At 63.5% G+C, this 57671-nt stretch carries 54 protein-coding genes (1 of these 54 only partly in view); 23 read left to right on the top strand and 31 right to left on the bottom strand.

Annotation, left to right across the window (positions count from 1 at the left end):
• The first annotated feature begins 171 nt into the window (after positions 1–171).
• Positions 172–1329, top strand: a complete 1158-nt coding sequence (locus CH271_RS08345; protein WP_094633349.1) for a beta-ketoacyl synthase N-terminal-like domain-containing protein — start codon at positions 172–174, stop codon at positions 1327–1329.
• A 59-nt stretch (positions 1330–1388) separates the two neighbouring features.
• Here the strand turns inward: CH271_RS08345 and CH271_RS08340 are convergent, their stop codons facing one another.
• Positions 1389–1592, bottom strand: coding sequence for a zinc-ribbon domain-containing protein (locus tag CH271_RS08340; RefSeq protein ID WP_037192361.1), 204 nt, complete (start codon positions 1590–1592; stop codon positions 1389–1391).
• 27 nt (positions 1593–1619) lie between these two features.
• The gene (fdhA, locus tag CH271_RS08335) at positions 1620–2837 is read right to left on the bottom strand and encodes a formaldehyde dehydrogenase, glutathione-independent (RefSeq protein WP_094633348.1); all 1218 of its coding nucleotides are present in this window, start codon (positions 2835–2837) and stop codon (positions 1620–1622) included.
• Positions 2838–3105: 268 nt separating this feature from the next.
• On the opposite strand from fdhA, the gene araB reads away from it, so the two are divergent.
• The 3 genes from araB to araA are packed head-to-tail and all read left to right on the top strand — an operon-like array spanning position 3106 to position 6975.
• On the top strand, positions 3106–4776 hold the full coding sequence (araB, locus tag CH271_RS08330; protein WP_094633347.1) for a ribulokinase: 1671 nt from the start codon (positions 3106–3108) through the stop codon (positions 4774–4776).
• Positions 4776–5453, top strand: coding sequence for an L-ribulose-5-phosphate 4-epimerase (locus CH271_RS08325; RefSeq protein ID WP_037192368.1), 678 nt, complete (start codon positions 4776–4778; stop codon positions 5451–5453). Before araB ends, CH271_RS08325 begins: the two co-directional genes overlap by 1 nt.
• Positions 5454–5490: 37 nt before the next feature.
• The gene (araA, locus tag CH271_RS08320) at positions 5491–6975 is read left to right on the top strand and encodes an L-arabinose isomerase (protein ID WP_094633346.1); all 1485 of its coding nucleotides are present in this window, start codon (positions 5491–5493) and stop codon (positions 6973–6975) included.
• 13 nt (positions 6976–6988) lie between these two features.
• Here the strand turns inward: araA and CH271_RS08315 are convergent, their stop codons facing one another.
• Positions 6989–7987, bottom strand: a complete 999-nt coding sequence (locus CH271_RS08315) for a C-terminal binding protein (protein ID WP_094633345.1) — start codon at positions 7985–7987, stop codon at positions 6989–6991.
• A gap of 30 nt (positions 7988–8017) precedes the next feature.
• The gene (locus CH271_RS08310) at positions 8018–8884 is read right to left on the bottom strand and encodes an isocitrate lyase/PEP mutase family protein (RefSeq protein WP_094633344.1); all 867 of its coding nucleotides are present in this window, start codon (positions 8882–8884) and stop codon (positions 8018–8020) included.
• 195 nt (positions 8885–9079) lie between these two features.
• Between CH271_RS08310 and CH271_RS08305 the strand changes: the two genes are divergently transcribed.
• Both CH271_RS08305 and shiA read left to right on the top strand, forming a co-directional pair.
• Complete coding sequence (locus CH271_RS08305) at positions 9080–9802, top strand: GntR family transcriptional regulator (RefSeq protein WP_094633376.1); 723 nt, start codon at positions 9080–9082, stop codon at positions 9800–9802.
• Positions 9803–9946: 144 nt separating this feature from the next.
• Positions 9947–11341: a shikimate transporter gene (gene shiA, locus CH271_RS08300; RefSeq protein ID WP_094633343.1), complete on the top strand. Its 1395-nt coding sequence runs from the start codon at positions 9947–9949 to the stop codon at positions 11339–11341.
• A gap of 157 nt (positions 11342–11498) precedes the next feature.
• On the opposite strand, the gene CH271_RS08295 is transcribed toward shiA, so the two are convergent.
• The 5 genes from CH271_RS08295 to CH271_RS08275 form a co-directional block, all read right to left on the bottom strand.
• Positions 11499–12437 (bottom strand): TAXI family TRAP transporter solute-binding subunit, encoded by a 939-nt coding sequence (locus CH271_RS08295; RefSeq protein ID WP_094633375.1) that lies wholly within the window; start codon positions 12435–12437, stop codon positions 11499–11501.
• A gap of 25 nt (positions 12438–12462) precedes the next feature.
• Positions 12463–13827, bottom strand: a complete 1365-nt coding sequence (locus tag CH271_RS08290; RefSeq protein ID WP_094633374.1) for an MFS transporter — start codon at positions 13825–13827, stop codon at positions 12463–12465.
• Positions 13828–13951: 124 nt separating this feature from the next.
• Positions 13952–15352, bottom strand: a complete 1401-nt coding sequence (locus CH271_RS08285) for a sensor histidine kinase (protein WP_256986332.1) — start codon at positions 15350–15352, stop codon at positions 13952–13954.
• A gap of 1 nt (position 15353) precedes the next feature.
• The gene (locus tag CH271_RS08280) at positions 15354–16013 is read right to left on the bottom strand and encodes a response regulator transcription factor (RefSeq protein WP_094633342.1); all 660 of its coding nucleotides are present in this window, start codon (positions 16011–16013) and stop codon (positions 15354–15356) included.
• A 163-nt stretch (positions 16014–16176) separates the two neighbouring features.
• Entirely contained in the window at positions 16177–16824 is a 648-nt protein-coding gene (locus CH271_RS08275) for a hypothetical protein (RefSeq protein WP_143546024.1), read from the bottom strand.
• A gap of 99 nt (positions 16825–16923) precedes the next feature.
• Here CH271_RS08275 and CH271_RS28750 point away from each other — a divergent pair, with 99 nt between their 5' ends.
• Entirely contained in the window at positions 16924–17079 is a 156-nt protein-coding gene (locus CH271_RS28750; RefSeq protein ID WP_170945711.1) for a hypothetical protein, read from the top strand.
• Between the two features lie 158 nt (positions 17080–17237).
• Here the strand turns inward: CH271_RS28750 and CH271_RS08270 are convergent, their stop codons facing one another.
• Entirely contained in the window at positions 17238–18452 is a 1215-nt protein-coding gene (locus CH271_RS08270) for a hypothetical protein (RefSeq protein ID WP_094633340.1), read from the bottom strand.
• Between the two features lie 103 nt (positions 18453–18555).
• Here CH271_RS08270 and CH271_RS08265 point away from each other — a divergent pair, with 103 nt between their 5' ends.
• Positions 18556–19233: a hypothetical protein gene (locus tag CH271_RS08265; protein ID WP_143546023.1), complete on the top strand. Its 678-nt coding sequence runs from the start codon at positions 18556–18558 to the stop codon at positions 19231–19233.
• 32 nt (positions 19234–19265) lie between these two features.
• A complete protein-coding gene (locus CH271_RS08260) occupies positions 19266–19781 on the top strand; it encodes a hypothetical protein (RefSeq protein ID WP_094633338.1) in 516 nt (171 codons plus the stop codon).
• A gap of 143 nt (positions 19782–19924) precedes the next feature.
• On the opposite strand, the gene CH271_RS08255 is transcribed toward CH271_RS08260, so the two are convergent.
• The gene (locus CH271_RS08255) at positions 19925–20332 is read right to left on the bottom strand and encodes a DoxX family protein (protein WP_094633337.1); all 408 of its coding nucleotides are present in this window, start codon (positions 20330–20332) and stop codon (positions 19925–19927) included.
• A gap of 90 nt (positions 20333–20422) precedes the next feature.
• Between CH271_RS08255 and CH271_RS08250 the strand changes: the two genes are divergently transcribed.
• The gene (locus CH271_RS08250; RefSeq protein WP_094633336.1) at positions 20423–21712 is read left to right on the top strand and encodes a competence/damage-inducible protein A; all 1290 of its coding nucleotides are present in this window, start codon (positions 20423–20425) and stop codon (positions 21710–21712) included.
• 103 nt (positions 21713–21815) lie between these two features.
• Here the strand turns inward: CH271_RS08250 and CH271_RS08245 are convergent, their stop codons facing one another.
• Positions 21816–23093: a PucR family transcriptional regulator gene (locus CH271_RS08245; protein ID WP_179274607.1), complete on the bottom strand. Its 1278-nt coding sequence runs from the start codon at positions 23091–23093 to the stop codon at positions 21816–21818.
• 336 nt (positions 23094–23429) lie between these two features.
• Between CH271_RS08245 and CH271_RS08240 the strand changes: the two genes are divergently transcribed.
• From CH271_RS08240 to CH271_RS08230, 3 genes are all read left to right on the top strand, one after another.
• Entirely contained in the window at positions 23430–25418 is a 1989-nt protein-coding gene (locus CH271_RS08240) for a fatty acid desaturase (RefSeq protein ID WP_094633334.1), read from the top strand.
• A 299-nt stretch (positions 25419–25717) separates the two neighbouring features.
• Positions 25718–26317 carry a sulfite oxidase-like oxidoreductase gene (locus CH271_RS08235; RefSeq protein ID WP_094633333.1) on the top strand — a complete coding sequence of 200 codons (600 nt, stop codon included), beginning with the start codon at positions 25718–25720 and terminating at the stop codon, positions 26315–26317.
• Position 26318: 1 nt separating this feature from the next.
• Positions 26319–27071: a ferredoxin reductase gene (locus CH271_RS08230; RefSeq protein ID WP_094633332.1), complete on the top strand. Its 753-nt coding sequence runs from the start codon at positions 26319–26321 to the stop codon at positions 27069–27071.
• An 11-nt stretch (positions 27072–27082) separates the two neighbouring features.
• Here CH271_RS08230 and CH271_RS08225 read toward each other — a convergent pair whose 3' ends face one another.
• A complete protein-coding gene (locus tag CH271_RS08225) occupies positions 27083–28462 on the bottom strand; it encodes an alpha/beta hydrolase (protein ID WP_094633331.1) in 1380 nt (459 codons plus the stop codon).
• A gap of 32 nt (positions 28463–28494) precedes the next feature.
• Entirely contained in the window at positions 28495–28980 is a 486-nt protein-coding gene (locus CH271_RS08220; RefSeq protein WP_094633330.1) for a nucleoside deaminase, read from the bottom strand.
• A gap of 249 nt (positions 28981–29229) precedes the next feature.
• Here CH271_RS08220 and CH271_RS08215 point away from each other — a divergent pair, with 249 nt between their 5' ends.
• Entirely contained in the window at positions 29230–30072 is an 843-nt protein-coding gene (locus tag CH271_RS08215; RefSeq protein WP_094633329.1) for an alpha/beta fold hydrolase, read from the top strand.
• A 60-nt stretch (positions 30073–30132) separates the two neighbouring features.
• Here the strand turns inward: CH271_RS08215 and CH271_RS08210 are convergent, their stop codons facing one another.
• From CH271_RS08210 to CH271_RS08190, 5 genes are read right to left on the bottom strand one after another with little or no spacing between them, the layout of a single operon-like run.
• A complete protein-coding gene (locus tag CH271_RS08210) occupies positions 30133–30849 on the bottom strand; it encodes a TetR/AcrR family transcriptional regulator (RefSeq protein WP_094633328.1) in 717 nt (238 codons plus the stop codon).
• A gap of 25 nt (positions 30850–30874) precedes the next feature.
• Positions 30875–32404, bottom strand: coding sequence for an FAD-dependent monooxygenase (locus CH271_RS08205; protein ID WP_094633327.1), 1530 nt, complete (start codon positions 32402–32404; stop codon positions 30875–30877).
• Positions 32401–34080, bottom strand: a complete 1680-nt coding sequence (locus CH271_RS08200; RefSeq protein ID WP_094633326.1) for a (2,3-dihydroxybenzoyl)adenylate synthase — start codon at positions 34078–34080, stop codon at positions 32401–32403. The genes CH271_RS08205 and CH271_RS08200 overlap by 4 nt, the downstream gene beginning before the upstream one ends.
• A complete protein-coding gene (locus CH271_RS08195) occupies positions 34077–36398 on the bottom strand; it encodes a hydantoinase B/oxoprolinase family protein (RefSeq protein WP_094633325.1) in 2322 nt (773 codons plus the stop codon). Before CH271_RS08195 ends, CH271_RS08200 begins: the two co-directional genes overlap by 4 nt.
• Positions 36399–36418: 20 nt before the next feature.
• Positions 36419–38521, bottom strand: coding sequence for a hydantoinase/oxoprolinase family protein (locus CH271_RS08190; protein WP_094633324.1), 2103 nt, complete (start codon positions 38519–38521; stop codon positions 36419–36421).
• Between the two features lie 252 nt (positions 38522–38773).
• On the opposite strand from CH271_RS08190, the gene CH271_RS08185 reads away from it, so the two are divergent.
• The 5 genes from CH271_RS08185 to CH271_RS08165 are packed head-to-tail and all read left to right on the top strand — an operon-like array spanning position 38774 to position 42994.
• Positions 38774–39526 (top strand): maleate cis-trans isomerase family protein, encoded by a 753-nt coding sequence (locus CH271_RS08185; protein ID WP_094633323.1) that lies wholly within the window; start codon positions 38774–38776, stop codon positions 39524–39526.
• Positions 39527–39555: 29 nt separating this feature from the next.
• Positions 39556–40191, top strand: coding sequence for a VOC family protein (locus CH271_RS08180; RefSeq protein WP_094633322.1), 636 nt, complete (start codon positions 39556–39558; stop codon positions 40189–40191).
• Entirely contained in the window at positions 40188–40433 is a 246-nt protein-coding gene (locus CH271_RS08175) for a hypothetical protein (protein ID WP_094633321.1), read from the top strand. The genes CH271_RS08180 and CH271_RS08175 overlap by 4 nt, the downstream gene beginning before the upstream one ends.
• Positions 40430–41659 (top strand): alpha/beta hydrolase, encoded by a 1230-nt coding sequence (locus tag CH271_RS08170; protein WP_094633320.1) that lies wholly within the window; start codon positions 40430–40432, stop codon positions 41657–41659. The genes CH271_RS08175 and CH271_RS08170 overlap by 4 nt, the downstream gene beginning before the upstream one ends.
• Positions 41660–41680: 21 nt before the next feature.
• Positions 41681–42994, top strand: a complete 1314-nt coding sequence (locus tag CH271_RS08165) for an MFS transporter (RefSeq protein ID WP_094633319.1) — start codon at positions 41681–41683, stop codon at positions 42992–42994.
• On the opposite strand, the gene CH271_RS08160 is transcribed toward CH271_RS08165, so the two are convergent.
• The 6 genes from CH271_RS08160 to CH271_RS08135 all read right to left on the bottom strand — a co-directional run bounded on the left by CH271_RS08160 (position 42977) and on the right by CH271_RS08135 (position 48556).
• Positions 42977–44140 carry an epoxide hydrolase family protein gene (locus CH271_RS08160; RefSeq protein ID WP_094633372.1) on the bottom strand — a complete coding sequence of 388 codons (1164 nt, stop codon included), beginning with the start codon at positions 44138–44140 and terminating at the stop codon, positions 42977–42979. The genes CH271_RS08165 and CH271_RS08160 overlap by 18 nt on opposite strands.
• 88 nt (positions 44141–44228) lie before the next feature.
• Positions 44229–45152, bottom strand: coding sequence for a vWA domain-containing protein (locus CH271_RS08155; RefSeq protein ID WP_094633318.1), 924 nt, complete (start codon positions 45150–45152; stop codon positions 44229–44231).
• Positions 45153–45221: 69 nt separating this feature from the next.
• A complete protein-coding gene (locus tag CH271_RS08150; RefSeq protein ID WP_094633317.1) occupies positions 45222–46157 on the bottom strand; it encodes an AAA family ATPase in 936 nt (311 codons plus the stop codon).
• Complete coding sequence (locus CH271_RS08145; RefSeq protein ID WP_037192422.1) at positions 46154–46987, bottom strand: mycofactocin-coupled SDR family oxidoreductase; 834 nt, start codon at positions 46985–46987, stop codon at positions 46154–46156. The genes CH271_RS08150 and CH271_RS08145 overlap by 4 nt, the downstream gene beginning before the upstream one ends.
• A 9-nt stretch (positions 46988–46996) precedes the next feature.
• Entirely contained in the window at positions 46997–47818 is an 822-nt protein-coding gene (locus tag CH271_RS08140; protein ID WP_037192557.1) for a mycofactocin-coupled SDR family oxidoreductase, read from the bottom strand.
• Positions 47819–48064: 246 nt separating this feature from the next.
• Positions 48065–48556 carry a MarR family winged helix-turn-helix transcriptional regulator gene (locus CH271_RS08135; RefSeq protein WP_094633316.1) on the bottom strand — a complete coding sequence of 164 codons (492 nt, stop codon included), beginning with the start codon at positions 48554–48556 and terminating at the stop codon, positions 48065–48067.
• Positions 48557–48621: 65 nt separating this feature from the next.
• Between CH271_RS08135 and CH271_RS08130 the strand changes: the two genes are divergently transcribed.
• From CH271_RS08130 to CH271_RS08120, 3 genes are all read left to right on the top strand, one after another.
• Entirely contained in the window at positions 48622–49149 is a 528-nt protein-coding gene (locus CH271_RS08130) for a phenolic acid decarboxylase (protein WP_094633315.1), read from the top strand.
• A gap of 82 nt (positions 49150–49231) precedes the next feature.
• The gene (locus CH271_RS08125; protein WP_256986331.1) at positions 49232–49969 is read left to right on the top strand and encodes an alpha/beta hydrolase; all 738 of its coding nucleotides are present in this window, start codon (positions 49232–49234) and stop codon (positions 49967–49969) included.
• A gap of 439 nt (positions 49970–50408) precedes the next feature.
• Positions 50409–50729, top strand: coding sequence for a hypothetical protein (locus CH271_RS08120; RefSeq protein WP_094633313.1), 321 nt, complete (start codon positions 50409–50411; stop codon positions 50727–50729).
• Between the two features lie 221 nt (positions 50730–50950).
• Here CH271_RS08120 and CH271_RS08115 read toward each other — a convergent pair whose 3' ends face one another.
• A complete protein-coding gene (locus CH271_RS08115) occupies positions 50951–53383 on the bottom strand; it encodes an excinuclease ABC subunit UvrA (protein WP_094633312.1) in 2433 nt (810 codons plus the stop codon).
• Positions 53384–53562: 179 nt separating this feature from the next.
• Here CH271_RS08115 and CH271_RS08110 point away from each other — a divergent pair, with 179 nt between their 5' ends.
• Positions 53563–53841: a hypothetical protein gene (locus CH271_RS08110; RefSeq protein ID WP_094633311.1), complete on the top strand. Its 279-nt coding sequence runs from the start codon at positions 53563–53565 to the stop codon at positions 53839–53841.
• 108 nt (positions 53842–53949) lie between these two features.
• Here the strand turns inward: CH271_RS08110 and CH271_RS08105 are convergent, their stop codons facing one another.
• The 5 genes from CH271_RS08105 to narH form a co-directional block, all read right to left on the bottom strand.
• Entirely contained in the window at positions 53950–54441 is a 492-nt protein-coding gene (locus CH271_RS08105) for a hypothetical protein (RefSeq protein WP_094633310.1), read from the bottom strand.
• Between the two features lie 156 nt (positions 54442–54597).
• Positions 54598–55818, bottom strand: coding sequence for an MFS transporter (locus CH271_RS08100; protein WP_094633309.1), 1221 nt, complete (start codon positions 55816–55818; stop codon positions 54598–54600).
• A complete protein-coding gene (narI, locus tag CH271_RS08095; protein ID WP_094633308.1) occupies positions 55815–56561 on the bottom strand; it encodes a respiratory nitrate reductase subunit gamma in 747 nt (248 codons plus the stop codon). The genes CH271_RS08100 and narI overlap by 4 nt, the downstream gene beginning before the upstream one ends.
• A 4-nt stretch (positions 56562–56565) precedes the next feature.
• Positions 56566–57213, bottom strand: a complete 648-nt coding sequence (gene narJ, locus CH271_RS08090; protein WP_094633307.1) for a nitrate reductase molybdenum cofactor assembly chaperone — start codon at positions 57211–57213, stop codon at positions 56566–56568.
• Positions 57210–57671, bottom strand: partial view of a nitrate reductase subunit beta gene (gene narH / locus CH271_RS08085; RefSeq protein ID WP_094633306.1) — the final stretch only. 1203 nt of this gene lie beyond the right edge of the window; the window shows 462 of its 1665 coding nt (coding positions 1204–1665); its start codon lies off the right edge, out of view — the gene reads right to left on this strand; its stop codon occupies positions 57210–57212. The genes narJ and narH overlap by 4 nt, the downstream gene beginning before the upstream one ends.

The raw sequence follows: 57671 nt of genomic DNA, 5'->3' as shown, positions 1-57671 counted from the left end.
ACGGACGGTCGACACCCGATTGAACCACTTACCAACGTGCCGTTGGCGACTCACGTCCTTTTCGGACTGTATGTCCCGCTTTCCGACTGGACCTGATGCCGGTTTGGGGGGCTAAATCAAGGAGCGAGCCGAGTCCGGTTTCGCGAACCTCGAAAGAAACGGATTTCCACGATGAGCTCTCATGGCATCGACATCACCGGGATCGGCGCACTGTCCGGCTACGGCTGGGGCGCATCCGCCTTGTGGGACGGCCTGTCCACGGGCAAAGCGGCGGCCACGCTGCACCACGACCTCACCCGACCGGGACAGAATCCGGTCTGGTTGGCGAAGGTCCCCGACGGCGGGGACCGGAGCGACGGCACCAGCCGATTCGGACGGGCACTGCGCGGGGCAGCGCGGGAGGCAATCGACGACGCGATGGCGCGGGGCTGGCAGCCCGGCCGACGAGTGGGTCTCATCCATGCCGTCGTCCTGGGTGAAGTGGACGAGTGGCGCAACTTCTATCTGCGCGACGGCGGAGAACGCCGTGTTCGTGACTATCTGACGCTGATGCCGTCCACCCCGGTGTCCCTGCTGATGCAGGAATACGGCTTTCACGGCCCGGCCATGAACGTCTCGGCGATGTGCGCGTCGGGCAATGCGGGTCTGCTCACCGCCAAGATGTGGCTCGATACCGGGTTCGTCGACGACGTGGTGTTCGTCGCCACCGATCTGTCCCTGACTCCGGAGAACATCGACCACTTCGTCGAGCTCGGCGTCGGTGTGGTCGACGTGGAGCCGCAGGATGGCTGCCGACCGTTCCAGGAAGGCAGCCGCGGGTTCGGAATGGGCGAGGCCGCGACGGCCTTCGTTCTGTCGACGCGCAGCTCGGCCTCGTACGCACGGGTGCTCGGCGGCTCGATGACACACGACGCGTTTCATGCCACGTCTATCGACCCTGCGCTCACCCAGGTGCGGGCCTGCTTCGAGCAGGCGTTGGTCGACGCGGACGTCACTGCCCAGCAGGTGCGGTATCTCAACGCCCACGGACCCGGCACCGCACAGTGCGATGCGGCAGAAACCACCATGTTGGAGACGGTGCTGGACTCCCACGCGCAGGTGTATTCGATGAAGCCGCTGACGGGACATTGCCAGGGTGCGGCGTCGGCTGTCGAAACCATCTCTGCGGTCATGGGATTCGAGCGCGGACTCGTGCCTGCCGCCCCGCAGGTCTCCGATGCCCATCCCCTGCTGCTCGACGGATTCACCACTGCCGAGCCAGGGTTGACCATGAAATCGTCATTGGGAATGGGCGGACACAACTCGGTGGTGGTACTGGCTCCTGCATGAGCTGAATTCGTCGAGCCGGCAGCCCGCGTATCGCAGGCGGCCGGCTCGACGTGCAGACTTCAGACCTGAGCTGTGTTGCCGCAGATTCCGCATTCCTCGAACTCGACTCGCTTCCAGCGCGCGACCGGAACGAAGAACAGCGTGAATTGCTGGTATTGCTTCATCCGCGCCCACTGGGTGGTGTTGTGGCACCGCGGACAGTTGCGGGTTGCCCCTTGGCCGATGTGTTTACGCTTGCTGCCGAAGCCGAAGAGAAGGAACATGACACCAGCCTAGGGGCCCCGACTCCGTCAGCTCGCGATCATGCCGTGTGGATCGATGACGAACTTCTGCGCGACTCCACTGTCGAATTCACGGTAGCCCCGCGGTGCGTCGTCGAGCGAGATGACGGTTGCGTTCACTGCCTTCGCGATCGAAACACGTTCCTTCAGAATCGCATTCATCAATTCACGGTGATAGCTCATCACCGGGCACTGCCCCGTGGCGAACGACAGTGACTTCGCCCAACCGGTGCCGAGACTGAGCGAGAGTGCGCCGCGCTGGGCAGCCTCGTCCACACCGCCGGGGTCCCCGGTCACATACAGTCCGGGAATACCGATGCCCCCGCCCGCCGTGGTGATGTCCATCAGCGAGTTCAGGACGGTTGCCGGTGCTTCGTGGGACGAATCTCCTCCGTGACCGCGGGCCTCGAAGCCCACCGCGTCCACCGCCGCGTCGACCTCGGGCACCCCGAGGATCTGTTCGATCTGATCCTGCGGAGCCCCCTTGCTCACGTCGACGGTCTCGCAACCGAACGTTCGCGCCTGGGCCAAACGATCGGCGTTCATGTCGCCGACGATCACCACCGATGCGCCCAGAAGTTGCGCGCCGACCGCGGCAGCGAGGCCCACCGGGCCTGCACCCGCGATGTACACCGTCGCACCGGGTTTGACTCCGGCAGTCACCGCTCCGTGAAATCCGGTCGGGAAGATGTCGGACAGCATCGTCAGGTCCAGGATCTTCTCCATGGCCTGGTCGCGATCCGGGAACTTGAGCAGATTGAAGTCCGCATAGGGTGCCATGACGTACTCGGCCTGGCCGCCCACCCATCCGCCCATGTCCACGTAGCCGAATGCCGAGCCCGGTCGATCGGGATTGACGTTGAGACAGATTCCGGTCTTGCGCTCCTTGCAGTTTCGGCACCGGCCGCACGCGATGTTGAACGGTACGGAGCAGATGTCGCCGACCTTCAGGAATTCGACGTCTCGGCCGACCTCGACGATTTCGCCGGTGATCTCGTGACCGAGCACCAGTCCCTCGGGCGCAGTCGTGCGCCCACGAACCATGTGCTGATCACTACCGCAGATGTTGGTCGAGACGACCTTCAGGATCACTCCGTGCTCGCATTTGCGTCCGACGTTGGCCGGGTTCACTCCAGGTCCGTCGGTCAACTCCAGGCCGGGAAAAGCGATGTCCTGAACCTCCACCTTGCCCGGTCCGGCGTACGTCACTGCGCGATTGTCTGCCATGAGTTCTCCTCTTCGTCGAGTGAGCTGGGTGACCAGCGGGCCGGGATCATGGATCCGATCAGCTCGTGTGGCCCGTGTCACACCAGTATGCACAGATCCGAATAAGTGCGTTGTCGAGGAACTCGAATCGACGCGAGCGGACACCCCGCGAGACTCTTCGCCTCGCGTTCGATGAACCGATGCGTCCCACGCACTTGACGCAACGCGATGTTAGCGCTCACACTGTGTTGCACACGTCACAGCGGGTGGCACTACTAAGGAGATCTGGATGCCGGTTGACCGTTACACGGTGGGAGTCGATTTCGGCACGCTCTCCGGCCGGGCCGTCGTCGTCCGGGTCTCGGACGGTGCCGAGATCGCCTCTGCCGTGCACGATTACCGTCACGCGGTGCTCGAAGAGACACTGCCTGGCGGCACGGTCCGATTGCCCGACGCGTGGGCACTGCAGGTGCCCGACGACTATCGCGACGTCCTGCGTCGTGCGGTCCCGGCTGCGCTGGCTGCCGCCGGCGTCGAACCCGAGCAGGTGGTCGGCATCGGTACCGACTTCACCGCGTGCACCATGGTCCCCACCTACGCCGACGGCACTCCGTTGTGTGAGGATCCGCGCTTCGCCGATCGACCGCACTCGTACGTGAAATTGTGGAAACACCATGCAGCACAGGCGCAGGCGGACCGCATCAACGATCTCGCTGCGCGTCGCGGAGAGAGTTGGCTCCCTCGCTACGGCGGACTGATCTCCTCGGAATGGGAGTTCGCCAAGGCGCTGCAGATTCACGAGGAAGATTCCGAGATCTACGACGCGATGGACCGATGGGTCGAAGCGGCCGATTGGATCGTCTGGCAGCTCTGCGGACGCTACGTACGCAACGCGTGCACCGCCGGATACAAGGGCATCTATCAGGACGGGCACTACCCGTCCGTGGACTTCCTCACCGAACTGGCACCGGACTTCGGTTCCTTCGTCGCCGACAAACTCGATCAGCCGCTGGGCGAGTTGGGTTCGTGCGCAGGTACGTTGACCGCCGAGGCTGCGCAATGGACCGGACTGCCGGAGGGCATCGCCGTCGCTGTCGGCAACGTCGATGCGCACGTGACGGCACCCGCGGCCGGCGCGGTCGAACCGGGGCGGATGGTCGCCATCATGGGAACCTCGACATGCCATGTGATGAGTTCGACCGTTCTGAAGGAAGTTCCCGGCATGTGCGGGGTGGTGGACGGCGGAATCATCGCCGGATCCTTCGGCTACGAGGCGGGCCAGAGCGGCGTCGGTGACATCTTCGGATGGTTCACGCGCACCTCGGTACCTGCGTCCTACAGCGAGGCGGCGGCCGCGGCAGGTGAGTCGGTACACGAACACCTGACTCGGCTCGCGCAGATGCAGGACGTGGGTGAGCACGGGCTCGTCGCGCTCGACTGGCACAGCGGGAACCGGTCGGTCCTGGTGGACCACGAACTCTCCGGGCTCGTCATCGGAACCACGTTGGCGACACGTCCCGAGGACACCTACCGAGCGCTGCTCGAGGCCACGGCATTCGGAACCCGCGTCATCGTCGAAACGTTCCGCAACAGTGGAGTTCCGGTCGAGGAGTTCGTGGTGGCGGGCGGCCTGGCCCGCAACCCGCTGCTCATGCAGATCTACGCCGATGTGTTGCGAATGCCGTTGTCGGTCATCGCGTCCGCCCAGGGCCCGGCCCTGGGATCCGCCATTCATGCCGCGGTGGCGGCAGGGTGCTATTCCGATGTGCCCGTCGCATCGAAATCGATGGGCAAGGTACGTCGGGCCGCATTCGTACCCGACGAATCGCGATCGAAAGCCTACGACGCACTCTTCGAGATCTATCTGGAGTTACACGATCGATTCGGCCGAGACGTGCCGACCATGCGCCGCCTCCGAGCGCTCCGACGTGACGCACTGACGCGAAAGGTGGATGCATGATGACCGTCGTCGACGACGTACGCGAAGTCATCGAGGAGATCCGCCGCGACGTATGCACCCTGCACGCCGAGCTGGTGCGATACGGACTGGTCGTGTGGACGGCAGGCAACGTCTCGGCGAGGGTCCCCGGCCGGGACCTGATGGTCATCAAGCCCAGTGGCGTCTCCTACGACGACCTCACGCCCGGCAACATGGTGGTGTGCGATCTGCACGGCAGAGTGGTCGAGGGTGACCATGCACCGTCCTCGGACACCGAGGCGCAGGCCTATGTCTACCGGCACCTCGAACACATCGGCGGTGTGGTGCACACACATTCGCCGTATGCGGTGGCGTGGGCGGCCCGAGGAGAACCCATTCCGGTCGTCACCACGATGTGCGCAGACGAATTCGGCGGAGACATTCCGGTCGGCCCCTTCGCGGTGATCGGCGACGACTCGATCGGACGCGGCATCGTCGATACCCTCGCCGACAGTCGATCTCCGGCGATCCTCATGCAGAACCACGGTGTCTTCGCGGTCGGTCCATCCGCCCGATCCGCGGTGAAGGCCGCGGTCATGTGCGAGGACGTCGCCCGATCGGTACACCTGGCATATCAACTGGGACAACCACTTCCCATTCCGAGCTCGAAGGTCGACGCACTCTACGACCGTTACCAGAACGTCTACGGCCAGCGCTGACCGGCGCGCCGAATTCTCTTTCCACGGAGGTACCCCCATGTCCGAAATATGGTTTCTCACCGGTAGCCAAAGCCTCTACGGCCCCGAGACCCTCGAGCAGGTAGCAGTTCAGTCTCGCGAGATCGCGCACAAACTCGATGCGGCACTGCCCGTCTCGGTGGTCTGGAAGCCGGTGCTGCTCGACGCGTCGTCGATCCTGCGCTGCATGCGCGAGGCGAACGCCGCCGACGAATGCGTGGGCGTCGTGACCTGGATGCACACCTTCTCCCCCGCCAAGATGTGGATTGCCGGACTCGACGCGTTGGACGTTCCGCTGCTGCACCTGCACACGCAAGCCGGAATGTCGTTGCCGTGGTCGACGATCGACATGGAGTTCATGAACCTGAACCAGGCCGCCCACGGCGACCGCGAGTTCGGACACGTCGAATCTCGGGTGGGCGTTCTGCGCACGATCGTGGCAGGCCACGTCGACAATCCCGCGGTGATCGAGCGTGCGGAGCAGTGGGTGCGAGCAGCTCTCGGTCGCGCGGAGCTGAGGTCGTTGTGCCTGGCTCGTTTCGGCGACAACATGCGCGACGTCGCAGTGACGGAGGGCGACAAGGTCGAAGCGCAGTTGCGATTCGGGGTGTCCGTCAACACCTACGGAGTCAACGATCTGGTCGAGGTCGTGGACAGCGTGAGCGACTCGGCCGTATCGGACCTCATCGACGAATACCGGTCGCTGTACGACATCGCACCGAGCCTCGACAAGGGCGGTGACCGCCACGACTCGCTTCGGTACGGTGCCCGCGTCGAAGCCGGACTGCGGCAGTTCCTCGCCCAGGGTGGATTCAAGGCCTTCACCACCAACTTCGAGGATCTCGGTGGGCTTCGCCAATTGCCCGGACTCGCGGTGCAGCGCCTGATGGCCGACGGATACGGCTTCGGCGGTGAGGGCGACTGGAAGACCTCGATGCTGTTGCGCGCCATGAAGGTGATGGCCGAGGGCCTCGACGGTGGAACGTCGTTCATGGAGGACTACACCTACAACCTCGTCCCGGGGGCGGAGAAGATCCTCGGCGCACACATGCTCGAAGTGTGCCCCTCGATCACCACCTCCCGGCCCACCCTGGAGATCCATCCGCTGTCCATCGGCGGCCGCGAAGACCCCGTCCGCCTGCGCTTCACCGCCGATCCAGGACACGGCGTTGTCGTCGGACTGTCCGACGTCGGTGAGCGATTCCGATTGACCGCCAACGTGATCGACGTCGTCGAGCCCGACGAGGCTCTCCCGAAGCTGCCGGTCGCCTGCGCCGTATGGCAACCGCAGCCCTCACTCGCGGTGTCAGCGGAATCCTGGCTGACGGCCGGGGCACCCCACCACACAGTGCTGAGTACCGCGATCGGTTTGCCTGTGCTGGAGGCATTCTCGGACATGATCGGGGTCGAGTTGCTCACCATCGATTCCGCAACCACGACACGAGGATTCCAACAGACACTGCGCTGGAACGCGGCATACCACCGACTCGCGGCCAGACTGTAGCGCCTGACACCAGTCAGACGATTCCGCCGGCGACTCGGTCGAACCGTCGCGGTTCGACGTCGGTGTTGACCAGGTAGACCGGCCGTCCGTTCGTCACGGTCTCGACTGCATTACGTGCGGTCTTGGTGCGGATCTCGACCTCGGATTCTTCGGAATACCACGCGCAGTGAGGCGAGAGAACCGTGTTCTCGAACAGGGCGAATTCGTGGTTCACCGGAAGCGGCTCCTGTGCGAACACGTCGAGTCCTGCACCGGCGATCGACCCCGTGCGCAGAGCGACGGCCAACGCGTCTTCGTCCAAAATGCCTCCACGAGACGTATTCACCAAGAAGGCAGTGGACTTCATCGAGGCCAACTCGGTGGCTCCGATGAGCCCGCGGGTGGAGTCGGTCAGTGGGGCGTGAACGGAGACCACATCCGACAGCCGCATCAATTCGGCCAGATCCACCGGTCGAACCCCCAATTCTTCCGCCCGCTGAGCCGTCAAGTACGGATCGTAAGCAATGGGTTCCATACCGAAGGCCCGCATCTTGAAGGCGAGCCGCTGGGGAATGTTGCCGAACCCGACCAAACCCAGGAGTCCACCGCGCAACCTGTGCAGTGGTGCCGCGGCCTGATAGTTCCACTCCCCCGATCGAAGAGCCCGGTCGTACTTAACCAAGCCCCGCGACAGTGACAGAATCATGGCCGCAGCGTGATCGGACACATCGTCGAGCGACCCGTCGGGCACGTTTGCGACCATGATTCCGGCTGCTGTCGCCGACGCCACGTCGATGGTGTTCACTCCGATTCCGTATCGGCAGATCACTCGACAGTTTCTCAGACGCGTGATGAACTCCTGATCGATTGTCACGTACTGGTTGATGACAGCGTCGGCGTCCTCGCACGCAGCTATCAGATCTTCTCGAGACGCGAACGGGCCGGCGACGAGTTCGATGTCGTGACCTTCGAGCACACCCAACTCTGGTTTCAGGTCGGGGAATTCGTAGTCGGTAATGACGATCTTCGGCATGGTCTGACTCCTCGGTGTGGTCGAAACGATTCAGAGAGCGCCGAATTCGTTGTCGAGCTTCTGGTGATACGGCAGCCCGACGATGTCGGAATACTCCGCGTAGGTGATTGCGTCGTTGCCGGCGGTGATCACGCCGGTCTCGTGCAGGTCGAGCAACGACTTTCGCATCGCTGTCGCTGCCGAGAAGAGGGCAGTCAGGGCATAGAAGACAACCGAGAACCCCCGCTCCTCGAGATCCGACGCCGACAGAGTTGCGGCCTCGGTGCCGTCCACCAGAGAGACCACCTTCGGTCCGGCGAGATTCTCGGCCACGTAATCGACGTCGTACCGCGTCTTCACCCCATCCACGAAGACCAGGTCAGCACCGGCATCTCGGTATCGTTTCGCCCTGGCGATCGCGTCCTCGTGGCCCGTGGCTGCCAGCGCGTCTGTCCGCGCTATCACCAGGAGTGATCCGCCCTTGCGGGCCGCGACAGCCGCTTCGATACGCCGAGCACTTTCTTCCATCGGCATGAGACGAATGCCAGCCATTTGACCACACCGCTTAGGCGCAATCTGGTCTTCGAGGTGGATGGCGGCGACACCTGCTTGGATGTATTCCTGAACGGTCCGGTCGATGTTGGACGGGCCTCCGTAGCCGGTATCGGCGTCGGCAATGACTGGGATAGACGTGCTGCGCACCATGTTTCGCGCATGCTCGGTCATCTCGGTCTGCGTGAGCAGGCCGATGTCCGGCATCCCGAGCCGGGATGCTGTCGCACCGAACCCAGTCATGTAGACCGCCGGAAAACCCGCGCTCTCGACCAGTCGCGCCGAAAACGAGTCGAATGCGCCCGGGGCGCGGACGATCGGGGCACCGGGTGAGATCAGAGTTCCTAGTGTGTCGGCTGCATGCACGAATGTGCTCCTGATGTGGTCGGTGGTGGACGGTCGAGAACCGCGAGAGGGGGACCGCCGCGTGAGCTGCATTCCCGGTTTCTAGGACACTAGATTGACGTCAATTGGAATGCAAGTCTTGCATGCCGACAGGTGGTCGACCTGACGTACATGCCGGTACAGTCGAGGCGGCAGGCAGCGAAATCGGGAGAGTTCATGGCACGTGCAGTGCGATCACAGGCTCCATCACTGGCATCGTCGGTGGCCGACACCCTCAGAGCGTCCATAATCGATGGCAAGTTCGAGCTGGGAGAGGCGCTGTCCGAGGACGCCGTGGCCGAAGCGCTGGGCGTCAGCCGGACTCCGGTCCGGGAAGCGATGAGGCTGTTACAACTCCAGGGCCTGGTGACGGTGGTGCCGAAATCGGGAACGTATGTATTCCAACCGACCGAGGACGAAATCGCCGAGCTGTGCGAGTTTCGCGCGACACTCGAAGTTCGCGCCGCTTCCCTATCCTTCGAGCGCAACCGCGCCGCTACCCTCGTCGACCTTCGCGCCGCCATCGAGGACATGGATGAAGCCCGCCCCTCACGGGACTCACAGCGGTACGGGAAAGCCGATACATGCTTTCACGAGGCCTTCTTCGATAACTGCGGAAATCGATACCTGCAGAACGCATATCGCATGAACCTCACACGAGTTGCTGCGCTCCGCACCCATCTCACGTTTCTCTCCCCCACCGAACCCGAGCGGTCGTTCTCCGAGCATGAACACATGGCCAGAATTTTCGACTCGGGTAATGCCGGCGATCTCGAACCACTACTCGAAGTGCACATCATGCGAACCCGCGAGATGTACCTGGTCGCTCTAGCGCAGCGCACCCACGCGCACTCGGGTTCTCGCGCGGACCGCATGAGACAGAAACTTCAGGCGCTGTAGAAGAGACGCTTGCGGGCTGAGGTGCTCCGTGTCACACTCATCTAGTATCCCAGTTGCGGGATCCATGTTGTGGAGTGGAGAGCCTCCACGCCTCATGAAGCCTGAACGCACGGCGTTCGTTCACGAATAGGACCCCAGACCCACATGACCGAAACATCGTTCACTCCCGAACAGGAACGGCAGGCACGCAAGGCCGCGTTCGGCAGTTTTGCGGGTGCCGTCATCGATTGGTACGACTTCATCCTCTACGGACTGATCGCTGCGCTCGTGTTCAACACCGCCTTCTTCCCCGACGTGAGCCCGGCGATCGGCACCCTTGCCGCATTCGCCACGTTCGGCGTCGGCTTCTTCTTCCGTCCGCTGGGCGGCATTGTCTTCGGTCACTTCGGGGATCGACTGGGACGCAAAAGGATGCTCGTGATCACCATGCTGGTCATGGGACTGGCATCGACCGGAATAGGCCTACTCCCTACATTCGACTCCATTGGATGGTGGGCCCCGGCCATGCTCGTCGTGCTCCGAGCAATTCAAGGATTCGCGGTCGGCGGTGAGTGGGGCGGGGCGGCATTGATGGCGGTCGAGAGCGCGCCCCCGAAAAAGAAGGCGTTCTACAGCAGCGGCGTACAGGTTGGGTACTCGGTGGGATTATTGATCGCAACGGGTTCTGTAGCCATTCTCAGTGCAACACTGAGCGACGAGGACTTCAACCAGTGGGGCTGGCGAATTCCCTTCATTGCCAGCATCATACTCGTTGCGATAGGCCTGTGGATCCGGTCCAGCGTCAACGAGACAGCGGAGTTCACCGAGAAGGTGGTGAATTCGGATGTCCAGAAGCAGAGAAAGATTCCGCTTCTCGAGGCCCTCAAAGCACACCCGACCGCATTCCTCAAGATCATCGGACTGCGCTTCGCCGAACTGTTCATCGGCTACATCGTCACCGCTTTCGCACTGAGCTACGCCACCAACCACACCGAGATCAGCCGCGGCTTCATGCTGGACATCATCCTTGTGGTCGGTGCGCTTGGAATCGTCACGATTCCGACGTTCGCATACCTGTCGGATCGGTACGGGCGCAAGAGGATCTACGTATTCGGCTCTGTGGTCGGTGCAGTCTGTGCGGCTCCGTTCTTCATGGCAATGGACAACGACTCTCTGGTCGGTACGGCGATACTCGCCGTAGTCCTGTTCAATATCGGCCACGACTCGGTCGTCAGCGCTCAGCAGCCACTGTTCACCGAGATGTTCGGTGCCGAATACCGCTACAGCGGTGCCGGAGTCGGCTACCAGGTTGCCAGCGCCATTGCCGGGGGCCTCACTCCGTTCATTGCCGCCCTTCTCGTCGGCATCAACGATGGCGGCTGGTACCTGGTGGCGGCCTACCTCGGAATCGGTTGCGCAGTCTCGGCCGTCATCGCAGCCTCCATCTCTCATGGCGACGCCGACTCATCGACCGCAGCGCTCGATGAGTTCGAATCAGAGCGGCCCGGTACCGACGCCCAGGGTCTCCACGACGATGCTATCGGCTCCAGGTCCGTCTGATTATCGAAAAGCGACGAGGAATCGGAGTCGGGGTCGGCTGGTCGAGCGTCGAGCCGGCTGACCCCGACTCATGACCACCTACGTTCGGGATTCGGAGCATCCGGCCGTGCGCTGCCACCGTCCTCACTCCGAAGATAGTGCAACACAGGATGATCGATCACCCGTGCCGTCGTCGGTATTCCTGTTCGGCTCCGGGGTGCAGTGGGATGCTGCCGGTCATGACGAGCGACCGCGCGTCGAGAAATTGGCTGCCGATCGCCTGACCGGGAACCAAGCCGGAGGACTGATCGAGAAGCACACTCACCAGCGCGGCGACAACGCGGTCCGGAACCTCCGGATGCGCCAGGAGAAGATTCGGAATCCCGACGGTGGTCACCTCCGGATGTTCGCCGTACACGTTTGCCGGTACCAGCACTGCCTCGTACGCGGTACCGAATTCGCGTCTGAGATCGGCGACGACGGTGCCCAGATCGAGTAGACGAATCGCGGCTCGAGGCTGGGCAAACGCCGGAGTCGGCAACCCGCCCGCCCACATCACGGCATCGACTTCGTTGGTCGTCAGGGCATCTGCCGCCGAGCTCATCGACAGCTGAACCTGTCCCACGGCACCTGCTTCCGCCACACCCGCTGCGCGGAGAACTCGCTGAGATACTTCGGTGGCACCGGATCCCGGGGCACCGATGCTGACGTTTCGCCCTCGCAGATCGTCCATGGACTCGATGGCCGAGTCCGCGCGCACGGCCACTTGAAAGTAGTTCTCGTAGACGCACCCGACCGCCGCCAGATCTCCACTCGGGTGACTGTAGGCGGCGTCCATGAGCGTCAGGGCGAGCTCGGCCTGCCGAGAACCCAACGCCTCGAGGTTGTCGACGGAGCCGGCCGACGTGAGCGGAACGATCTGCGCTGCATCGGTTTTCGCGGTAGCGTCGGACAGCAATCCGGCGAACTCCCAGAAGAAGCCACCGACCTCGCCTGCCGCGAGGCGCAGCTGCATCGGCGGGTCCGAGGCGCAGGCACCCACGACGGCAGTGCTCAGGGCCAACAGACCGGCCTGCAACGCCGTTCTACGCGAGAACGACGCTGCGGGATCGGCCATGTCAGTCACTGTAAGGCGTCGCAGGTCACTGGAACGCTCGACCCTGCTCTCGGTCGAGCACGGTCTCGGACTTGTTGCGCAGTACGAAGATGTACACCAGCAGCGAGATGGCGATCACGACCGTCACGTAGAAGATGAACCAACCCACGTGCCCGCCGTTCTTCGCGGCTTGATAGATCAGTGGTGCTGTACCGCCGAAGGCCGAGTTGGCGAGTGCGTATCCCAAGCCGACACCGAGTGCGCGCACGTGCGACGGGAACAGCTCCGCTTTGACGATCGCATTGATCGAGGTATAGCCGGTGAGGATGACGTAACCGACGCACACCAGTGCGAGCGATTGCACCACCGACGTCGCCGTCGGCAGGTACGTGATGAGCACGTAGGTGTACAGCACGCCTCCGATACCGAAGAAGACGAGCAGCGGCTTGCGGCCCACCTTGTCGCTGATCATTCCGCCGATGGGCTGCAGCAGCATGAGGAAGACCAGGCCGGCGAGGTTGATCCAGGTACCGGTCATCCCCCGGTCCTCGTACGCGGTCTTGACCATCGAGGGTGCGTTGACGCTGTAGGTGTAGAACGCAATGGTGCCACCGGCCGTCACCATGAAGCAGATCAGCAACGCCCGCCAGTGGTTGGCGACCAGCTCCTTCAAGGAACCGGAGGCTTTGTCCGCACCGCTGCGAACGGCGTCGAGTTGATCCTTGGTCAAGGATTCGTCCATGCTGCGGCGCAGCCAGAAGACCACCACTGCCGCGACTCCGCCGATGAAGAAGGCTATGCGCCAACCGAAGTCTTCGATCTGTTCGCGCTCGAGGAACACCTGCATCAGCAGCAGAGTCACCTGTGCGAGCACATGCCCACCGACGAGGGTGACGTATTGGAACGACGAGAAGAATCCCCGGCGCTCGCGCGTGGCGGCCTCGGACATGTACGTCGCCGACGCACCGTACTCACCACCGGTGGCGAAGCCCTGAACCAGCCGGCACAGGATCAGGATCACGGCGGCCCATACGCCGATGCTCTCCCGTCCGGGAGTGAGCGCGATGACCAGCGAGCACGCCGCCATCATCGAGACGCTGAACGTCAGTGCAGCCCTGCGCCCGTTGCGGTCCGCGTAGCGGCCGAAGAACCACGACCCGACCGGTCGCATCAAGAACGTGACCGCAAAGATCCCGTACACGTAGATAGTGGAGTTCTTGTCGGCGGAGTCGAAGAACTGATTCTCGAAATACGTCGCGAAGACGGTGTAGACGTACACGTCGTACCACTCGACCAGATTTCCGGACGACCCCCGCAGTGTGTTGAAGACGGCACGGCGGGTGGCAGCGCGAGAGGAAACGGGTGGACTCGGGAGCGTCGAACCGGTGATCGAGGTGGCCTCGTTGGCCATGGTTTGGTCCTTCCACATTCAGCGGGCAATTGGGCTGCCGGTCAACGATCGGCAACCGAAGCCTCCCTACTGTGACGGCAAGCACAGCCCGGAACCAAGCCGTTTCGGATTTCCTAACACTCCCTTAGGAAACGACCTTCGGGAGCCGCAGCTCGATCCGCAGTCCCACTGGCCGACGCGCCATGACTCGAAGGGATCCACCTGCTCGCTCGGTCAGGGCGTGGACGATCGACAGACCGAGACCGGTACCGTCCCCGTGCGCACTCGACGCTCGATAGAACCGATCGACGACCTTGCCGAGTTCGGCTTCGGGCACACCGGGTCCGTTGTCGGACAACCACATCGTGATGTCCGCGTCACTGGTTCGGTAGCCGATCTCGATGCCGGAGCCGGACCCGGCGTACTTGGTTGCATTGCTCAGCAGAGCGTCGAGGATTCGAGTCAGGTCGTCCTCGGACATCGCAACTCGACCATCCGTCTCGGCATTCGGCTTCGAGACGTGGACAGTCATTCCGGCGACCGCTGTCGTGCTCGACCAGAATTCGACGCGATCTGCGACAACCGCACCGAGATCACACCCCGAAGATCGGGTGCTCGTCGGTGTTTCGGCAGCTGCGAGAACGAGCAGGTCTTCCACCACGGAGCTCAGGCGATCGACCTCGAGGGTGGTCCGTTGGTGCGCATCGGTTGCCGAATCCGGCACCCGCATTCCCAGCACGTCCATCCGAATTCGCAATGCTGCCAGTGGGTTCCGGAGAGCGTGGGCGGTGTCGGCCACCAGTCGACGTTGCGCAGCGGTGGCGGCCTCGACGTCGTCGGCCATGGCCTCGAAGGCACTGGACAGCTCACGCACCTCCGGTGGTCCGACGTAGGGCACCGGCTCGAGGCGTTGCGATCCTTCGATAGACACCTGATCGTGGAACTTGTCGCCGAACGAATGGACTCGGGAGGACAATGCACCGAGCGGACGAACGACCCAGCGTGACAACGCAACAGCAATCGCCGCCACCGTCGCGAGAATCAGCATGGCACCGACAGCGATGACCACCCAGGCAAGTGCGACGTCCCTGCGCGCAGAATCGGTGGAGGCCTCGAGGACCACCGCGCCGTCCACTTGCGTTCCCCCACCGACCGGGGCGGCAATCAACACCGAGGACTCCGACCACGGCGTCAGGCTCGACGGTAGGTCGCCGCGCTGATTACGCAACGCTCCTGCCACCGCCTGCTGAACGTCGGCACTCTGCAAGTCCATGCCGGACACCGCCCGCGCCTCTCCGGTGCGATCGACGACGGCAACGCCCTCGTCGTACAGACTGTTGTAGCGCTGCACCGATTCTCGGATACGTGCTACGCCGGATTCGTCTTCTCGCGAGCTCAGTTCTGCGAAGAACGATGCTGCAGCGGCCCGATTCTCGCCGAACCGTTGGGCCCGTTCGCGGCCGACCAACAGTGCGAGGGGAACCGACAGAGCGAGCACGACGACGGTGGAGTAGATCATCAACACCAACAGGACACGCCGCCGCACGTCAGGTATCCCAGCGGTAGCCGAAGCCGCGGATGGTGACGATGGCACCCGGGCGAGCGAGCTTGGAACGCAATGCCGTCATGTGGACGTCGAGCGTTCGTGAAATCGCGACATAGGCGTCACCCCAGATGGCGTCCATCAACTGTTCCCGGCTCACTGCTTCGCCGCGTCGCGTCACGAGATGGGCCAGCAGGTCGAACTCCTTGGTTGTCAGCGCAACATCGCGTCCGCCGACTTCGACGGCACGACCGGACAGATCGACGACGACGTCACCGAGTGTCAGCCTGTCCGCCGCGGGTTCGGTGGCCGCGCTTCGTCGATGCGCGGCCACCTCGAGTCGCGCGTGCAATTCCCCCAATCGGGCCGGCTTGACGACGTAGTCGTCTGCGCCGCCGCGCAGGGCCCGTACCACCGAGCGCTCGTCGTCCCGTGCAGTCAATACCACCACCGGGACCGAACTGAGGGTTCGTAGTTTGCGAAGAACATCGAGGCCGTCCATGTCCGGTAGTCCGAGATCCAGTAGTACAACGTCCATCTCGTGATAGCCGAGCAGAAGGTCGGCACCTCGACGCATGCGGACAGGCGCGTGTCCCACCTCGGTCAACGCGTCGACCAACGCATCACCGACCCCGTCGTCGTCCTCAACCACAGCTATACGCATCGACCTCAAGATAGGCCACCATCGGGTTGGACGAGTGCTGTTGGCTACGGGTCGGCACGCGCGCGCGGACGTCAGTGTTCAGAATCGGGTGTCATGCGCGGGATGCCGCCGGTGAGCGACGGTAGTGAACGCTCAGGTGCGGCCCGTGGGCGCACCCAGTTCGTCAGGCAGGGGCGCTCGCGCGAAGACCGGGTGCACGAGCGATATCGATGACCTGCTCGCGCGTCAACACGCCCCTGGCATTCACATCGATACGGGTGCCGTCGGTCGCGCGCGCAATGACGCGACTCGTGTCCTTGCTGTCCTGAATGTCGAGCACTGTTCCGTCGGCCTGCGTCGAGCGCTCGTCGACGACGCCCGCGAAGCACGGACCAGCGGGCTGATCGGACAACCCGACGGTGACTGTCAGCGTGCCGGTCCTATCGCCGGCGGTGACGGTTCCGAGCGCGTCGGCCTCGCCGTCCAACGACTGCCGTACCGCGACCGCGTCGAAGCCGAAGGTCGGTGCGAACGGTTCGGGTTCGACGGTCGCTCCGGTGGGTAGTGCCGCGATCAGGGCATCGGTCATCGCTCGTGCTTTGGCCTCGAACCTCCACGGCACCTCGGAAACGTCGACGTCACCTCCGCCGATAAATGCGTAGTTCACCCGCACCGAGTCCTCTGGCTGGATGACCTCCTCGCAACCTGGAATCACCACTGGGTCAGGTTGCGGTTCGTGCAGCAGGCCGGCCACAACCGTGCCGCCGGCGACGATCCCGACGATCACCGCAACCGTCGACCACACCGAGCCACGTGCGCCTGTCGATTTCATACAGTCCTTGCCCTCTCGGTGTGTAGTTCTGCGCGCAGCGGGGCACACCCACATTGTCCAACCTTCGGCGACCCCTCGCCCCGACTTTGTGGAGACTTCATGACGATGCCGACCGATGCAAGCGATGCAGTCCCGTCCCACGGCAGCAACGACGGCCCGCGCGAACACACGGCCGAAACCGACGCGATCGAGGGCGCGCACGTGGACGACGAGAACGTGCCCCACCCTCCCGAGAACGGAACCGAGCAGAGCTGATCCACGGGTCGACGGCGTGATCGGTTCATCGTCACGAACCCGTCCGCCGAGCAATGTCGCCGGTCGGCCCAGTCGTCGCCCCGGCGCTGGGCGACCGTCGATTTCGAGGTCGTACCCCCCGGCCCGGATCGAGTGCCTCACCCATCGATCGCTGGGGCTCACAGATCCAATCCTGCAGCCGACGCGAGCTCGACGAGTGAATCCACGTCGATTCCGTCTCCAAAGCTGAACTGCACGAGCGTGTTCGACGGCCGGAGCACACTCAACCACTCGCTCGACTGACCACCTCGCGGGCTCTCGTCAGAGCGACGGGTCACAACGGTGCCGTCGGGCAGAGTCGATCGGTTCACACCAGAACTGTCCTGCGCGTCGGTGTTTCGCCACCCAGTGGTGTCCCCGGTCGATATCTCGATACTCAATTCCGTGGATCCGGTCGGTGTCGATACGTTCACTGTGGTGCACGCACTTCCACTTCCGGACGACCCGAGCACCAGATCGCCGATGGGCCGATCGGATTGCGTATCAGGAAAGACGACTGCCCACTGGTCGGCCAGTGACGCGCCGATGCGTTCGACCGTGTCCTCGGACAGCGGGAGCGTCGGATACTCTCGGTACGAACCACAGTCACGAGGCGGTGGCGGTGTTCCGTCGGGAACCCCTGCGGTGACGCGCAATTCGGGGTTCGCGACGATGCCGCGAAGCTCGTCCACCTCCAGCGGGAGCATCACGTCGCTACCGTCGTTCGACGTTCTCGCGTGTACGAGAGTGTCCGCGAAATACGCGACCGCAGTGCGGCGACGCGTCGCCCCTCCGTTGAAGTCCGACACCGCATCCAACGTGTCGACAACAGTGCCGTCGGGCAGGGTCGTTCGTTCGTCGACCCGCTCTTCGACGCACGGCGGAATTTCCCCGTCCCACTCTTCGACCGAAACTCCGAGGGGCGCCAGCACATCTCCGCGACCGACGACGCCGGAGGCCGTACTGTCACCGCTGATGTCCTCGACCGTGACGCCCTCCGCAATCTCGACGCCCTCGGGATAGATCTGCATCGGTTGGAACACCAAAGAATTCGACGGCGGAGCGAACTCCAATTCCACATCGGCGGGCAAGGATTCGATCAACGCAGTCGACATTGCCGACGCCTTTGTTGCCGTCAGCCACGGATAGTCGGGGTTGTCGTACCGACCCCCGTAAGAACCGATCGAGAAAGAAAAGCCTTCCTCGGCGGGAAGAACGAAGTCGCAGCCGGGTATGGGCCCGACGGAGGGCCGCTGATCTTCGAGGACTCCGGCAACCACGGTTCCGACGGACACGATCGCTACGACCACTGCGACGTCCATCCACACCCCACCGCGTCGCATATCGGTTCGCATTCGCAGAGCCTAGCTTTCGACTCGGGACGTCTCGGCCATCCGAGTCACCAGCACCGAATCCCTTTCCTTGCGCACCTGCGAGCGTTGGTGCAAGGTGGCTGGCGTGAGCAATGAACCCGGCTCGAACCCAGCACCGCTGCGCTTTCTGGGCGTACCTGTCAACGAGATTCCGGCCATGGTGCCCTTGCGACTCGTACTCGCACACACCGACACCATCGCGGTCTGGCTCACCGGCGCACACATTTACAGCCGTTGCGTGACGTTGTCGGTCGATGCGGCAGTCCCGACCACGGATCGCTTCCTCGGTATGTACGGCTTCGGAAAGCCCGAGTCCGGCCGTACCCCGCCCATGCTGATCGGCTTCGAGGATGCGCAGGGCACTGTATCCACCAATCTCCCCGGCCGACCCACAGGCCTGCAGGCGAACGGCGGGAACGGAAGCGGCATTCACGGCCGGATCGGTCTCGTACTCACTGCCTTGCCTGCCCCAGGCCCGATGAACGTCCACTTCGCATGGCCGTACTTCGGAATCGACGAGACCCGGTTCACAATCGACGCAGACGAGTTCCTTTCCGCCGCAGACCAGGTGACCGCCCTGTGGGACGAGCCGGATCCGGAGACAGCAGCGCAGATCGACATGGACAATCGCGAGACTCCCGAAGTCGAGATTCCTGAAGGCGGTTGGTTCGCCGCTGCTGCCGAACGGCAGAAGCCACCCCCACGCGACCCCAACGCACCGAGGCGAATCAACTTCGCACACATCGACGACCGACGACACTGAGCTCTCGACGCAATTCCCGTATTGTCCTGTTCGTGACTCGACCCTGGACCGTCAGAATCTCAGTTGTCTTCGCCTCGCTCGCGACAGTTCTCGTCGGAGCACCGGGTGTGGCATCAGCACACCACCAGGAATTCACGCCGTTCCCGTACAACCTTTCCTTGGGCAGAGAACTGTCACTGCCGTGCGCGGGTGAGGTGGGCGGCGACGTGTACACGCCTCACGACCGACCGGGTATCGCGGTGATCACGTTGACCTGGAGAACGTTCTTCACCGACGGATGCCCGCTCACCGTGTTCGTGAACATGAACAATTTCGACGCCCCATGGGTCGACCCGTACAGCGGTGCCAAGCCGACCGGCGGCACGTGGATGGTCCACCTGAACTCCGCCGCCGTCGGTACGGTTCCGCCCGAAGGTAGGGAGTGGAGCAAGCAACTCGCCATCGACATCGGTTCCGGTAGAGCGGGACTGACGGTGACCACGGACTCTCCACTCAACACCACCCTGCTCGACCCCGCCGGTAATACCGTGCGCTTCACCGTGGCCTGACATCGCTGGGTCTCATTCGCTCCGGGTGCAGGTTGTTCCGGGAACACCCGAATTCGTGGCAGACGCGCCCGAGTGCGGAGAACAGGGACAATCCGGTCACCTGAGCAGTCGAGTAGCGGCGCGGACCGCTCGAACGCCGATCCCTACGTTCGGCGCAATGGAATGATGCTGCGCACCCGCTCGTCCCGTAGGTACAGCGCACCCCACGCTGCGATGCCCACGTAGATCGCGAAGAACACGGTGCTCAGCAGAGGCTTATCGACACGCCAGTTGGTGAGCACGGCCCCACCGAGATAGCCGGTGAGCACGATGGCACCCAGGATCGACGTCGCGGGAACGGCGTAGAGAACCACGATGACCAGCATGACGATGCCGGTGATCGGAGCCATCTCGTCCCGCAGGCCGAGGTCGACCGATGCGTCCTTCACCACCTGCAGATTCAGAATGTGGCCGATCGCGTCGAACAGTAGGAAGACGATCACGAGGAGCTGTAGAACGAGGCCGATCCGCGGAGCGATCTTCCTCGGCGTGCTGGTGTGAGTGGTGGTCATGGTTGTCTCCTCGATAGCGGTCGATGCCACCTCTTGGACCCGGTACAACCGAGAAAGTCACCGGCGCGCCCCAGTCAGTAAGGTCTAAGCATGACTGTGCGAGCAGGTGTGGTGGTCACGGGAACCGAGGTTCTGGCCGGTCGGGTCACCGACCGGAACGGCCCATGGGTGGCTCAGCGACTTCTCGAGATGGGGGTCGACGTTGCCCACATCACCGTCTGCGGTGATCGGCCGGACGATCTGGCTGCGCAGGTTCGGTTTCTGGCCGATCAACGCGTCGACTTGATCGTCACCACCGGAGGTTTGGGTCCGACCGCCGACGACCTCACCGTTCCGACCGTCGCCGCGTTGTACGGCCGCGAATTGACGCTGGACGCCGAGCTCGAAGATCGCATCCACGCGATCGTGCAACGGTGGCGAAGCCGCATGAGTTCTGCAGCCGACTCCGAGCCGCTACGGGCCGGTATCCGCAAGCAGGCGATGGTTCCCCAAGGTGCGCAGTCCATTCCACCGACCGGAACTGCACCCGGGGTCGCGATACCAGCCGACGAGTCCAGGTCCCTGCCCGCCGTCCTCATCCTGCCGGGACCACCACGCGAACTGCAGGCGATGTGGCCGGAAGCGCTCGACAGCACACCCGTCGCCGAGGTTTTCGCCCGCCGCACACAGATGCGTCAGGACACCATTCGCGGCTATCGACTGTCCGAAGCCGATCTCGCCGCGACGTTGCGGACGGCCGAAAGCGAGATCACGAGATTCGGCGAACTCGAGATCACCACCTGCCTGAGTCGGGGCGAGCTCGAGATGGTGACCCGCTACGCCGAATCAGCGAGAACCGCATACACGGAACTCGAACATCTCATCGACAAAATCCATGGTGCACAGGTCTTCTCCACCGACGGCTCCACCATCGACGACATCGTCGCGAACCGCTTGTCCGGGCATCGAATCGCGACGGCAGAATCGTGCACCGGAGGGATGATCGCCGCACGCCTGACCGACCGTGCAGGATCGTCGGCGTACGTCATCGGCGCGGTGGTGTCCTACGCCAACGAGGCGAAGACCGGTCTGCTCGACGTCCCAGCCGAGGTCATCGATCGGCACGGAGCCGTCAGCGAGCCGGTGGCGGCGCTGATGGCCGAAGGCGTACTGAAGCGGCTCAGCGTCGACATCGCGGTATCGACCAGTGGCGTTGCCGGACCGGGCGGTGGCACCGAGACCAAACCGGTCGGGACCGTCTGCTTCGGTATCGCCGTCACGGGCCGACCTACCATCACTCACACGCTTCATATCCCTGGCGACAGGGCAAGCGTGCGTTCGCTGTCGACCACGGCGGCCATGCATATGCTCGCGGACGCGTTGGGTGAGGGCCCCGAATAGGCCTGCCGCCACTCGTCCGATCTGCGCTGTGTTCGGCCGAACAACGGAGTCGTGGTCCGCACCTCGAATCGCCACGGGTCTGCCTCCACATGGGGATCCACCGTCATCGTTCGACCAGGACCGACGAGCGGTGCCACTGACACACTCGAAGCGCGATCTGAATATCGAGTGTGTCGTCGGGACTGTCGAGACTGCGTCCACATTCACCCAAGGCCTGCTCCACACGGTACTGAATAGTGTTGCGGTGCACCGATAGTCTCGATGCTGCGGCCGAGAAACTCCGGCCGTTCATCAGGAACACGCGTAATGTCTCGCGCAATCGCTCCGCCTTCTCGGTCGACAGGGCAAGATCGCCGAGTACATCGACGACGAATTCGCGCAACCGGGCACGATCGTCGGACATGAGTGCGGTGGAAGCGATCTGCGAATAAGCGATCACAGGTTGCAGAGACCTGGCCTCGGCAGATGCAACTCGCATTACTTCGCGCGCTTGTTCCCATGTACGTCGAAACCCAGCTCTACCCGAGGCCGGATTGCCGAATGTCAGGCGCACGTTGCTCTTCGCAGCCACGACCTCCCTCGCGACCGCGGCAACATCGAGAACGAACCCATGCGCCACGGGATACCACACCCACATCTCGCCATCTCCGGTCGATACGGTCAGTGGCGGCGCAGCGCTTCCAAGGTGCGAGGCCAACAGGTCACGAGCGTCCTCTGCCACACCCGCGGATGCTCGATCGCCGCCTGTCGAGACGTGCACGTCGGTGGACGCAGAGCCTGCGTCTTCGACTGTGATGCAAACAGCCAGATGGCGACCGTTCACCCGGTAGTCGAGTGCCCGCTCGGCCGTCCGAGTATTGACAACGCTGTCGTCCATCAACCGTGATACCCAACCCCACACGACACCGTTCCGACTACCCCGCCAACGCTCCCGTTCCTCCACATATGCAGCCTCGACCTGCGCACACACCTTCTCGATGTATTCGGCAACGTGCGTCACCATCTCGACGATGGCGACGCTGCCGTTCGGGTGTTCCAGATTCGTCACTCCGGCCATCGCGGTCTGCACGAATCGGGAATGCCCGATCCGGTACGCACGAAGTAGCGCCGAAAGCTCGATCCCCGCTCTCGCCACAGCCCGTGCATGGTCGATCGCGACCACAGGCACCCGAAGCTCCGGCTCGTCGACGTCGCTGACCAGAAAGTTCACGGCGGCCTTCACATTGGCATCGATACAGACTTCGAGAAGCATGCTCAGGCCGGGGCCATCGTCGAGCTCTGCGATCTCGGACCGCACGAGAGTGACGAGTTCGTCGATCAGATCGCCGTCGAGAATATTCACGGCAATCTGCGGCATCACGCCCCGGATTTGTGAATCCATCCGCATCCTTGTCCTCGTCGCCCCGGCTGTCCGGCCAGGGCACACGCCACGATCGCGCAAACGCTCCCGCGATCGGATTTTCGTGCGCAGTGCACAAAGCCTGGCCGAGAAATCATAGCCGAAGCCTATGGCCGAACCCACATCGCGGCAATAGTGTGATCACCATAGACCGAGAAACGAACAGAGCCAGGCAGGTACACCCGCAGCATCTCGGCCTGAAGGCCCGGTCCGGTTCGACGGCATCCAACGTGCGAGTTCGCGACGGTAACCCGCTCCGAGACAAGGTACAGAGAGTGCCTGTCCTACAACAGAATTCGAAGGATCAGGAGCTTCCCCATGCCCAATGGCACCCAGCATTCGATTTCCCGGCCTCTGTCGACTCGGGTCCTTCCCGATCCAGGCGAGCCGACGCCTCGCCTTGCGCGGCCCACCTTGGTGGTATTTTTCACCGCCCTGGCGGCATTCGGCATCGGGACGTGGGTTGCGTGGGCAGATGTCGCTCCGACATGGGTCACCATCACGGTCAACACGGTCGCCTGCTTCGCGATGTTCACCGTCGTCCACGACGCCAGCCACCACTCGATCAGCCGAAATCGATTCGTCAACAGCGTGTTGGGGCGGGTGTCGATGCTCTTCGTATCCTCGGCAATCTCCTTCGTCTCCTTCTGCTACATACACATCGAGCACCATCGGTACGCCAACGAAGAGGACAACGACCCGGATACCTTTGCCACGCATGGAGCCTGGTGGCAGCTACCTGCGCGGTGGGCACTACTCGACGTGGCGTACGTCCCGTTCTACCTCCGGCGGCTTCGCACTCGACCGGTGTCCGAAGTGACCGAAACGATGGCCCTGTTCGTGTCGACCGTGGCAGGCCTCGCATGGGCCGTCGCGAGTGGCAACATCTGGATGGTCGCCACCGTCTACTTCGTTCCGCAGAGAATCTCGATTCTGTTCCTCGGTTGGTGGTTCGACTGGCTCCCGCACCACGGTCTGGAAGCCACGCAGCGCGAAAATCGTTATCGCGCAACGCGCATCCGCGTCGGGATGGAATGGCTGCTCACCCCCGCGATGTTCTCTCAGAACTATCACCTGGTTCATCACCTGCATCCTTCCGTTCCGTTCTACCGCTACATCGCCACATGGCGTCGGAACGAAGACCAGTATCTGAATCGCGACGTCGCAATCGGGACCTACTACGGAGTCCGGCTGACCACCGACGAGTTCAGGAACCGCCGTGGGCTACCGCGGAGCACGGACGCAGAACCGCGACCCGACTTCCACCGCATCCCCGTCGCCGTAGTCGAAAACGTCACGATCGACAGCGTGGCAATTACTTTCGACATACCGCCTGAGCTACAAGAGAACTTTCGCTACTTCCCGGGTCAGCACGTGCCGGTGCAAGCGACCATCGACGGGCGTCGAGTACGACGGAATTACTCCATCTGCACCACAGACGGAGAATCGCGGATGCAGATCGCGGTCAAGGAGATACCGGGCGGCGCGTTCTCGACGTATGCCAATCACAGTCTGAGACCCGGCGAAATTCTCGAATTGGCCTCTCCTACCGGACAGTTCGGGTATCGAGCCGATTCCACGACGACACAGCGATACGTTGCGTTCGCGGCGGGCAGTGGAATCACGCCGATCATGTCCGTCATCGCCGATACCCTCGGCACGGAGCAGGACAGCCGCTTCACCCTCATCTATGGCAACAGGACTGTCGATTCGACGATGTTCCGAGCAGAAATCGATTCTTTGCAGTTGCGCTACGACGGTCGACTCGAGGTAGTTCACGTTCTGTCACGCGAAGCGGTAGTCAGCGACGGCGCGCTCTCCGGCCGCATCGATGCTCCCAAACTCGACACCTGGCTGGAAGGAGCACTTGCCCCGGGAACGGTCGATCGATGGTTCGTTTGTGGGCCGATAGCACTGGTGAAGACCATCTGCGACACCCTCGCCCGCTACGGCGTCGACTCCGAGCATGTTAATTCGGAGGTATTTCACGCTCCGGCGAACGTAGTCGAAGCACAGTCGAACGAGTTTCGGTCGGCGTCGGTGCAGTTCCGACTTCGCGGCTCCGAATACAGCGCCGAATTGTCGCCGGGAGAAACGCTACTGGACGTAGCACTCGCCCAACGCAGTGATACTCCGTACGCCTGCATGGGCGGTGCCTGCGGCACCTGTAAAGCAAAGGTATCGAGCGGAACAGTATCGATGGATTGCAACTACGCACTCCGCCGGTCCGAAGTCGACGCCGGCTATGTCCTAGCGTGTCAAGCGCACCCCACCAGCGCCGAAGTGCGGATCGATTTCGACGGCTAGGTGTTGCGGGTCACGAGGTAGCGGACTGTGGTTCAGACGATGGTTGACCACCCTTGCACTGTGCTCGAGGTGCGATGCCACCCTGAAGACATGCATCGGCCGATCTCGGAGTACGTCGAGGAGTGGCGTGTACCGTTCGTCGTCGTACACCCCGAACGGTTGGAGTGGACCATCGCACTCCTGGAGACCGGGGACTGCCGTGTCGACTCGAGCCGCGTAGTCGAGCCGCGTAGTCGATCCGACTGCACCGCGTCACCGGACTTGTCAGGCTCCCGACCACGAGCGCACAATTGGCCACCATGGCATTGATCTCGAAGGGCTTCGTGGGCCGGCGACGCGGCGACGACGGGCGTACTCCCCCCGGTCAGTATCTGACCAAGGACTTTCCCGTCCTCGCGATCGGGCCCGCGCCCGTCGTCGCGACCGACACGTGGTCGTTCTCGGTCACCACCGAACGCGGCGACACTCGCAGCTGGACCTGGGACGAATTCGCGGCTCTCCCGCACGAGACTCCGACCGTCGACATCCACTGCGTCACCAAGTGGTCGAAGCTCGACACCACATGGAAGGGTGTGAGCCTGGACGTTCTGCTGGACGGTCTCGATACCGATGCCGGCTACGTGGTGGTGCACGGCTTCGACGGCTACACCACCAATCTTCCCCTCGAAGATCTCAGGGATGGGAAGGCCTGGCTGGTCACCGAGTTCGACGGCGCTCCCCTGACTCGCGAACACGGTGGTCCCGCACGGCTTCTCGTTCCACATCTGTACTTCTGGAAATCGGCGAAGTGGATCTCGAGCATCGAGCTCACCGTGGCGAACGAGCAAGGCTTCTGGGAACGCGGTGGGTACCACGACTACGGAGATCCGTGGCGCGAGCAGCGGTACCAGGGCGACTGACGTGACATCGGCAGCCGGGGCGAAACCCTGGCTCGTTGCCACGGCGGCGACCGTGCGGCGTGAGACACCCACCGCGTCCACCCTCGTTCTCGACGTCGACGGATGGCCTGGCCATCTCGCCGGACAGCATGTGGACGTCAAGCTCACCGCCGAGGACGGCTACAGCGCACAGCGAAGCTACTCCTTGGCGTCGGCACCCGACGGCACGTCGCGCATCGAGATCACGGTGCAGAACGTCGCCGACGGTGAGGTGTCTCCCTACCTGGTCGAGGCCGTCGAGGTCGGCGATCGCATCGAGATCCGCGGGCCTGTGGGTCGGTGGTTCGTCTGGCGGCCGTCCCAGCCCTCCGAGACTCCGTCTCCGCCGATCCTGTTGGTGGGTGGCGGTTCCGGCATCGTCCCGCTCCGCGCGATGGTGCGCGCGCAGGCGTCCGCAACCGGCGGACGGGTGCCGTTCCGGGTGCTGTACTCGGTACGCGAACCCGCGGAGGTCTATTTCGCCGACGAGTGGGCTCGCCCTCCGGCCGGCGTGGACGTCACCATGATCCACACGCGGCGTGCCCCTGCCGGCAATGCACGGCCACTCGGCCGCATCACGATCGAGGACCTCGACGCCCACGGATGGCCGGCGGAGTTCGAGCCGCGGTGCTACATCTGCGGCCCCACGAGCTTCGTCGACACTGTGGCCGACATGCTGGTGGAGCGGGGGCACTCGGCAGCGAACATCCGAACGGAGCGTTTCGGACCGAGCTGAGGTGCGGTGAATCAGACGATGCCGCGGAGGAATTCGATCTTGAGGCGGCTGTATTCGTCGGTCCACTCCGAATTCACCGACATGAACGAATGGTCCAGTCTTGCCTCGTTCTGGCTGTACAGGTTCAGGCGATTGGCGACGCCCACTCTGTCCAGTCCGGCGCTCAGTTCGGCTGCCTGGTCGGGGAAGGTACCGGTGTTGCCGTCGGAGATGAAACTGGGCGGAAAGTCGGCTGTGATGTTGTCGATGACGTTCGCCTGCGCCAGCACTGCTGCGTCGGTGGTGTCGAGGTAATTTCGGGCGGCGATGTCGAAGAAGAAACCGTTCGACGGGCTCGGTGATTGCGGTGCGCCCGCTCTACCGACATCGAGGGCAGCACTCTCGAACACGATCGCCTTCAAGGCACTTCGGTCCATGGTGGGTTCCATACCCAGTGCTCGCGCGTAGTCGGAATTGGTCTGCACGGTGGCGTAGTTGCCCACGATGTGGCCACCCGCGCTGGTTCCGGCGAGCACGACGCGACTCATGTCGAGTCCGTACCCGTCGGCGTTCGCTTCCAGAAACTGCATGGCCTGGCCCAGTTGGATTGTCTGCGTGGGGAATCGGTAGCTCGGCGCGAACGCGTAGTTCACCGACACCACGTTGTAGCCGGCGTCGAGCATGGGGCCGGCCCACGATGCACCGCCGGAATCTGCGCTGGGAGCACCATCCGTTTTGTCACCGACGATCCAGCCACCGCCATGAACAGTGACGTACGTGGGCCGGCCGACCGATGGATCGTCGTCGGCAATATAGATGTCGAGAAACGAATTCGGAAGCGTCGAGCCGTATTCGACGTCGTTGGTGAGTCGTGCACCGTCTACGACCGTCGTCGCTGTCTGCGCGTCGGGCTCGAAGGAATTGCTCTGCCCCAACGCATGCAGCGATCGGACCAGCGGTGCCGGATCGGCCGCCATGCCGACGACCGCGGCGGAGCCCACCAATGCAATCGTTGCGGCGAGGCCGGCCGGGAGGGCGGTGGCAACCCTACGAGTGGAGGCCGCCGAACGGCCCGCCCACGCCGACGCGAGCAGATAGAAACCGAGCGCAACGGCCGCGGTCAAGGCTATGACCCACAGGGTGTGAAATCCCGTCACCAGCCATGCCACCTGGGTCACGACGGTGACCGACCCGAGCGACGTTCCTACGGCTACGTGCTTTCTGGCATCGGAAGCGACGAGACAGACTGCCACGACTGCCGCGGCGATTATCCACAACCCCACAGCGAGCTGCTGACGGATGAGGACGAACTCGAGCCATGCGAGTACGACGCTGACGCCGCCGGTGACCGCGAGCGCAGTCGTCCTCGCGCTCGTACGGCGCACTGCTCCGACCTCGATGCCGTCCGGCACGGTCTTCTCCCTTGTCTTTCTCGAGTGCGTGACTACGCAGACGCGTGGCGTTGCCGGTGAAGTTCGCGAACGGTGTCGCCGAACTCGGCCACCGGCCCGTCCACCACGATGCCCGGGACGATCCGTTCGATGGGCAATGGCATGATTGCGAGTGGCGCAGCACCGAATTCTTGGAGCCACGTGAGCAATTGAGCCGTCGACGTGGCATAGACGATGCGGCCGAGTCCTACTATCCCGTGGCTCGCGGAGCACATCACGCAGTGTTCGCCGGAGGTGTAGACCGTGGAGGATCGGCGCTGATCGGCGTCCAGGTTGGTCGCAGCCCACCGAGACAGTGCGATCTCGGGGTGCCGAGTGGGATCGTTCAGGTCACCGACCCTGTTCCTGTCCTCGGCCAACAGCTCGCCGCTGTCCGACACCAGAACCGAGCCGAACGGATCGTTGCCCGTGCGCGCCGCCTCTGCCGCCAGATCCACAGCACGGGCCAGGAATGCACGGTCGCTCGAAGAGATGCTCACAAGGCACCGGTGCCGAGGATCGAAGTTTTCACGCCTCGACCGTACCGTCTCGAAACACACCGCCTGCTGGACCGCCGGATACGGCACCGCGGCCGGATACGGTCGGCGGGCGAGCTTCCGACGGTGTCGGGCGGTGTCCCACGGTGACGCAGCACCTCGTCGGACACGGATCATCCGTCCATATTTTCGCTCGCACAGTGTCGAGAAAACCCATGCCCCCCAGTATTGGCTTCCCATACTGTCGGCACCATGACCATGACCATCGATCGAGTACCGGTATCCGGCGGAGACATTGTCGTCGAAACACACACCGGGACCAGCGAGCCCGTTCTCGTGGTGCACGGGGTCTCGAGCCAGCGCATGCTGTGGGGCTGGCTACGCGCAGAGTCGCCGCACCTGACTCTCGTCGCACCGGATCTCCGCGGCAGGGGCGACAGCGTGGACGTCACGGGACCGTCGTCGTTGACCCAGCACGCAGACGATCTGGACGCCGTCTTGGATGCTCTGCAACTGGGCGCCGTGCACGTGTGCGGAATGTCGATGGGCGGCTTCGTGGCGGTCGAATTCGCGGCCAGGTATCCATCCAGAGTGAAAAGCCTCGTTCTCGTCGACGGGGGCGTTCCGGTGGCACCGCCCGCCGGTCTCACACAGGACAACGTCGCGGCCGCTTTCGCGGACAAGATTGCTCGAACTCAGCAGCGGTGGAACGACATCGAGGATTACATCGAGTTCTTGGTGTCGACCTCGTTGCCGCTGCTCGACCGCAGCGACCCGCTGCTACGGACGTATGCCGAACACGATCTGGCCGACGGATCGATTCGACTGTCGTCCGCTGCGGTCGTCGCCGACGCCACAGACGTGTTCTTCGGCGCTTCGCGGTTCCGGGAACTGACGATGCCGATTCGATTCCTGCACGCGCAGTGGAGCGTTGGTGCAGAATCTGCCCCGATGTACTCGCCTCAGGACATCGACGCACTCGATCTGACGTCCATCACCCCGATGCCGGGGCTCGATCACGCCGGGACGATCATGACGTCCGTCGGTGCTGCCGCTGTCGGAGCGATCGTCGATCGGGCTCTGCGAGGCGAATGACCAGCTGATTCGTTACGAGCGGCGAACGGTCGCACTACGGAGCCGCTCTTTGACGTTTGCCTAGGTTCGATCCCGAGCCAAGATGCGTTCGAGGTAGTCGAGGTCTTCCCGGAGCATGGAGATGGCCCGTTCGGGTCCCTCGGGTACGACGGGCTTGCCGCTCTCCTGAGCTACGGTGCGCAGTGCCATGTCGGCGAGTTGGACGGCCACGCTCCGATCGGCGTCGGGATCACCGCTCTGATGCCACCAGGCAACCCAATTGAGCATTCCGATGATGCCGAGTGCCGCAGTACGCGGGTCGACAGGCCTGAACTCTCCTGCCTTGACGCCGCTTTCGACGACCGTCACGAACTCCTTGAGCACGTGCCGACGGCTCTGCTGGTAGGTCCGCGAAATCTCCTCGGGGAGATCGGCTTCCGACCTGATGATGAGCTTGAAACGGTCGGCGGTTTCAGCTTGGTTCAGGGCGATCGCGGTGGCCATCTTGCGAAGCTTCTCGGTGGGACCGAGATCGGATCGCTCGTTGATCTGGTGCAGAACTGCGGCAGGCGTCTCGGTGCTCTCACTGATCAGACGCGACAGCAACTCGTCCTTGTTCGCGACGTAATGGTAGAGCGCCGGCCGGGTGAGGCCCGTTGCGTCGGCGATGTCCTGGAGGGTCGTACTGGCAAACCCCTTCTCCGCGAACAACCGCGTGGCCTGGTCGAGAATCTGCTTCTCGACCAGCTCCCGACGCGGATTCCTCGCCGCTCCCCGCTGTGAGTCCTCGCGTGTCATGACCGAAGAATAACCGTCGCTCCTGTCAACGACGGACAGACACGAGGTGGGTGCGCGCACCGACCAGACCTGCCACCGCGTCGGGCATCCACTCCTCCGGCACGTCGACGACGACGAGTGCACCGGTGCTGCGCATCATTCGCTCCGCGACATCGAGTCGGGTCAGGACGCGATCACGCTCGCCGGACCCGGTCAGCCACACCGTGGAGCTTGCCCTGGACTCGTCGACGATGGCCGTCGCCTTCTCGTTCCACGCAGATTCGACGTCCACGGAGACCACCGTCGTCGTCGGGTCTTCGCGAAGATCGGACGGGGCGAATCGGTCGGGAAACGACCGGCCACCGTGCTCGATGGGGCGCGAGAGGATCCACCGAGACACATCGACGGGAACCTCCGAGTCCGCAGGGACCTTCGCGTAGCTCGCGATTCCCTTCCACGCCACCTCGGGGGCAGATTCGAGAAACCGCTCTAGACCGACCTTTCCGGCGCGCGTCATGTACGCCACCATCAGTTGCTCCACGGGCAGATCCATCCGTTGCGGGAAGGACTCCCACCACTGTTCACTTCGCACGGCAATCTGCTGAAGGTGTTCGACCGCGGGGCGACGCACCCGTTCGTACTCGGTGAGGGCTTCGCCGACGGTCGCAGCCGACGCCAGTGCAGCGTCGAGCGCGATGGCGTCCTCCATGGCCAACTTCGTTCCCGATCCGATCGAGTAGTGGGCTGTGTGGGCGGCGTCCCCGAGAAGAACGACGTTGTCCACGGACCACTTGCGGCACTTGACGGTTCGGAACTGCATCCACCGGGTCCTGTTGCCGATGAGCCTGTGATCCTGGAGGGTGTCGGCAAAGGCAGACTCGAGGTAGCGCAACGATGCCTCGTCACTGTCGGTCGGGTCGGTGGCTGCTGTCGTGACGTCGAAGCCCGCGCGATGCCACGTGTCGAGATCCGTCTCGATCAGGAACGTACTGCGATCCGGCGCATAGGGATACGCGTGCGCGACGAAAGTGCCGTGCTCGGTGGTGACGGGTACGAAGATGGCGCTTGCCAGTGCGAAATCCGTTCCGCACCAGAGGTAGAGGCCGGTCCCGGTGGTGATGTCGGTGCCGAAACCCGGGTCTGCCGTTCGCGTTGCGCTGTTGATTCCGTCCGAGGCGATGACGAGGTCGGCATCGAGATCGCCCGGTTCACGGCGTTCGCCGAATTCGAGCCGGACACCGGCGTCACGCGCTTGCTCCTGCAGGACGGACAGCAGCGAGGTACGTGCCACAGCGAGCAGATCACCGTGGGCCAAGCGGGCGGTCGAATCCCCCACCTGCATCGACATCTCGTGTGAATACGACTGGGCGACAATTGCATCGAGTGATGCAGCGTCGGCCTGACGTAGATTTCGCTGCGTCCGTGAGGCGAGGCCGACTCCGAACCCGAACGTGGTGTCCGGTGAACTCTGTTCGTAGACGGTGATCTCCGCGTTGGGATTGGACAGTTTCAGCAGCCGCGCGGCGTAGAGGCCACCGGGGCCCCCGCCGATGACTGCGACGCGGTCGAGTTTCATTGTTGCCTCTCGAGCTTCGCGGCGATGTCCAGCCGCAAACGCTTCTTGTCGATCTTGTTGACGTTGGTTCGGGGAAGCGCGTCGAGCCACTCGAGGCGCTCCGGCCATTTGAACTTGGCCACACCGAGTCCCGTGAGATGGTCCTGCACGTCGGCCATCGTCAACGGGGCCCCGTCGGTGACGAGATACGCGCACGTCTTCTCGCCGAGTCGAGGGTCGGGCATCGCGACGACGGCCGCGCCCACGATGGCCGGATGGTCGAGCAGAAGAAGCTCCACCTCCTCGGCGTTGATCTTCTCGCCGCCGCGGTTGATGAGGTCTTTGATGCGACCCTCGATCGTGACGTACCGCTCGCCGTCGACGACGGAGATCGACGCCAGATCGCCGGTTCGGTAGAAGCCGTCGGAGGTGAAGGCAGTCCGATTGTGCTCGGGGGCACCGAAATACCCGGTGATCGTGTACGGGCCACGGCAACACAATTCGCCGACTTCCCCGTCGGGTAGCTCGATCTCCGTGCCGGGATCGAGAATGCGCACCTCGTCCTCGGCGCAGACAGGAGTACCGACTGTGGTGATTCGAGCGTCGCGAGGGGCGGCGACCGGGGTGACGGTGAGCAGCCCCTCGGACATCCCGAACAGTTGACCCGCCCAATGATCTCCGCCGTCGTCGACGCGGTCCATCAGTGCCGGTGAGACTTTGGCACCGGACAGGATCACGTGCCGCAGACGCTCACGCACGCGATCGAACTCGGGGCTCGACACGGCCTGGTAGTGACCGTGGCCGATCAACACCTCGGTGGCCTCCGCGCGCTCCATCAGGTCGAACGCCGATCCGACGTCGGCGGTCGCGAGTACCAGGCACGCGCCCACCGAATGCGAGGCGTGCAGACCGCAGGCGATCCCTGCGTTGTGCACGATGGGGATCAGATGGGCGACGCGGCTGTCCGCGGTCCACTCGAGCCGTTGGGCGTACATGAGTGCGTTGTTCCAGTACTCGGCATGGATCCGTGGGATGACCTTGGGCACTCCCGTTGTCCCTCCGGACAATTGGAATGCAACCACATCCTCGGGATCCGTCTCCGCCTCGATGGCCTCGACGAGAGCTCGGGCCTCGGTGGGATCGATGCCGCGCCCGAGGTCTTCCAGCCGCAGTTCGTCGGTCTCCACCGCCCCGACCGTCACCACGTGGCGAACGGTCTCGCTGCCCGCGGCGTGTTCGTGGGCGAACGAGACCAGATCGAACGACGGCAGGCCGGCCTCGACCACATGCGCGACCGCGCCCACCGCCGCACCGATGTGCGCGATCTCGTGCATTCGGTGCGCGGCCAGCGTGGCGACCGGAACCAGTCCGGCCTTGATGCAGCCGTACCAGGCCAGAACCGTCTCGAGCCGGTTCGTCATCTGGAACAACACAGGGTCCAGGCGCGCCAGTCCCAGTCGAATCAATCCGGCAGCGACGGCGTCGGTACGACGGTCGAGTTCGGCGAACGTCATCGAACCGTCGGCGCTGATGATCGCGAGCCGGTCGGGATACCGGAGAGCGATGTCGTGGAACCTGCGACCTGTGGGCAGTGGACTCCACGAACCACTCCGGCGGTAGTGCTGCGCGCGATCCTCCGGGTATCCCACCAGCCGGCCGTCCCAGTCCGAGTGGGTCGCCTCGGTGGTCACCGTCATCGTTCGGCCACCGCTGGAAGCAATCGAGAGATCTCCAACGAATGATCGGGGTGATCGGCCGGGACGATTCCCGAGTACACGGCCGTCCAGCATCCCGGGCAGCACAGCTGACGGAACACGATGGGCGTGTCGACGTAGATGGACGGATCCGACGTCACCTGGGGCCCCGCCGTCGAGGACGGTCCCTCGTAGCGAGCCAGATCCAATACGCCGCTGGTCTTCTCGTCACCGAGCAAACGACCGCACTGTGCACAGGCGATGACCCGAACGTCTCCGACGGTCACCTCGGACAGGTTGTCGTCGAGACGTCTGGCCAGCGAGAGATCCATGATGGGAGCATCGGAGTGCTCAGTGGAACGCGTGCGCCGTTCGTCGATCATGTCTCGACGTCGTCGTGCAGTTGCTGCCTCGTCGACCTTTCCCGCGTCGATCACCACGCCGTAGACGACGTTCGCCCCCTCCGCGGTGACCTTGCCCTCGCGCAGGTCCACGACCACAGCCGCCGGATCGCGGTGCAGCGGATCTCCGTAGCCGCCGCCTCCCTGCCAATGCATGTACAGCACCTCACCGGGAGCGACATAGCTTTCGGCGTAGCACGCGCCGAATTCCTTTCCGCCGCCGAGCTCGTCGAGGGCTCCGGGAATCTTGCCGGCTGCGAACTGCTCGATGACGTCGGTACTGCGCGCCAGGATTTCGAGTCCGGTGTTGCCGGGGTATCCGCCGGCGAGGCCGTTGTTCTGCGCCACGGCTTTACCCGCCGAGGCGAGGACGAGGCCCATCGGGAGTGAGGTGCCGTACGGCGTGACAGCGAGCGATGCACTGACGCCTCCGCGTTGACGACCGGGTCCACCGGAGTCGGGCTCTTCGCGACGCCACAGGGTGAGCAGCGGGTAGAGGAACTCGGTCATTTCCGTATCGGGGATGCGCCCCATCGGAATACAGAAGAGTCCGCCGGTGTCCATGCCGTCTGCCGTCGGGCGTGCGCCGTAACCGCCTGCCATCGGTTCCATCATGATGTTGAGGAACGGAACGGGTTGTTCCCCGCGTTCGTCGAGGCCTGCGATCACGGCGGTGTCCCAGGTACCGCAGCACGCAGCCTGCACGCTCTTGCCGAGGTCGACCGATCTGTCGAGCATCTGCGACAGGCATTCGGCGATGAGTGTTCCGGTCAGCCAAGCAGGTCCGATGGGACCACGGCTGACCGCAGCCGGGAAGCTCGCGTTGTTGATGGTTCCTTCTTCGGAGACCAGATCGAAGCATCGCATCAATCCGCCTGCAGACCAGGGAATGTCACCGGCGAGGATCGGAAGCAACGCGAGCATGACCCCGCCGCGCATACCTGCGTACGTGCAGTTGATGACACCCGTCTGCTTGTCGGTGCCGGTGAAGTCGAACGTGAGATGGTCGTCGGTCTTGCTCATCGCGACGGTGATCTTGTGAACCTCGCGGTCACCGGTGTGCGACTGGTCCTGGTAGCCGGTGGCCTTCCAGGTCCCGTCGGGGAGCGAGGAGAGCTTGCTGCGCAGTCGTCCTTCGGCGTCGGTCATCATGCGCTTCATGACGGCTTTGACGGTGTCGGCACCGTACTGCTCGATGACCGCAAGCATGCGGTTGCGGCCGACGGTGTTCGCGCCGATCTTGGCGCGCAGGTCGAGCCCGACCAGCATGGGAACGCGGGAGCGTCGAACCCAGAGATCCGCGATGTCGCGTTGTAGCTCGTAATCGCGGACCACCTTGACCGGTGGAGTCGGAAGCGATTCGGAGAACACGTCTTTCGCCGACGGATCGAACGATCCCAGGCCGGAACCACCGAGGTCGGGTTCGTGGCAGATCGCACTGGTCCAGGCGAACAGCTTGCCCTCGTGGAAGATGGGTTGGTAGACGATGACGTCACTCTGATGCAGTCCCCCGCCGACCCATGGGTCGTTGCACAGGAACATGTCACCCGGCGCGATTCCGGGGTTGGTGGCACGGTGTTGCAAGGTCCAGTAGATCGCCAGGTCGACGGCTCCGACGAGCATGGTGTTGTAGAGGCCCACCTGAACCTCCTGTCCCAGTTCGTCACTGATCGCGAAGTCGAAATCGTTCGCGTCGGTGACGATGGGTGAGCCCGACATTCGTTTGAGTGCCTCGCCCATCTCGTCGGTGACCGACCAGAGTCGGTGTCGGATGACCTCGTAGGTCAGCGGGTCGAGCTCGTCGATCTGCTGCTGGGTGACGGTGTGCACCGGCAGCGTCGGTGGCAGGGTGCGGGCGAGGGCGTCGGGGTCGACGGGGCGGGACGAGAAGATCTCGGACCCGGGAATTGCGGATGTCATGGTTCGGTTCTCCTGTGGTCTCAGCCGGCGACGATGTTGAGGTTGCCGAGGCGGTCGACAGTTCCGGTGGTGCCGTGCGGGACGACGACTGTGGTCGTCGGGACTTCGACGATGGCGGGGCCGGCGAGCACGTGCCCGGCGGCGAGCTTGCTGTAGTCGTAGATGTCGGTGTCGACGTAGCCGATTCGGCCGTCCAAGTTGACTTTTCGGGTGCCGATGCGAGCGACCGAGGCGTCGGCGGAGTCGGCCGACTTCAGCTCGGGGAGCGTCGGTGAGAACGGCAGGACGCCGGTTGCACGCACGCGGTAGGTGATCGCCTGAATACCTGCTTCACGGAAACCGCTGTCCTTCCCGTACAAGTCTGCGTAGCGCTGCTCGAAGAGGTCGGACGCGTGTGCGACGCTCGACGAGTCGAGCGAGCCTTCGGGAATGGTGGTGGCAACCTCTGCCAACTGCATCGTGTACCGCATGTCGATTTCACGTTCGACCTGGACAGCCGTGAAATTGAGTCCTTGTCGACCGAGGGCTTCACGGACTCGCTTCTCGAGGCCGTCGAAATTCGCTTCTGCGCGAGCAGGATCGAGCGGCATCGCCGCCGGATCGGACAGCTCGGCCGCGAGGACGATGTTCGACGACGCAAGACCGTAGGCCGAGAACGCCGATGCCACCTGCCCGAGCGGAACGATGACTTCCTTGACGCCGACTTCGGCGGCATAGGCTGCGCAATGCGACGGGCCGGCTCCACCGAATGCGTAGAGAACGAAGTTGCGCGGATCGTGCCCGGCTTCGACGACGGTCTTGCGCAGAAGGTCGCCGGTCTGTGCGTTCTGGACGGCATAGATCGCGGCGGCTGCGTCCTCGATCGACAGACCGAGCGGTTCCGCGATGCGGCGTCGAATGGCCTCGCGCGCCAGCTCTTTGTCGAGTGGTTTACGTCCGCCGAGCAGTCCGCGTTCGGGGAGGATGCCGAGGACAAGATTGGCGTCGGCATTGGTGGGTTCGGTGCCACCCTGTCCGTAACAGGCAGGTCCGGGTACCGCCTGGGCGCTGTGCGGCCCGATCTGGAGATTGCCGCCGGCATCCACCCACGCGATGGCACCGCCACCGGAGCCGATGGCGTGCACCTGCAGGGTGGGCACGTTGATCGGGTGGTGATTGATGATGGTGCTCGACGCACGCACCGGCTCACCGTCCACGACGAGGCCGACGAGGAAGGTGGTGCCGCCGACGTCGGTGGCGATGATGTTCTTGTGACCGAGCTGTTTTCCGAGTGATACCGCACCGACCACGCCGCCGGTCAACACGGACCCGACTGTGCTGATGGCGTTCTTCGGGGCCTCGGCTGCGGCAACGGCACCGCCGTTGCTCTGCATCACCAGGAGTGGGCCGGCGAGATCGAGGGCGCGAAGCTTCTTTTCCAATGAGCCGAGGTAATCGCGCAATCCCGGGCCGATCTGGGTACTCATGATCGTCGTCGCGTTACGCGCGAACTCACGGATGCGCGGGCTCACCTCGGAGGACAGCGAGACGAACATGTCGGGGTCGATCTCGTGGACCAGCTCGCGAATGCGCTGCTCGTGCACAGGGTTACGGAACGACCAGAGCAGCGAGACCGCAATGCCGGAGACGCCGTCGTCGACGAGGCTTCGGATGGCGACGCGCGCGGACTCCTCGTCCAGCGCGACGACGACCGTGCCGTCACGGTCGAGGCGTTCGGTGACCTCGAGTGCGTGTCGCTTGGGGACGAGACCGTGGGACTTGCTCTGTCCCAACACGTTCTGCAGTTGCTCGGGAGAGCCACCGAGGTAACGGCCCTCCACGTTCATGATGTAGATCGAATCCCGATGCCCCTTGGTGGTCAGGAATCCGACCGGCGAAACGTTGCCCATCACCAGAGCATTGAGCGAGGACGTGGTGCCGTGCGCGATGTGGTGGGTGTTCGCGAGCATTTCCTGCACCGGGCATCCGAGTTGTTCGGCCAACGCTTCGAGAACGTCGATGACCCCCTGGGAATAGTCGGGTGGAGTCGAGGGCGCTTTTGCAGCGACCACGGTGCCGGAACTGTCGTCGAGTACTGCGTCCGTGAACGTTCCGCCGACGTCCACTCCGATCACATAGGTCATGCCGGTGTGCTCCTTAGGTCCGAGTCGAAGACGTTCTGGCGTGTGAGAGCGAAACACCCTCGAACACTGCTTACGTCTGCGTCGAGTATTCGACGTCACCGACGACATGTCAAGCATCAATGTGAGTGCTGCCACTTCCCTCGATACTGCCCGACCGGACACCCGGATTCGATTCCCCAGCTCCGGGCCTCTTGACGAATCATCGCAAACGTCGAATACTCGTCATCAGCGTCAATTACCGAAAGGCAGTTCATGAGTATTCATCGTGTGGGCTTGGTCGTACCGAGCTCCAACGTCACCGTTGAAACGGAGATGCCCGCCCTGTTGGCGCGACATCGAGATGCCCGCTTCTCGTTCCACTCCTCGCGCATGCGCATGCAGGCCGTGTCGCCGGAGCAATTGCGGGCCATGAACGCCCAGCGCGAACGATGCATCCTCGAGTTGGGCGATGCCGGAATCGACGCAATTCTCTACGCGTGCCTCGTCGCCCTCATGGTCGCGGGACCCGGGGAACACCAACGGGTCGAGGGGCTGATCGCGGAACAACTCGCCACGGGTGGATCCGATGCAGCCGTCAGGTCGAGCGCGGGCGCTCTCGTGGAAGGCCTGCGGGCTCTGGACGCGAAGAACATCGTTCTGGTGACGCCGTACATGCGACCGCTCGCGGAGAAGGTGGTCGAGTACATCGAGGCCGAGGGCATTCGCGTCCTCGACTGGCGTGCACTCGAGGTCTCGGACAACGCCGAAGTCGGCTGCATCCCAGGCGAACGAGTCATGGACGCGGCACGGTCCCTGGATCTCACAGGTGCCGACGCCCTGGTGATTTCCGCGTGCGTACAGATGCCGTCCCTACCGCTCGTCCAGGCTGCCGAGGACGAATTCGGCATCTCAGTTCTGTCGGCCGCGACGGCAGGTGCCTACAGCCTGCTCCGTGCGCTGGACCTACCCGTCGATCTCCCGGACGCCGGCTCACTGCTCCGGGCAGACGCCGTCGTCACCTCCTAGATCGCCACTTTCGTAGAGAGGAAATCTTCATGTCCGACTTGCCACACAAGGTCCGGGGCGTCGACCACGTCGCCTACCCCACGTTCGATCCGGCGGCAACGGTCGAGTTCTATCGCGACGTGCTCGGCTTCCCCGTCGTGCACTCCATCTGCGCCGCAGGGTGGGGCCCGGAGAAGCATCCCGACTTCATTCACTTCTTCTTCGACATCGGCAACGACGACAGACTCGCGTTCTTCTACTACTTCGGCCTCGAACCGTTCGACGGTGGACCACAGGGTGATTCCTATTCACGCTTCGCCGAGGACGTACCGATCTTCTTCATCCGCTCGCGTCACCTGGCAATCCACGTCGACAGCGAAGAAGACCTGATGGAATACCGGCGGCGGCTGGACGGCAGCGACTGGCCCGTGGAGATGCAGATCCAACACGAGACGATCGAGTCGATCTACACACACGATCCCAACGGCTACATGATCGAGTTCACCCGCGCGATGCGTCCGGTCACGCCGCAGGAAGACCTCGACGCGAACCTCACGATCGACGCCCTGATCGACGTCGTTCGCGGACCCGACCCGAGCATGGCGAACCTGTTGACCCGCAAGGCCGAACTGATCGTCGAACGTGCGGCCGACTGGTCGGCCGAGAACGAGGTGGGGGTTTCGTGACCACGTTGTACGTACTCGACATTCCCGAGAACACCACTATCGCAGCGGTGGCCGACGTCGACCCAGCCGTACGCGTCGACCACGTCGGCCCGTACTTCCGCATAGTCTCGGACGGGGACATCGTCATCGATCGTCGGGCCACCGGATGCAGGCACGCCGTCTGGTACAGCAGCGTCTCCGGGCTGTCGCAGTCTCGAATCACACAGTGGGACAAAGACGCCCTGCGCGTCGAGCAGTCATGACTCGGACCCGACTCGGCGCAGGCCGGTACATCGATGCCGCCGAGGCTGCGTCGAACACGGTGACCTCGGCGCACGAGCTCACCACCGCGGACGGCGCCAAGGTCAGCGGTGTGTTGCGCACGGTCCCCGGTGCCGAGACGGTCGTTGCCCTGATGCACCCGAGACAGGACCTGACGCATCACGTTCTCGTACCCGAGTTGCTCGCCCGCGGATACGCAGTGTGGACTCAGGGCACGCGATCGGTGAACAACGACATCTCCCTGGTGCACGAGCAGGCATTGCTCGACGCCGCCGCCGGGCAGGTGTTCCTACGCTCGCGCTCCTTCGATCATGTTGTGACGCTGGGACACTCGGGTGGTGGCACCCTGTTCGCGTTCTACCACGAGCAAGCCGGTCTTGCGCCCGGGGATCGGCTGGCGGCAACGCCTGCAGGTCGACCGATCGACCTCGCGTCCGCGGAGATGCCAGTGCCGGACGGTGCGATATTCATGGCTCCGCACCCCGGACAGGGTGCGCTGCTGCTGCGACTGATCGATCCGTCCGTCGTCGACGAATCGGACCCCATGTCCGTCGACCCGGCACTCGATCCCTTCGACACGGCGAACGGATTCGTCGACGCACCTGAAAGCTCCACCTATTCCACCGATTTCGTTCAGAGGTATCGCGCCGCTCAGCTCGAGCGAGTCGCTCGGCTCGACGCGATCGCGCGGTCACGGGTCGCCGAAGCATCCGCTGCCCGACGGCGGTTCGAGACAAGCGGCAATCCTGCCGATCGTCGAGATGCGTTGGCACCTCGCATATTGACCGTCTATCGCACCGACGCGGACCTGAGATTCACCGACCTGTCGCTGAGCCCCAACGCCCGCCCCTATGGTTCGTTGTTCGGCCGACGGCCGGATCTGACGAACTTCGGTCTCGTCGGCTTTGCACGCTTGTCGACGCCGGATGCCTGGTTGTCGACGTGGTCCGGTCTGAGCTCCAACGCCAATTTCGTTCGGTGCGCACCGTCGGTGACGGTCCCGTCGTTGTTCGTCGAATTGACCGGCGATCAGGCGTGTTTCCCGGAAGATGCGTCGAGGATGGTCGAGGCTCTGGGCTCAGTGGACAAGTCCCGCGTGGCGATCGAGGGCACCCACTTCGGTGGCCCCATTCGCGACGGCGCGCCCACCGGCGCTTCTCTGGCCGCCGCCGACATCGATGCCTGGTTGTCCCAACACTTCATCTGACCCTCTCGCGAGCGGAATATCATGTCACGTAACACTTTTTCTCCCGTCGTTGCGCTGTGCCTGGCGGCCTTGACGTTGGAGGGGTACGACCTTCTGATGTACGGAACGGTGGTGCCGTCGCTGCTGGCGTACGAGCCGTGGGATCTGGATCCGGCGACCGTCGGTGTCCTCGGATCCGTGGTGGGCGTCGGCATGTTGGTCGGGGCACTGGCCGCTGGCAGCATCGCAGATCGCTGGGGTAGACGACGTGCCTTGATCGCCGCGGTCGCTTTGTTCTCGGCCGCAATGGGATGCTGTGCACTTGCGCCCTCGCCCGAGATGTTCGGAGCAGCGCGATTTGTCGTCGGCGTCGGGGCAGGAGTTCTGATGCCGACCGCGGCGTCGATGCTGATCGAATTTTCCCGGCTCGACACCAGGGCACGAACGGTCGCACTGGGATTCGTGGGCACCAGTGTCGGCGGTATCGCGGCCGGAATCCTGTCCCTGTGGCTCGTTCCGGAGTTCGGCTTCCGAGCGATGTTCGCGGCTGGAATGATCCCGGCGTTGTTGATTCTGCCGATGATGGTCCGATATCTCCCCGAATCGCCCGCTTTCCTGAACTCGCAGGGCAGGATCGGGGCGGCACAGGCGATCTCGACGCGATACAGCCTCGAGGAAGCTGTGACGAATCCCGGTGGTGACGCGACAACGACAGATCGCGGAATCGGTGCGCTGTTCACCGCGAACCGTGCGCGAGTGACACTGTCCTTCTGGGTGATGACCCTGTTGTGCCTCCTGGTGTTGTTCGGCGTCGCGACCTGGTTGCCTGCGGTGATGCGATCGGCCGGATACCCGCTCGGCGCAGCACTGTCGTTCCTGCTGGTGCTCAACGTGGGCGGTGCAGTGGGTGCACTCGGTGGCGCTTACCTGGCGGACCGGTTCGGAATCAAACCTGTGACTACCCTCGGATTCCTCAGTGCAGCAGTGTCGTTGGCACTGATCGCGACCACTCCCCCGATCGGAATCGTGTACGTTCTGGTGCTGATCGCAGGAATGGGAACGACCGGGACGCAGATCCTGCTGAACACCTTCATCGGAAGTTACTACCCCGTGTCGTGCCGGACCACAGGACTGGGCGTCGCACTCGCGGTGGGACGACTCGGCGCGATCGTCGGTCCCACGTACGGCGGACTGTTCGTTGCCGCCGGCGCGGGAACCAGCACTCAGCTGTTGGCGTTCGCCTTGCCGGCGATCATCGGTGCCGGGGTGACGATTCTGGTGCCAACCGGACGGCGTTCGTCGGCCGCCCCGGCGAGTGTCCCCACCCCCAGCGGTCGGTCAACCGGCCGACGATAACGTGGACAGAAACTGGCGCAGATCCGCCGCGAGGCGCACCGGCTCCTCCATCGCCGCGAAGTGACCACCGTGATCGGGGACCTCGGTCCAGTGCACGATGTCGAACTCCTGTTCCGCAAGGTGCCTGATGCCGATGTCGTGCGCAAACATGATGGCCCCCACCGGTTGCGACGGCTTTGCCTGCTGATCGCCCCAGGCCCCTCCATCCGCGGCGTACACGGTGTAGGCGGCGCTACCGGCGGTCCGCGTCAACCAATACAGGGTGACGTGGGCGAGAATCCGGATGCGGCCGAGAGCACCGTCCGGTTCCTCGTCGAACGGGTAGGTCCACGCGCGGAATTTGTCCAGCATCCATGACAACTGACCGATGGGACTGTCCGTCAGAGCAGCACCAATCAGTTGCGGACGCGTCGACTGGATGGAGATGTACCCGAACTCGGACTCCATGAACTCGCCAACACGCCGGTAGCGGTCCAATTCGGTTTCGGTGCAACGCTTCTGTTCCGCCTCGTCGGGTTCCTGGAAGGGCGCACCGATCGACCCGTTGACATGAATGGCCGCGCAGTGGTCGGGATCGAGACGACCCATCGCCGGTGCGACTCCGGCACCGTAATCACCGCCCTGCACGACATAGGAGCCGTATCCGAGGAAGCTCATCAACTCCACGAACGCCTGGGCGACGCGATCGGTACTCCACCCGTCGTCGGACAGCGGCGTGGAGAAGGCGAATCCTGGCACGGATGGCACGATCACGTCGAATGCCTGAGATCCGGCGTCCTCAGGCTCGGTCAGCAGTGGAATGAGGTCGAGGAACTCGAGGTACGACCCCGGCCACCCGTGACACAGCAGAACAGGAGTGGAGTCGGCTCGCGAGGACCGCGCATGCAGGTAGTGGATGCGCTGACCGTCGATCTCCATCATGTACTGCGGAAACGACGCAAGCTGCTTCTCCACCTCTCGCCAGCTGAAGTCGTCGACCCAGGTGGTGGCCATCGAACGGAGCACGGACACAGGCACTCCGGTGGTCCAGTCATCTGCACCGAGGGGTTCGGGTAGACGTGCGTCGCGAACACGACGGGACAGGTCGTCGAGCTCCGACTGCGGGATGTCGACGACGAACGGGATGGAAGGCGCGGTGATTGTCATGATGTCATCGTGCAAGTCATCGCGGACAGTAACGGTCCGCAATCACGACCGATCGGCCGCACGACTCGATCGGGCCCACTTCCACACCTCACCCACCGAACAGTGCACTCAGCGCCGGTCCGACGTCGCGGTAGGTCTTGATGGTCCGTATACGTCCGTGACCTATGCGAGCGAGATCCCGTCCGAGGTCGACGTCCTTCTCCCCTGACGTATCCAGCAATACATCGAGGCGCGGAATTCTCGCCGCGGTCGGTCGCGGATCGGGACCGGCATTGTGGACGCAGTCCGAGAGCAGAAGAACCCGCGCATCAGGGGCGGACACCGTGCGCAGGAGCCCCGCCGCGGTCTCGAGCGCGAACTGCACATTGGTCAGGCCCCGCGCCGGGATGCGGAGAACGGTGTCGAGAATTCCCAGCAGGGTCCGTGAGTCGCCGAATCGAGTCAGTACGGCCGCGTCGGACCAGAACGCAACGACGGCCAGGTTGTCTCGATTCATCTCACCGGTCAGAGCGCCGACGGTCGCGGCCGCAGTCCGTACCCGTTCACCTTTCATCGACCCGGAGATGTCGACCACCAGCACGATGGAACGTTTGGTGTGACGGCGTTCTCGGACGACGATGTCATCCTCTTCGGGTATCGGGTTTGCCGCCAACACGTCCAGAGTGCGGTCGAGATCGATCTCGTCACTGCCACCTCGGTAGCGCAGAGACGTCAGCTCGCCGGCACCACGTCGCGCGCGTGCATCGAGCCGTGGACGTCGAACTGCCAAACGCGCCGCGATCTTCCGGGCGCGGGCCCGAGTCGCGGCGTCGGCAGTCGACTCGTTCTCGGTCGCGTCGTTCAGCGGAATCACTTCGGCCGATTCCTCGGTGAACCCGGGTGCCGACGGGTTGTTCTCACCGACAGCCTTACCCGGCTTGCTGCGCCCCTCGGCGATCAGCACCGCACCGCTCCCGCCGCCCGGACGGAACACCGACGGTGACTCCGTCAGCTGTTTCGGCCTGCGTCGCAACGGCTTCAGAGTCCCCGACGACCGACGGGTCCCCGGTCGTGTGATCGGCGATTCGACCTCGACGGCTCTTCAACCAGGTGCCGCCGCGGCGGGGTGCAACACGAAGTGGTCCTGCCAGATGGTGTGCAAAATCGATTCTGCTGGTACGTCGGATGTCTCGTCGACGTGAATGCGCCCGGAGAGGGCCACGTACATCGCGTCGAGCATCACCTGCTGGTAGTCCTCGGGTAGGTCTCTGGGTGGATCGATGTCGGTGGAGAGGGGAACGGTCACTCCCCGCAGCTCTGCCAGTTGCTGTGCGACGAGGGTGAGATCGATTGCCCCGCGCACACTGCTGCCCTGGACGATGTCCTCGTGCTCACGCGTCATCCGGGTGATGGCCACCGCGTCGGCAACGATTCGTACGGAGTCGGATTCGCTGCGTAGGCCCACGATGCCGCGTTCGGCTTCGGCATCCTGGTAGCCGATGGCGAGGCGACAGAGGCGGTCGTGGACGCTCGTCGAGAGCCGCGTCGTGCCGACGTTGTCGTAGGGATTCATCGATGCCACGAGGCGGAACGTCGGTAACGCGTGGACGGTTCCCACGCGCGGGATCACGATACGTCGTTCCGCCATCGCGGTGAGAAGCGTGTTCAGGGTGTCCTCGGGTGCGCGGTTGAACTCTTCGATGTAGAGGAAACCGCCGGTGCGCATCGCGTCAATCAGCGGTCCCGGTACGAAGTTGTCCTCGCTGTAATCCTCGCGAAGAACCCGAGCCGGGTTGTGGTGACCGACAATTCGAGCCGGTGTCAGATCGGCGTTGCCCTCGACGAAGAACAGTGGAATGGCCCACTCGGACGTGATCGCGCCGAGCAGAGTGCTTTTGCTGGTGCCGGGCGGACCCTCGAGGAGCAGGTCTCGCCCGGCCGCGACCGCTGCCAACAGGAGATCGAGTTCACGATCTCGACCGACGAGGTGCGCCGCAATCCGGCGGCGCACCTCACCGATCGACGCAGTGCCGGTCATTTGACGGTGTACCCCGCATCGACCGGAAGCGTTGCACCCGTGATGTATCGAGCATCGTCCGAGACCAAGAACGCTATGGCGTTCGAGATGTCGATTGCCTCGATCCACGGAACCGGCAATGTGTTGGTGCTCTGGAAGATCGGCGCCGACTTCTCTCGGGACGGGTTCGGATCATCGGGCGCGAACAACCCCCATGTCTTGGGATTCTGGATCATGACGGTGTCCACGCCGGTCGGGTGGACCGTGTTCACGCGAATACTGTGTTGGCCGAATTCGTTTGCCAGAGTGCGCATTATGCCGACGACACCATGCTTGGTCGCGGTGTAGTGCACCGTGTTCGGCGTGCCCTTCAGTCCGGCCGTCGAACTCGTCAATACGATGGAACCACCGCGACCGCCTGCGATCAGATGCGGCAGTGCAACCTTGCACGTGTTCCAGACACCGGTGAGATTGACGTCGATCATGTTCTGCCACGCGTCGTCGGTGATGTCGAGAGCAGGCGCGATCTCGAACACTCCTGCATTGCCCAGGACGATGTCGAGGCGGCCCAGTTCGGCGACGCCGTCGTCGACGGCCTTCCTCAGCGCGGCCGAGTCGCGAACATCGGCCTTGGTGGCCACGATCCGTCGGTCGAGCGCCTCGACCTGCTTCACCGTTTCGGCCAGATCTGCGTCGTTTGCCGGTGGATACATTTCGATGGTGTCGACCGGTCCACACAGGTCGACGGCAATGATGTCCGCACCCTCCTGAGCGAGGCGTATCGCGTGACTTCGCCCCTGACTGCGAGCGGCACCGGTGATGAACGCGACCTTACCTTCCAACTTTCCCATGTCCGTCTCCTACTTCGCCAGAAAGCCGGCGTCGACGGGCAAGGTGACGCCGGTGACGTACCTGGCATCGTCGGACACGAGCCATGCGATCGCGTTGCTGATATCGATCGCTTCGATCATCGGTACCGGAAGCAAATTGCCGAGCATGGCTGCGGCGTCGGGGTTTTCGGTGAGGAACTTCTGCATGACATCGTTGACGACCATCGGCGTGTTCACTCCGGTCGGGTGCACGGTGTTGACGCGTATGGAGTACTGGGCAAGCCAATTCGTGAACGTGCGCATCAGACCCACGACCGCGTGCTTACTGGCCGCGTAGCCGTCACCGGCACCGGACCCGTTGCCGCCCGCACCGGAAAGGCCCTGCGTCGAACTGGTCAACACGATCGACCCGCCCTGACCCTTGTCGATCATGCTCGGAACCCCGATCTGAACGGTGTTCCACACACCGAACAGATTGACCTCCACAACATCGCGAAAAGTTTTCACTTGGTCCGGGTTCTCGGCACCCTGCGGTGCTATCCCGGCGTTCGCCAGAATGATGTCGATCGGACCGAGTTCGGCCACCGCGGAGTCCACCGCCGTTTTCAGCCCGTCGTAATCGCGGACGTCGGCTTCCTTGGCGACGATGCGCCGATCGAGAGCCTCGATTTCCTTCACTGTCTGCGCGAGGTCCTCCGAGGTGGCCATCGGATACGCGACCGTATCGATCTGTGCGCATATGTCGACTGCGATGATGTCGGCACCTTCTTGCGCGAGACGAAGCGCGTGACTACGCCCCTGTCCACGTGCGGCACCGGTGATGAAGGCTACTTTCCCGTCGAGCTTTCCCATGATCGAACTTCCTTGATCGTCGGATGAAAACGGCACGAGCGCAGAACGATTCGACGAATGGCCGAGCACGTTCGCGGCGGTATGTCCGATTTGCGGGACATGAATCGACGTTATATGACACCCAGTGCAGATGTGGCCGAATTACTTGAATCGTTGTCGATTTACGTTCGGCGGACAGGAGAACAGAATGACCGATTCAGACGTGCACGCGAAGTGAAGGATCGAAGTGAATTGCGCGTCGAGCCCTCACGTACTCTGTCGCCGCTGCAGGTCGTCGCCGCGTTCGAGCGCCGCGCGGATTCGGCCGAGCAGCGCGGTGGCGTCACGGAGGGTGCGTTGCTCGGCCGGCGTCAGGTCGGCGAGTATCTGCACAAGAAGCCCCTCCGCCGCGACGTCGTAGATGCGAAGTTGTTCGCGAGCAAGATCTGTGAGGCCGACGCGCATGCTTCGCGCATCCGAGCCGTCGGGGCGGCGAGCGACGAGACCGTCCGATTCCATGGTTCGGACGAGGTTGCTGATCGTGGGTCGAGCCAACCCCAGCTGACGCCCCAGCACTGTGGGCCCCTCCCACTTGTCCGGGAAGAGCCGTCGCAGAATCTCGATCTGCGCGTCGGGCAGAGCCGCGAGCCCCGCGCGCGAGCGGGAGGTGTTGAGCAGCACGCGCCGGAAGGGACCTATCTCCGCACTCAGGCGACGTGCGATATCGGCGAGACCGGGTGCGCTGTCGGAATCGTCCACCGAACCAGACTACTCAGCCAAATTTTAGGTTTGCAACAAACGTACTTCCGGGTGAAGATGTTGCCATGGACATTCACACCAGCATCACCGAGCCCGCCCCCGAACAGGCCCTGAATTCGATAGTCGGCCATCGGTTCATCTACACCTACGCCAACGGGTGGCAATACGAGATGTACGTCAAGAACGCCACCACCATCGACTACCGCATCCACTCGGGAATGGTCGGCGGCCGGTGGGTCAAAGGGCAAGAAGTCGACCTCGTCGGACTGGGCCGCGGGGTCTACAAGATCTCGTGGAACGAACCCACCGGCACGAGCGTCGTCGTCAACGTCGTACCCGAGGATCGCGTTCTGCACGGCACCATCTTCTTCCCCCATTGGGTCGAACTGGACGGGTCGAAAACCGTCCTGTTCCAGAACGACCACCTCGACGAGATGCGCCGATTCCGTGATGAAGGCCCCACATATCCGATATACGTCGTGCCCGAGTTCGCGCACATCACCTTGTTCGAGTTCGTCGGCATCGACGACGAGACCGTGATCGACACCGCGCCCGCCGATCTACCGGCAGGCTTCGCCGACAGGGGCAATTGAGATGAGCCTCCAGAACCCTGAGATGGCCCCGATCACGCTCTCTCATCATGGCCAGGTGATTCGTGGCAGCGAGTATCGACCCATGAACGCCGACGAAACAGCGCCGTCCATTCTGATCGTGCACGGCTTCAGCGACTCCAGCGTCGGACCACAGCGCCTGTTCGTGCAGACCTCTCGGCAGCTGGCGAAAGCGGGAGCGTTCGTACGCGCGTACGACCGACTCGGCCACGGCGTCAGCGACGGCGAGTTCGAGGACATCACCCTGCGCGACGAGGTCGAACAGGTGTCGAGCATGATCGAAGCCCTCGGCACCGATCGATCTGCGCCGGTCCACATCGTGGCTCACAGCCTCGGCGCAGTGGAGTCGGCCATAGCAGCCGCACGCCACCCCGACCTGGTGGCCACCCTCACACTGTGGTCGCCTGCCGGCGTCGTCGTCGACGACATCACCGTCGAACACGAGATCCAGGGCCAGCCGCTGGATACTGTCGCACAGAACGGGGGCCTCGACTTCGGCGGCATGTGGCTCGGGCAAGCCTTCATCGACGATGTCCGCGACGGTCTCGACGTGTACGACGCAGCTGCCGGATACAGCGGTCCCGTCGACATCATCCATGGCACCGATGACCAGATCGTGCCACTCGAGTACGGACGCCGCTACGCAGAATTTCTGCCTCACGCGACCTTCACAGCGATCTCAGGTGCCGACCACGCCTGGTCATCGTGTGCGTGGCGGGATGAACTCCTCACGCGTCTGCTGACGTTGACGGGGCTACCGAAATCCGATCGAACACGGGGGTCGTCTTCTCCCGTTGCGTGAAACGGTGACTTCTATCGGAACCCTCTGCACTGCTGCACAATCCGTCGATATCGACGGTCGCTTCGACTGCACGGGATCGGCGACCTTCCGCGTACCGGTCGGATCCAGGAGCACCAGGGACACTGTCCACACAAGTCGCGAACACGAGTCCCAATCGGAACCCGTCGGCCGGTAGCAGTCCGTTGCCGCTACTGCGGTCAACCCCATCAGATGCGAAGACGGCGTGCCGACTCCTGCGCGGTATCGGGGCAAAGACAGTCCCGAATACGTTGGGTACGAACCGAACTCATGCAGTTCCTGAGTACCACGAGGGTTGTGCGGACGTGGCCGGGAAATTGGAACGGATTGTTCCACGCCAGGGACGTAGCCGTGACATTCGACAGGCAGGGTCGTTGATGTCGCGCAGAGAGCGCGACCGAAAAGCCGAAGGAGAACAGTAATGGTGCTGTCGCACATTTCACGACGAAATCGGATCATGACCGGGATTGCGGGAGGGGTGTTGTCCGCCGGTGCCGTGCTGGGAGGCTTTGCCGCCCCTGCGGCCGCATCACCCGCGTCCTTCGATCCCGGCTCTTTGCCGAGCTGCGCTGACTTCGTCGATCCGGATGGCAGTCCGAAGTCCGAGTCGGCCGATTGCATGCCAGTGGACCCGTTCACCGACCCGGGGTTGACGCTGGCGCAGCGGATCGCGTTCATCAATGACGAATCACCGATTCACGACCAGCTGGTACAAGAGTTGGAGGACCAGTTCGCTGAATAGAAAAGCCGGGCACCGGCAATGATTCTGCAGGTGGCCGACGGGGCGTCAGAGGTGAAGATGCTCGCCTCTGACGCCCTCCGCGCGGTGCGACCGTCGCTCATCGAAGTATCCCGGTCATGTAGGACAGTGGCATCACCACTTACCCTCGTCGGCCTATCGAGGTGTTCAGTGCTCCGAGGCCGAAGGCCAGCAGCAGCACTGGAGTAAGACGAAGCGGCCGTTCAGGATTGGAGCCGTCGGGCCAGATATGGTCCCGTGATGCTGTCCGGGGACGCCGCCACTTCGGCGGGAGTGCCGGTGGCAACGACGGTGCCCCCGTTGTCGCCGCCGCCGGGACCGAGATCGATGACCCAGTCTGCGGACGCTATGGCATCCAAGTCGTGTTCCACCATCACCACGGTGTTGCCCGCGTCGACGAGCAGGTGCAGTTGGCGCATGAGCAGGGCGACGTCGGAGGGATGCAGCCCTGCGGTCGGTTCGTCCAATAGGTAGAGGGCGGTGCCGCGGCGGGTGCGCTGCAATTCGGTGGCAATCTTGATGCGCTGCGCTTCTCCACCGCTCAGCTCGGTGGCGGGTTGACCGAGCCGAAGGTAGCCGAGCCCGATGTCGCGCAAAGTCTCCAGACTGCGGGATGCTCCCGGGATGTCGGCGAAGAACACTGCAGCCTCGTCCACCGACATGTGCAATACCTGGGCAATTGTCTTGTCGCGCCAGGTGATTTCGAGAGTTTCCGGGGTGTACCGGTCACCGTGACAGGTGGGGCAAGGCCCGTAGGTGCCCGGAAGGAACAGCAGCTCCACCTCGACGAAACCGTCGCCCAGGCACGTGGGGCATCGTCCATCGGCGACGTTGAACGAGAACCGTCCTGGCGCCCATCCGCGGGCCTTGGCCTTATCGGTGGCGGCAAACAGTTTGCGGACGATGTCGAACATTCCGACGTAGGTGGCCAGTGTCGACCGGGGGGTTCGGCCGATGGGGCGTTGATCCACTCGGACCAGGCGGGTGAACGTCTCGAATCCGGAGACCTCGGCCACGTCGACCTCGATCTGCGCGTCCTCGTCCTCGTCTGCCGCGGTCTCGAGTCGGTGACGCGCCACCTCGAACAAGACCTGGCTGACGAGCGTCGACTTACCGGAGCCCGATACGCCCGTCACCGCCGTGAGCACCGCGTGTGGGAACTCCGCCGTCAGCTCCCGCAGATTGTGCCGAGTGACTCCGGTCAGCGTGAGCCAGCCCTGGGTGGGGCGCGCCTCCCGCTGCTCGGATTCCGCTCGTCCGAAGAGGTGCCTACTGGTGACCGACTCCTCGATCTCCTCCAAGCCGGCGACGGGGCCGCTGTACAGAACCCGTCCGCCGCCCTCACCCGCTGCGGGACCGATATCGACCACCCAGTCGGCGCGGCGGACCACGTCCATGTCGTGTTCGACGACGAACAAGGAATTGCCCGACGCCTTCAGTTGGTCCAGGACGTCGAGGAGTGGCTCGGCATCCGCGGGATGCAGTCCCGCGGAGGGTTCGTCCAGCACGTAGACCACCCCGAAAAGTCCGGAACGGAGCTGAGTGGCGATCCGCAACCGTTGGGTCTCGCCGGGTGACAGCGTCGTCGAGCTACGCCCGAGCGCCAAATACCCCAAGCCCAACTCGAGCAGCACGTCAATTCTGGCCAGCAGGTCGGCGGTGATGCGTACCGCCACCTCCGTGGTCTCCCCCGACTGTTCGGCAATGGGGCGCAGTACTGCGGCAAGTTCTGTCAGCGAGAGCGAGTTGATCTCGGCTATCGAGCGGCCGGCGATGGTGACGTCCAGCGCGTCGGCGCGCAGTCCACTCCCGGAGCACATCGGGCAGCGGACGGTTTCGGTGAACTGCAGCGCGCGGTCCCGCATCCGCTCGCTGTTCGAGTCCGACAGAACATGCATGACGTGGCTTCGGGCGCTCCAGAACTTACCTTCGTAACTGTGATCGACGCGGCCCTCTTCGGGTTCGATCCACACCTTGGGGTGCTCCTCGGTGAAGAGAAGCCAGTCTCGGTCCTTCTTCTTCAGCGTGCGCCACGGCGCGTCGATGTCGATACCCATGCCGCTGACGATGCTGCGCAGGTTTGCGCCCTGCCAGGCACCCGGCCACGCCGCGATCGCCCCCTCACGAATACTCAGCGATGGGTCGGGAACGAGCAGTTCCGTTGTCACGTCATGGAATTCGCCCAACCCGCCGCATCGCGGACAGGCCCCGGCGACGGTGTTGGGTGAAAACGCCTCCGCCGACAGCAGCGGCGCACCGTCGGGATAGGTACCGGCCCGGGAGTAGAGCATGCGCAGGAGGTTGGACATGGTGGTGATGGTGCCGACGCTCGAGCGCGAGCTGGGCGAACCCCGACGTTGCTGCAGCGCAACGGCCGGCGGAAGGCCGGTGATGGAGGCGACATGGGGAGCGCCCACTTGCTGAAGCAGTCGACGCGCGTAGGGGGCAACCGACTCGAAGTAGCGTCGCTGCGCTTCGGCGTACAAGGTGCTGAAAGCCAGTGACGACTTTCCGGACCCCGACACCCCTGTGAACGCGACGAAGGCATTGCGAGGTATGTCGACATCGACAGCGGCCAGGTTGTGTTCGGTAGCGCCGCGCACACGTACATACCCGTCCCACGTTGAGTCCGTCACCGAACGAGCCTAGCTGGCGTCCTCGACCCGAGGGCACAGAAGTGGCGAGGTGCGGTGCATCGATGCCATCGCGCCTCCGAGCATAACGAGGGTATCTTTTTGGTGGGTCTGGTCGTCGCGTACGTGCGACGGACCCGTGCATCGAGCCACTGGATCAGAATCATGAAGAGGGAGGCGGCATGGCCGAGGAATTCACCACCCGGCCGCTGTTTCGCAACGGTGCAGGCAGTGCCGCGCTGATCCTGGGCATCATCGCCCTGGTCTGCGCGTTCGTACCCTTCATCGGGGATTTTGTCGCTGTCCCAACAGGTGTCGCCGCGGTGGTGTGCGGGTGGGTCGGCGTGGGCCGGGACGAGAAGGGCCTGGCGACCAATGGCCGCGAGGCCATGATCGGCGCGGCCCTCGGCGGCGCGGCCATGTTCGTGGTGTTCGTGGCATACGCGGCCACCGTCGTGTGAATGTTGACAGAGCGAGCAGTGCCGATTTTCAGGGCATGTTGGGACAGCGCGTGACACCGGACCCTCGTCCATTCTCGTCGCCTGATCGAACCGCAGGCGCACAATCGGTCAGCCTTGCGGTCTGCTGTCGAGCGCTTTCAGGAAGTCGTTGATCCCCAGATTTCCCACCGGAGTCGTCTCGACCTCCAGCGGTACTCCGGACGTAGTGTCCGTGAACGTCAAATGCAGAACGGTTCCGCGCCGTTTGTGCGCCACGGTCAGGTGCGAACGAGGGATCCGGGTCAACAGCCCCAATTTCTTCCATGATCCGAACAGCCCGGATCGCTTGCGCCCCAGTGCGTACAGCGTCGTCTCGGATAGTGCGAGTACCACCGACGGAGGCATCTTCTGACGTCGAGCCGCGCTGGCACGCCCCGCCATCAGCCCACCCATCTCCCATGCGGTCGTCGAGTTACCTCCGCCGCCGATTCCGGCACCGAGACCCATTCCCACGGCACCAGCGAAAGTCGTGCCGCGTGGAACCGCAAGAGCCACATCGAGAATTCGGTCACCACCCACGGCCGCCTGTGCCCCCGCCCTGGCTTTGCTCTCACGCGACATGCTGCACCACCGCGACGTGGAATCGGATTACGGCCGGATGAGCCGAGGCGCCGAAGCTCTCGTTGTTCCGATGCATTGTCATTCGTCTCCTCGGTTGGCTGGTGCCGATGGAACCCCACATGTCGGTTGCATCTCGAGCAGTGCGCTCTGCCGAATTCATGTCGACAGGCGTTCGTCGGTGTTGCGCGCTCGCACACCGAACACCGTGAACAACGCGGCCACGAATGCGGTGACCACCAACAGAACGAGGCCGATCGTGTAGCTGTGGTCGACCGAGTCGTACGTGGCACCCATGACCAGCGGAGGGAAGAAGCCGCCGAGTCCGCCTGCGGCACCGACGATACCGGTGATCGAGCCGACCCGCTCCTGTGGCGCTTCCTTGGCCACCCAGCTGAACACCGACCCCGAACCCAGGCCCATGAATACGGCCGTCAACACGAAGTTCAGTCCGGCGAGGAACTCGAGGGGAGGTTGAGTGATCATCCAGACCGCCATCACCGCGGCACCACCACACGAAATCGCGGTGATCAGGCGCGCACCGAAGCGGTCCGACAGCACACCCCCGATGGGCCGGGCGACAACCGCAGCAATCGCGAACCCGGCCGTGCGGGTACCGGCCGCCGCAAGGTCGAAGTCGTACACATCTTTCAGGTACGTCGGCAAATACGTCGAGAAGGCGACGAACCCACCGAACGCGGCGGCATACAGGAAACCCATCTGCCACGTGATCGGCAATTTCGCCGCACCGACCAGTTTGGGTACGACCGCGTCATGGTTGGGTGACCACCGCGGAGAATCACGCATGAACATCCAGCAGACTGCGGCGGTGACAACCAAAGCAACCGCAATGACGACATGGGTGGTCACATACCCGAACCACTCAACGAACCGCGGTGTGAAGAACGCCGACAACGCGGTGCCGCCCATACCGGCTCCGAAGACTCCTGTCGCAAAACCCCTGCGAGACTTGTCGTACCAGCCGTTGACGAACGGGATTCCGACCGCGAACGAGGTGCCGGCGATTCCGAGGAAGAATCCGGCCACGAGCAGAATCGTGTAGTTGCCCAGGTGTCCGCCGAGAGCGACGAGGAAGACGAACGGCACGGACGCCAGCAGCAGAATCGGAAACATGATTCGGCCGCCCAGGCGGTCGGTGAGCGCACCGGTCAAGATGCGCCCCAGTGAGCCGACCAGAATCGGTATCGCCACCAACACCGACTTCGCTGTAGCGGATAGTTCCATGTCGGACGCGTATCGAACACCCAACGGGCCGATCAGGTTCCACGCCCAGAAGCTGATCGTGAACGCGAGTGTCGCAAGAGCGAGGTTCAGTGATTGCGCGCGTCGATCGAGTGGGGTCTCGACAGGAGTGCTCATCGATCACGATCCTTCGTTCCGACCGGTGCCCAACCGGGCCGGTACTGGCGATTTCCTGGCGACGAGTGCCTGTCGCGGCTGCGGTAGACGATGTACGGGCGAAACAGGTAATGCACCGGCGCGGTGAACATGTGCACCAACCGAGTGAACGGCACCATGGCGAACAGCAGCATCCCGACGAGGACATGGATGTGGAAACGCATGGGCGCGTTGCTCATCGCCTCGACATCCGGCTGCAGATAGAACAGAGACCTGAACCACGGCGAGACCGTCTCTCGATAGTTCACCCCTTCCTGACCGGGCACAGCACCGAGGAGGGTCACGTAGAACCCCAGCAGCAGAGCAGCGGTCAGGACGAGGTACATCACCTTGTCGTTACGAGTGGTCGCCATGAACACCGGCCCGACGCGTCGACGTCGGTACACGAGAATGACGAGACCGACGAGAGTACACACACCGGCGATCAACCCGAAGAATGCCGAATTCAGGTGGTAGACACTCTCGGAGATCCCGAAGAACTCGGTCCACGACTCCGGGACGAGCAGACCGATGGCGTGGCCGATGATGACGACCAGGATGCCGAAGTGGAACAGCGGTGACCCGATACGGAGCAACCGCGATTCGTACAACTCCGACGATCGGGTGGTCCATCCGAACTTGTCGTACCGGTAGCGCCAGATGGTGCCGCCGATGAGCAGCGTCAGCACCAGATACGGAAGTACGCCCCACAGAATCGTATTCACGTCGTCACCTCGTCTCGGCGATGGGTAGCAGACGCGGATCGAAAGCCTCCAGGCCCACCGTTTCGATGGGTATCGTCGCCCGGAGGGCAAGCGCGGACTGGCGATCCGTCGGCGATTCCCCCGGAAGGCAGGCACAGATCGCGGTCATCACGTCGGCGTACGGGGTGCCGAGATCGACCAGGCCCAACCGAATGAGTTCCAGCGCTGCGCGGTAGACCGTCAACAGCTCCACCGCCGTGGCCGGCTGGTCGCGAGCACAGAATTCGAGCACGACCGGAAGATGGTCGGGTAGCTCCCCATGGAGATCGACCAGATAGCCGCTGTCGCGATAACGCTGTTTGAACTCGCCGAGCACCGAGCCGCGGCGGCGGGTGTCTCCGTCCGTCCAGTACGACAGATACAACGTGCGTTTGCTCGAAAGATCGAACACGTCGACGTACTCGCGCTGCAGCTTGTCGATATCCGAGCCCGCCAGGTGGTCGACGAAACGCTCCAGGGGCGCAGCGACAGTACGGTCGGGATGCTCACCGAGCGCCTCTCGTAGCAAACCGATTCGGGCCAACAGCTGGGAATCCGGGTACGTCAGGCACCAGGCTGCGGCCTGGTAGATCACCCGCTGGTCGACTTCTCGTCGACCCCGCAACCATCTCACGGCGTCTCCGAACTCTTGGGGAACATTCCCGACGGCACGCCGTTTCCGTCCCAGTTCAGCAAGTTGACTCGACCGGCCAGACTGTCGGCTCCCGCCGCGGTATCGGAGGTCTGCCGGTGTTTGAGAGCGTGGAAGGTCTCCACCGACACCGGGGCCGGACGACCGCTGGCCTCACCGAAGGCACCGGACTCGAACATTCCGGGGCCTTCCTCGTAGTCCAGTGAGCAGGCCATCTCGTCGAGTTTCGCGGCCTGTTCATGGTGCGCGGTCGGAATGACATAGCGCTCTTCGTATTTGGCGATCGCCATGAGCCGGTACATCTCGTACATCTCCTCTTCCGACATTCCAACGGAAGCGGGGATGTCGGCGTTCGGCTCACGACCGAGGGTGATATCGCGCATGTAGGCGCGCATGGCGGCGAGTCGTTTGAGAACGGTGTCGATGACATCGGTGTCGCC

This window comes from Rhodococcus sp. 05-340-2 (assembly GCF_002258915.1).
In the GTDB taxonomy this organism is placed as follows: Bacteria; Actinomycetota; Actinomycetes; order Mycobacteriales; family Mycobacteriaceae; genus Rhodococcoides.
This window is presented reverse-complemented; position numbering and strand designations above follow the sequence as displayed.

Bases quoted from the DNA above. Each gene is read 5' to 3' on its own strand.
- CH271_RS08345 (WP_094633349.1), top strand. From the start codon at position 172: ATGAGCTCTCATGGCATCGACATCACCGGGATCGGCGCACTGTCCGGC.
- CH271_RS08340 (WP_037192361.1), bottom strand. From the start codon at position 1,592: ATGTTCCTTCTCTTCGGCTTCGGCAGCAAGCGTAAACACATCGGCCAA.
- fdhA (WP_094633348.1), bottom strand. From the start codon at position 2,837: ATGGCAGACAATCGCGCAGTGACGTACGCCGGACCGGGCAAGGTGGAG.
- araB (WP_094633347.1), top strand. From the start codon at position 3,106: ATGCCGGTTGACCGTTACACGGTGGGAGTCGATTTCGGCACGCTCTCC.
- CH271_RS08325 (WP_037192368.1), top strand. From the start codon at position 4,776: ATGACCGTCGTCGACGACGTACGCGAAGTCATCGAGGAGATCCGCCGC.
- araA (WP_094633346.1), top strand. From the start codon at position 5,491: ATGTCCGAAATATGGTTTCTCACCGGTAGCCAAAGCCTCTACGGCCCC.
- CH271_RS08315 (WP_094633345.1), bottom strand. From the start codon at position 7,987: ATGCCGAAGATCGTCATTACCGACTACGAATTCCCCGACCTGAAACCA.
- CH271_RS08305 (WP_094633376.1), top strand. From the start codon at position 9,080: ATGGCACGTGCAGTGCGATCACAGGCTCCATCACTGGCATCGTCGGTG.
- shiA (WP_094633343.1), top strand. From the start codon at position 9,947: ATGACCGAAACATCGTTCACTCCCGAACAGGAACGGCAGGCACGCAAG.
- CH271_RS08295 (WP_094633375.1), bottom strand. From the start codon at position 12,437: ATGGCCGATCCCGCAGCGTCGTTCTCGCGTAGAACGGCGTTGCAGGCC.
- CH271_RS08290 (WP_094633374.1), bottom strand. From the start codon at position 13,827: ATGGCCAACGAGGCCACCTCGATCACCGGTTCGACGCTCCCGAGTCCA.
- CH271_RS08280 (WP_094633342.1), bottom strand. From the start codon at position 16,013: ATGCGTATAGCTGTGGTTGAGGACGACGACGGGGTCGGTGATGCGTTG.
- CH271_RS08275 (WP_143546024.1), bottom strand. From the start codon at position 16,824: ATGAAATCGACAGGCGCACGTGGCTCGGTGTGGTCGACGGTTGCGGTG.
- CH271_RS28750 (WP_170945711.1), top strand. From the start codon at position 16,924: ATGACGATGCCGACCGATGCAAGCGATGCAGTCCCGTCCCACGGCAGC.
- CH271_RS08270 (WP_094633340.1), bottom strand. From the start codon at position 18,452: ATGCGAACCGATATGCGACGCGGTGGGGTGTGGATGGACGTCGCAGTG.
- CH271_RS08255 (WP_094633337.1), bottom strand. From the start codon at position 20,332: ATGACCACCACTCACACCAGCACGCCGAGGAAGATCGCTCCGCGGATC.
- CH271_RS08250 (WP_094633336.1), top strand. From the start codon at position 20,423: ATGACTGTGCGAGCAGGTGTGGTGGTCACGGGAACCGAGGTTCTGGCC.
- CH271_RS08245 (WP_179274607.1), bottom strand. From the start codon at position 23,093: ATGGATTCACAAATCCGGGGCGTGATGCCGCAGATTGCCGTGAATATT.
- CH271_RS08240 (WP_094633334.1), top strand. From the start codon at position 23,430: ATGCCCAATGGCACCCAGCATTCGATTTCCCGGCCTCTGTCGACTCGG.
- CH271_RS08235 (WP_094633333.1), top strand. From the start codon at position 25,718: ATGGCATTGATCTCGAAGGGCTTCGTGGGCCGGCGACGCGGCGACGAC.
- CH271_RS08215 (WP_094633329.1), top strand. From the start codon at position 29,230: ATGACCATGACCATCGATCGAGTACCGGTATCCGGCGGAGACATTGTC.
- CH271_RS08210 (WP_094633328.1), bottom strand. From the start codon at position 30,849: ATGACACGCGAGGACTCACAGCGGGGAGCGGCGAGGAATCCGCGTCGG.
- CH271_RS08205 (WP_094633327.1), bottom strand. From the start codon at position 32,404: ATGAAACTCGACCGCGTCGCAGTCATCGGCGGGGGCCCCGGTGGCCTC.
- CH271_RS08200 (WP_094633326.1), bottom strand. From the start codon at position 34,080: ATGACGGTGACCACCGAGGCGACCCACTCGGACTGGGACGGCCGGCTG.
- CH271_RS08195 (WP_094633325.1), bottom strand. From the start codon at position 36,398: ATGACATCCGCAATTCCCGGGTCCGAGATCTTCTCGTCCCGCCCCGTC.
- CH271_RS08190 (WP_094633324.1), bottom strand. From the start codon at position 38,521: ATGACCTATGTGATCGGAGTGGACGTCGGCGGAACGTTCACGGACGCA.
- CH271_RS08185 (WP_094633323.1), top strand. From the start codon at position 38,774: ATGAGTATTCATCGTGTGGGCTTGGTCGTACCGAGCTCCAACGTCACC.
- CH271_RS08180 (WP_094633322.1), top strand. From the start codon at position 39,556: ATGTCCGACTTGCCACACAAGGTCCGGGGCGTCGACCACGTCGCCTAC.
- CH271_RS08170 (WP_094633320.1), top strand. From the start codon at position 40,430: ATGACTCGGACCCGACTCGGCGCAGGCCGGTACATCGATGCCGCCGAG.
- CH271_RS08165 (WP_094633319.1), top strand. From the start codon at position 41,681: ATGTCACGTAACACTTTTTCTCCCGTCGTTGCGCTGTGCCTGGCGGCC.
- CH271_RS08160 (WP_094633372.1), bottom strand. From the start codon at position 44,140: ATGACAATCACCGCGCCTTCCATCCCGTTCGTCGTCGACATCCCGCAG.
- CH271_RS08150 (WP_094633317.1), bottom strand. From the start codon at position 46,157: ATGACCGGCACTGCGTCGATCGGTGAGGTGCGCCGCCGGATTGCGGCG.
- CH271_RS08145 (WP_037192422.1), bottom strand. From the start codon at position 46,987: ATGGGAAAGTTGGAAGGTAAGGTCGCGTTCATCACCGGTGCCGCTCGC.
- CH271_RS08140 (WP_037192557.1), bottom strand. From the start codon at position 47,818: ATGGGAAAGCTCGACGGGAAAGTAGCCTTCATCACCGGTGCCGCACGT.
- CH271_RS08130 (WP_094633315.1), top strand. From the start codon at position 48,622: ATGGACATTCACACCAGCATCACCGAGCCCGCCCCCGAACAGGCCCTG.
- CH271_RS08125 (WP_256986331.1), top strand. From the start codon at position 49,232: ATGAACGCCGACGAAACAGCGCCGTCCATTCTGATCGTGCACGGCTTC.
- CH271_RS08120 (WP_094633313.1), top strand. From the start codon at position 50,409: ATGGTGCTGTCGCACATTTCACGACGAAATCGGATCATGACCGGGATT.
- CH271_RS08110 (WP_094633311.1), top strand. From the start codon at position 53,563: ATGGCCGAGGAATTCACCACCCGGCCGCTGTTTCGCAACGGTGCAGGC.
- CH271_RS08105 (WP_094633310.1), bottom strand. From the start codon at position 54,441: ATGTCGCGTGAGAGCAAAGCCAGGGCGGGGGCACAGGCGGCCGTGGGT.
- CH271_RS08100 (WP_094633309.1), bottom strand. From the start codon at position 55,818: ATGAGCACTCCTGTCGAGACCCCACTCGATCGACGCGCGCAATCACTG.